This window comes from Streptomyces sp. CA-278952 (assembly GCF_028747205.1).
Taxonomy (GTDB): Bacteria; Actinomycetota; Actinomycetes; order Streptomycetales; family Streptomycetaceae; genus Streptomyces.
Genome location: NZ_CP112880.1, coordinates 6778459 through 6834911, shown reverse-complemented (window position 1 = coordinate 6834911; position 56453 = coordinate 6778459). Strand labels below are relative to the sequence as shown.

General features: G+C 72.2%; 55 protein-coding genes (2 of these 55 only partly in view). 14 read left to right on the top strand and 41 right to left on the bottom strand.

Features of this window, described 5'->3' with window-relative positions:
* The 12 genes from N7925_RS30310 to infC all read right to left on the bottom strand — a co-directional run.
* A protein-coding gene (locus tag N7925_RS30310; protein WP_274345753.1) for a hypothetical protein crosses the window boundary here: on the bottom strand, nt 1–215 show its 5' portion. Its footprint begins 268 nt before the window's first position; 215 of the gene's 483 nt are visible here — the first part of the coding sequence; its start codon is at nt 213–215; its stop codon lies off the left edge, out of view.
* Nucleotides 203–391: a hypothetical protein gene (locus N7925_RS30305; RefSeq protein ID WP_274345752.1), complete on the bottom strand. Its 189-nt coding sequence runs from the start codon at nt 389–391 to the stop codon at nt 203–205. The genes N7925_RS30310 and N7925_RS30305 overlap by 13 nt, the downstream gene beginning before the upstream one ends.
* 48 nt (nt 392–439) lie before the next feature.
* Entirely contained in the window at nt 440–901 is a 462-nt protein-coding gene (locus tag N7925_RS30300; protein ID WP_274345751.1) for a hypothetical protein, read from the bottom strand.
* A gap of 390 nt (nt 902–1291) precedes the next feature.
* On the bottom strand, nt 1292–1822 hold the full coding sequence (locus N7925_RS30295; protein ID WP_265602558.1) for an NUDIX hydrolase: 531 nt from the start codon (nt 1820–1822) through the stop codon (nt 1292–1294).
* A gap of 86 nt (nt 1823–1908) precedes the next feature.
* Nucleotides 1909–3261 carry a transcriptional regulator gene (locus N7925_RS30290; RefSeq protein ID WP_274345750.1) on the bottom strand — a complete coding sequence of 451 codons (1353 nt, stop codon included), beginning with the start codon at nt 3259–3261 and terminating at the stop codon, nt 1909–1911.
* A gap of 417 nt (nt 3262–3678) precedes the next feature.
* A complete protein-coding gene (pheT, locus tag N7925_RS30285; RefSeq protein ID WP_274345749.1) occupies nt 3679–6192 on the bottom strand; it encodes a phenylalanine--tRNA ligase subunit beta in 2514 nt (837 codons plus the stop codon).
* A complete protein-coding gene (pheS, locus tag N7925_RS30280) occupies nt 6192–7331 on the bottom strand; it encodes a phenylalanine--tRNA ligase subunit alpha (RefSeq protein WP_030088343.1) in 1140 nt (379 codons plus the stop codon). The genes pheT and pheS overlap by 1 nt, the downstream gene beginning before the upstream one ends.
* Before the next feature lie 167 nt (nt 7332–7498).
* Nucleotides 7499–8677, bottom strand: a complete 1179-nt coding sequence (locus N7925_RS30275) for a sensor histidine kinase (RefSeq protein ID WP_265602555.1) — start codon at nt 8675–8677, stop codon at nt 7499–7501.
* 172 nt (nt 8678–8849) lie between these two features.
* A complete protein-coding gene (locus N7925_RS30270) occupies nt 8850–9695 on the bottom strand; it encodes a TrmH family RNA methyltransferase (protein WP_265602554.1) in 846 nt (281 codons plus the stop codon).
* 138 nt (nt 9696–9833) lie between these two features.
* On the bottom strand, nt 9834–10217 hold the full coding sequence (rplT, locus tag N7925_RS30265) for a 50S ribosomal protein L20 (RefSeq protein ID WP_007457565.1): 384 nt from the start codon (nt 10215–10217) through the stop codon (nt 9834–9836).
* Nucleotides 10218–10324: 107 nt separating this feature from the next.
* Complete coding sequence (gene rpmI, locus N7925_RS30260; RefSeq protein ID WP_003970213.1) at nt 10325–10519, bottom strand: 50S ribosomal protein L35; 195 nt, start codon at nt 10517–10519, stop codon at nt 10325–10327.
* 120 nt (nt 10520–10639) lie between these two features.
* Nucleotides 10640–11356, bottom strand: a complete 717-nt coding sequence (infC, locus tag N7925_RS30255) for a translation initiation factor IF-3 (protein ID WP_078585328.1) — start codon at nt 11354–11356, stop codon at nt 10640–10642.
* Between the two features lie 369 nt (nt 11357–11725).
* Between infC and N7925_RS30250 the strand changes: the two genes are divergently transcribed.
* The gene (locus N7925_RS30250; protein ID WP_018959482.1) at nt 11726–12088 is read left to right on the top strand and encodes a DUF1844 domain-containing protein; all 363 of its coding nucleotides are present in this window, start codon (nt 11726–11728) and stop codon (nt 12086–12088) included.
* An 86-nt stretch (nt 12089–12174) separates the two neighbouring features.
* Here the strand turns inward: N7925_RS30250 and N7925_RS30245 are convergent, their stop codons facing one another.
* The 3 genes from N7925_RS30245 to N7925_RS30235 form a co-directional block, all read right to left on the bottom strand.
* Nucleotides 12175–12888 (bottom strand): aquaporin, encoded by a 714-nt coding sequence (locus tag N7925_RS30245; protein WP_265602553.1) that lies wholly within the window; start codon nt 12886–12888, stop codon nt 12175–12177.
* A 115-nt stretch (nt 12889–13003) separates the two neighbouring features.
* On the bottom strand, nt 13004–13732 hold the full coding sequence (locus tag N7925_RS30240) for an SseB family protein (RefSeq protein ID WP_274345746.1): 729 nt from the start codon (nt 13730–13732) through the stop codon (nt 13004–13006).
* Between the two features lie 59 nt (nt 13733–13791).
* A complete protein-coding gene (locus N7925_RS30235) occupies nt 13792–14397 on the bottom strand; it encodes a TetR/AcrR family transcriptional regulator (protein WP_274345745.1) in 606 nt (201 codons plus the stop codon).
* A 67-nt stretch (nt 14398–14464) separates the two neighbouring features.
* On the opposite strand from N7925_RS30235, the gene N7925_RS30230 reads away from it, so the two are divergent.
* Complete coding sequence (locus N7925_RS30230; RefSeq protein WP_274345744.1) at nt 14465–15415, top strand: DMT family transporter; 951 nt, start codon at nt 14465–14467, stop codon at nt 15413–15415.
* A 31-nt stretch (nt 15416–15446) separates the two neighbouring features.
* Here N7925_RS30230 and mycP read toward each other — a convergent pair whose 3' ends face one another.
* The gene (mycP, locus tag N7925_RS30225) at nt 15447–16628 is read right to left on the bottom strand and encodes a type VII secretion-associated serine protease mycosin (protein ID WP_274345743.1); all 1182 of its coding nucleotides are present in this window, start codon (nt 16626–16628) and stop codon (nt 15447–15449) included.
* Entirely contained in the window at nt 16625–17494 is an 870-nt protein-coding gene (locus tag N7925_RS30220; protein ID WP_274346575.1) for a hypothetical protein, read from the bottom strand. The genes mycP and N7925_RS30220 overlap by 4 nt, the downstream gene beginning before the upstream one ends.
* Before the next feature lie 1194 nt (nt 17495–18688).
* Here N7925_RS30220 and N7925_RS30215 point away from each other — a divergent pair.
* Nucleotides 18689–19891 (top strand): amino acid deaminase/aldolase, encoded by a 1203-nt coding sequence (locus tag N7925_RS30215; RefSeq protein ID WP_274345742.1) that lies wholly within the window; start codon nt 18689–18691, stop codon nt 19889–19891.
* A gap of 82 nt (nt 19892–19973) precedes the next feature.
* Here N7925_RS30215 and N7925_RS30210 read toward each other — a convergent pair whose 3' ends face one another.
* Both N7925_RS30210 and N7925_RS30205 read right to left on the bottom strand, forming a co-directional pair.
* A complete protein-coding gene (locus N7925_RS30210) occupies nt 19974–20936 on the bottom strand; it encodes a DUF2510 domain-containing protein (protein WP_274345741.1) in 963 nt (320 codons plus the stop codon).
* Between the two features lie 57 nt (nt 20937–20993).
* Nucleotides 20994–21929, bottom strand: a complete 936-nt coding sequence (locus N7925_RS30205) for a LysR family transcriptional regulator (protein ID WP_274345740.1) — start codon at nt 21927–21929, stop codon at nt 20994–20996.
* Between the two features lie 70 nt (nt 21930–21999).
* On the opposite strand from N7925_RS30205, the gene N7925_RS30200 reads away from it, so the two are divergent.
* Entirely contained in the window at nt 22000–23187 is a 1188-nt protein-coding gene (locus tag N7925_RS30200) for a TDT family transporter (RefSeq protein WP_274345739.1), read from the top strand.
* On the opposite strand, the gene N7925_RS30195 is transcribed toward N7925_RS30200, so the two are convergent.
* From N7925_RS30195 to N7925_RS30180, 4 genes are all read right to left on the bottom strand, one after another.
* On the bottom strand, nt 23126–23836 hold the full coding sequence (locus N7925_RS30195) for a helical backbone metal receptor (RefSeq protein ID WP_274345738.1): 711 nt from the start codon (nt 23834–23836) through the stop codon (nt 23126–23128). The genes N7925_RS30200 and N7925_RS30195 overlap by 62 nt on opposite strands.
* 100 nt (nt 23837–23936) lie before the next feature.
* Complete coding sequence (locus N7925_RS30190) at nt 23937–24482, bottom strand: helix-turn-helix domain-containing protein (protein WP_265602545.1); 546 nt, start codon at nt 24480–24482, stop codon at nt 23937–23939.
* A 164-nt stretch (nt 24483–24646) separates the two neighbouring features.
* The gene (locus N7925_RS30185) at nt 24647–27268 is read right to left on the bottom strand and encodes an ABC transporter permease/substrate binding protein (RefSeq protein ID WP_274345737.1); all 2622 of its coding nucleotides are present in this window, start codon (nt 27266–27268) and stop codon (nt 24647–24649) included.
* Nucleotides 27261–28397: a quaternary amine ABC transporter ATP-binding protein gene (locus N7925_RS30180; RefSeq protein WP_265602543.1), complete on the bottom strand. Its 1137-nt coding sequence runs from the start codon at nt 28395–28397 to the stop codon at nt 27261–27263. Before N7925_RS30180 ends, N7925_RS30185 begins: the two co-directional genes overlap by 8 nt.
* A gap of 260 nt (nt 28398–28657) precedes the next feature.
* Between N7925_RS30180 and N7925_RS30175 the strand changes: the two genes are divergently transcribed.
* Nucleotides 28658–29566 (top strand): 5'-3' exonuclease, encoded by a 909-nt coding sequence (locus N7925_RS30175; RefSeq protein ID WP_265604049.1) that lies wholly within the window; start codon nt 28658–28660, stop codon nt 29564–29566.
* A 52-nt stretch (nt 29567–29618) separates the two neighbouring features.
* Nucleotides 29619–30470: a siderophore-interacting protein gene (locus tag N7925_RS30170; RefSeq protein ID WP_274345736.1), complete on the top strand. Its 852-nt coding sequence runs from the start codon at nt 29619–29621 to the stop codon at nt 30468–30470.
* 401 nt (nt 30471–30871) lie between these two features.
* Here N7925_RS30170 and N7925_RS30165 read toward each other — a convergent pair whose 3' ends face one another.
* The gene (locus N7925_RS30165) at nt 30872–31573 is read right to left on the bottom strand and encodes a MerR family transcriptional regulator (RefSeq protein ID WP_443032275.1); all 702 of its coding nucleotides are present in this window, start codon (nt 31571–31573) and stop codon (nt 30872–30874) included.
* A 206-nt stretch (nt 31574–31779) separates the two neighbouring features.
* On the opposite strand from N7925_RS30165, the gene N7925_RS30160 reads away from it, so the two are divergent.
* The 5 genes from N7925_RS30160 (at nt 31780) to N7925_RS30140 (ending at nt 35996) form a co-directional block, all read left to right on the top strand.
* On the top strand, nt 31780–32697 hold the full coding sequence (locus tag N7925_RS30160) for a hypothetical protein (protein WP_265602540.1): 918 nt from the start codon (nt 31780–31782) through the stop codon (nt 32695–32697).
* Nucleotides 32694–33131: an ABA4-like family protein gene (locus N7925_RS30155; RefSeq protein ID WP_265602539.1), complete on the top strand. Its 438-nt coding sequence runs from the start codon at nt 32694–32696 to the stop codon at nt 33129–33131. Before N7925_RS30160 ends, N7925_RS30155 begins: the two co-directional genes overlap by 4 nt.
* Before the next feature lie 113 nt (nt 33132–33244).
* The gene (locus N7925_RS30150) at nt 33245–33829 is read left to right on the top strand and encodes a sigma-70 family RNA polymerase sigma factor (RefSeq protein ID WP_265602538.1); all 585 of its coding nucleotides are present in this window, start codon (nt 33245–33247) and stop codon (nt 33827–33829) included.
* Entirely contained in the window at nt 33826–34578 is a 753-nt protein-coding gene (locus N7925_RS30145; RefSeq protein ID WP_265602537.1) for an anti-sigma factor, read from the top strand. The genes N7925_RS30150 and N7925_RS30145 overlap by 4 nt, the downstream gene beginning before the upstream one ends.
* Nucleotides 34579–34628: 50 nt before the next feature.
* Nucleotides 34629–35996, top strand: coding sequence for a cryptochrome/photolyase family protein (locus N7925_RS30140; protein WP_265602536.1), 1368 nt, complete (start codon nt 34629–34631; stop codon nt 35994–35996).
* A 65-nt stretch (nt 35997–36061) separates the two neighbouring features.
* On the opposite strand, the gene N7925_RS30135 is transcribed toward N7925_RS30140, so the two are convergent.
* From N7925_RS30135 to N7925_RS30115, 5 genes are read right to left on the bottom strand one after another with little or no spacing between them, the layout of a single operon-like run.
* A complete protein-coding gene (locus N7925_RS30135) occupies nt 36062–36865 on the bottom strand; it encodes a DUF1295 domain-containing protein (protein ID WP_265602535.1) in 804 nt (267 codons plus the stop codon).
* Nucleotides 36862–38214 (bottom strand): SAM-dependent methyltransferase, encoded by a 1353-nt coding sequence (locus N7925_RS30130; protein ID WP_274345734.1) that lies wholly within the window; start codon nt 38212–38214, stop codon nt 36862–36864. Before N7925_RS30130 ends, N7925_RS30135 begins: the two co-directional genes overlap by 4 nt.
* Nucleotides 38211–39476 carry an SAM-dependent methyltransferase gene (locus N7925_RS30125; RefSeq protein ID WP_274345733.1) on the bottom strand — a complete coding sequence of 422 codons (1266 nt, stop codon included), beginning with the start codon at nt 39474–39476 and terminating at the stop codon, nt 38211–38213. Before N7925_RS30125 ends, N7925_RS30130 begins: the two co-directional genes overlap by 4 nt.
* Nucleotides 39473–40195, bottom strand: a complete 723-nt coding sequence (locus N7925_RS30120) for a DUF1365 domain-containing protein (protein ID WP_274345732.1) — start codon at nt 40193–40195, stop codon at nt 39473–39475. Before N7925_RS30120 ends, N7925_RS30125 begins: the two co-directional genes overlap by 4 nt.
* A complete protein-coding gene (locus N7925_RS30115; RefSeq protein WP_274345731.1) occupies nt 40192–41484 on the bottom strand; it encodes an NAD(P)/FAD-dependent oxidoreductase in 1293 nt (430 codons plus the stop codon). The genes N7925_RS30120 and N7925_RS30115 overlap by 4 nt, the downstream gene beginning before the upstream one ends.
* Nucleotides 41485–41788: 304 nt before the next feature.
* On the opposite strand from N7925_RS30115, the gene N7925_RS30110 reads away from it, so the two are divergent.
* The 3 genes from N7925_RS30110 to N7925_RS30100 all read left to right on the top strand — a co-directional run bounded on the left by N7925_RS30110 (nt 41789) and on the right by N7925_RS30100 (nt 44056).
* Nucleotides 41789–42436: a fasciclin domain-containing protein gene (locus tag N7925_RS30110; protein WP_265602530.1), complete on the top strand. Its 648-nt coding sequence runs from the start codon at nt 41789–41791 to the stop codon at nt 42434–42436.
* Between the two features lie 91 nt (nt 42437–42527).
* Nucleotides 42528–43487, top strand: a complete 960-nt coding sequence (locus N7925_RS30105; protein WP_274345730.1) for an ADP-ribosylglycohydrolase family protein — start codon at nt 42528–42530, stop codon at nt 43485–43487.
* Nucleotides 43488–43618: 131 nt separating this feature from the next.
* Nucleotides 43619–44056, top strand: coding sequence for an SPW repeat protein (locus tag N7925_RS30100; RefSeq protein ID WP_274345729.1), 438 nt, complete (start codon nt 43619–43621; stop codon nt 44054–44056).
* A 201-nt stretch (nt 44057–44257) separates the two neighbouring features.
* On the opposite strand, the gene N7925_RS30095 is transcribed toward N7925_RS30100, so the two are convergent.
* The 12 genes from N7925_RS30095 to N7925_RS30040 form a co-directional block, all read right to left on the bottom strand.
* The gene (locus tag N7925_RS30095) at nt 44258–47098 is read right to left on the bottom strand and encodes a DEAD/DEAH box helicase (protein WP_274345728.1); all 2841 of its coding nucleotides are present in this window, start codon (nt 47096–47098) and stop codon (nt 44258–44260) included.
* A 93-nt stretch (nt 47099–47191) separates the two neighbouring features.
* Nucleotides 47192–48085, bottom strand: a complete 894-nt coding sequence (locus N7925_RS30090) for a diacylglycerol kinase (protein ID WP_274345727.1) — start codon at nt 48083–48085, stop codon at nt 47192–47194.
* Nucleotides 48086–48104: 19 nt separating this feature from the next.
* Nucleotides 48105–49070, bottom strand: a complete 966-nt coding sequence (gene tatC, locus N7925_RS30085; RefSeq protein ID WP_274345726.1) for a twin-arginine translocase subunit TatC — start codon at nt 49068–49070, stop codon at nt 48105–48107.
* Nucleotides 49071–49119: 49 nt separating this feature from the next.
* A complete protein-coding gene (gene tatA / locus N7925_RS30080) occupies nt 49120–49416 on the bottom strand; it encodes a Sec-independent protein translocase subunit TatA (protein ID WP_215102847.1) in 297 nt (98 codons plus the stop codon).
* 219 nt (nt 49417–49635) lie between these two features.
* On the bottom strand, nt 49636–49833 hold the full coding sequence (locus tag N7925_RS30075) for a hypothetical protein (RefSeq protein WP_018959516.1): 198 nt from the start codon (nt 49831–49833) through the stop codon (nt 49636–49638).
* An 87-nt stretch (nt 49834–49920) separates the two neighbouring features.
* Nucleotides 49921–50232, bottom strand: a complete 312-nt coding sequence (locus N7925_RS30070; RefSeq protein ID WP_265602525.1) for a hypothetical protein — start codon at nt 50230–50232, stop codon at nt 49921–49923.
* Nucleotides 50233–50254: 22 nt separating this feature from the next.
* Nucleotides 50255–51211, bottom strand: coding sequence for a helix-turn-helix transcriptional regulator (locus tag N7925_RS30065; RefSeq protein ID WP_265602524.1), 957 nt, complete (start codon nt 51209–51211; stop codon nt 50255–50257).
* Between the two features lie 13 nt (nt 51212–51224).
* A complete protein-coding gene (locus tag N7925_RS30060) occupies nt 51225–52178 on the bottom strand; it encodes a helix-turn-helix transcriptional regulator (protein ID WP_018959519.1) in 954 nt (317 codons plus the stop codon).
* Between the two features lie 162 nt (nt 52179–52340).
* Nucleotides 52341–52715, bottom strand: a complete 375-nt coding sequence (locus N7925_RS30055; RefSeq protein ID WP_003970173.1) for an FKBP-type peptidyl-prolyl cis-trans isomerase — start codon at nt 52713–52715, stop codon at nt 52341–52343.
* Nucleotides 52716–52759: 44 nt separating this feature from the next.
* Nucleotides 52760–53698, bottom strand: coding sequence for an FKBP-type peptidyl-prolyl cis-trans isomerase (locus tag N7925_RS30050; protein ID WP_265602523.1), 939 nt, complete (start codon nt 53696–53698; stop codon nt 52760–52762).
* Between the two features lie 149 nt (nt 53699–53847).
* A complete protein-coding gene (gene pafA, locus N7925_RS30045; RefSeq protein ID WP_026290808.1) occupies nt 53848–55209 on the bottom strand; it encodes a Pup--protein ligase in 1362 nt (453 codons plus the stop codon).
* A gap of 9 nt (nt 55210–55218) precedes the next feature.
* A protein-coding gene (locus N7925_RS30040; RefSeq protein WP_274345725.1) for an MFS transporter crosses the window boundary here: on the bottom strand, nt 55219–56453 show its 3' portion. The gene runs 25 nt beyond the window's last position; the window shows 1235 of its 1260 coding nt (coding positions 26–1260); its start codon lies beyond the right edge, outside the window — the gene reads right to left on this strand; it ends in the stop codon at nt 55219–55221.

Genomic DNA, 56453 nt, shown 5'->3' with positions numbered 1-56453 from the left:
TCGCGGATCCAGACGAAGAACGAGACGCTGACCGCCCCACCGCCGAACGTCTGGATCCAGCCCCCGACGCCGCCCTTGTCCCACGACGTCTCCACACCGTCACGGACCTTGCCCGCGGGCGTCCACTCCTGACCCAAGAACCGCGCCGCCGCAGCCTCGGCGGTCAGCGGGGTGATGTCCCTGAGCGCTTCCAGCATTGCGATCACTTCAGCCATGAACTCATTCCACTCATGCCGTTGCCGGGCACGTGATACGCCTTCAGCTGCCCGCTGACGTAGGCCTCGGGGAAGGCCTTGGACAGCACTTCGACCACACGCGGGCCAGGGTCGGAGACCGCCGGCACAAGCGGTCGATGTGCCTCTCCGGCGCTGCGCGGCAGCCGGCTCACCACGCCGTCCTCTGCACCTTTTTCGAGCGGGGCTTTCTCACGTTCACGTGCTCAGCCCGACGGGATCGTCACGATCGTCACCTGGCCATCCATCAGGCATTCGATGAGCGCCGGACCCCCGAGCGGATGGATCCAGAAGTGCGGACCGGCGTCCAGGATGTCCCGCGCATGCCGGACTGCGACCTCCGCAGGCATGACCACGGTCGGCATCGCGTAGTTTCCCCAGATGATGGCGACCCGCTCGTCTCTCTGCACGTACGAGGAAAGCAGCTCCACCGCCATCCTCACCCCATGCTCCTCGTCGTCCCACCAGAGGCGCTCTTCGTACCGAATGGTGGTGAAGTCGATCACGTCGCCGGTGCCGGCCGGGAACCTGCTCAGGCCTGCTGCGGTCAGTTCGTCGTTCTCAGCGAGATTCAACTTCACGACCTGGCTACCGTCATCGTCGTGGGGGTCGTTCATGAAGCTCGGAAGATACTCCGGGTTACTCGCGTAGGAACTGCCGTCGGTCATACGTTGCGCCTCAGCCAGGTCGACATTCCGTCACCGGGGCAGAACGCTGACCGGTCTCGATGCGCCCGACCATCTCCATGGCCGGGCTCCTGGCCCCTACTCTTCAGGCAGCAGGTCGTTGAAGACATCGATCAAGTCCTCCACAAGGTGACCGCGTCGATTCGGTTCCCCGTCAGGACCCGTACCTGACCTCGTGAACTCGTCGGACCCATAGTCCAGCAGTTCCTGCATTGACTGGCTACTCGGCAGCTCCGCCGCACCGGCAAGGGCAGCTGTCGCCCCCGCCCGGGGCTTCCATGGGGCCGCGGAGCCGCTGTATGTGTCAGGGAGCCGGTCCCGGTCACCCGGGGCCGGCTCCTCACGTGTGCGGGGCGCTCGTACGCGGCCGGGTCAGCCCAGTCTCAGGTGGTGCAGCATCAGCAGGGCGGCCGCCATGTTCGCGGCGGGCACCTCGCCCCGGGCGATCATGTCCGGGACCACCTTGAGCGGTATCCACTCGCGGCGCGAGGACTCGAAGGCGTCCTGCGGGGGCCCGGTCCAGTGGGCCTCGTCGGACCAGAAGAGGTGGTGTCGGGCGTCGGTGAGGCCGTTCGACGGTTCCACGGTGAGCAGCGGGCGCAGCTCGCCGGGGCGCCAGCCGGTCTCCTCCTCCATCTCACGGGCCGCCGCCAGCGCGATGTCCTCGCCGTCCTCTACGACGCCCGCGGCCAGTTCCCACCCCCAGCTGTCGGTGATGAACCGGTGCCGCCAGAGGAGCAGCACCTCGTTCGCCTCGTTGACGACGGTGGCGGCCGCGACGGGTCGCAGCCGGATGACGAAGTGGTCGAGGTGGCTGCCGTCGGGGAGCTGGACGTCCGCCAGATTCACCCGGAACCACGGGTTCTGATACACATTCTGTTCGCTTAAATTCGTCCACTGCACGGTTCTGCCGCCTTTCGACATGTTGGGGTCAACATGTCAGCAGGCTCGGCTGTCAGGGGGAGCGAACGACGGGGCGTCGGCAGAGCTCACAGAGGCACGCGGAGCGCCTCGTCGATGAGGTCGGTGGTCCCCGCCGCCTCGGAGCAGCCGCTCGCGGCCAGTTCGCTCCGGACCTGCCGCAGCCGGTCGCGCAGCCGCTGGGACTCCATCCCCCGGGCCCTCATCGCCATTTCGGCAGCTGTACCGGCCGCGCGGTCGGCCTCGCCCTGAAGCAGCTCGATATGACTCAGCATCGCGAGACGGTGCACGCGCCCCCGGTCGTGCGCCGGGGCGCGCACGGCGGAGGCCGCGTGCTCCCGGGCGGCGGGCAGGTCCCCGAGACCGAGCAGCGCCTCCGCCACCTGGACGTCGACCAGGCCCGGCTGGACGTACCCGGTCTCGTCCGGCTCCCGGCCGGTGTGGATCCGGCCCGCCTGCGCCTCGGCCCGCCCGATGCAGGCCCGGGCGTTCGCCGCGTCGCCCAGCCGGGCGTACGCCTTGGCCTGCATGGCGTGCAGATCGGCGGCGAGGGCGGGGGTGATATGACCGCCGGCGGCCCGCAGCGCGGCCTCGGCGAAGGCGATGGAGCGGCGGTAGTCACCGAGGAACAGCGACTGGGTGACCAGCAGCGCGATCACATAGCCGCCCAGCCCCCGGTCCCCGCTGGACTTGGCGAGCCGCAGCGCCTGGTGGAAGTAGCGCTGGGCGAGTCCGTGGGCGTCGGAGTCGTAGGCGCAGATGCCCGCCACCGCCACGAGTCCCGCCGTCGCCCGGTGCAGGCGCCGGCCCAGGGCGTCGCTGTAGCCGCCGCGCAGCAGCGGCGCGGCCTCCGCGTTGAGGAAGCGGACGATCCGGGACCTGGTCGCGAGGCCGCCCGTCTTGCGGTACATCTGCTCGTAGTGGTCACGGGCCGACTTGAGCATCGCTATGTCGGCCGCGCTGACCCGGCCCGGTCCCGGCCGCGAGACGTCGGTGTCCTCCGGGGGGTTCTCCCACTCCCAGACCGGCATCACCGCCGGCGTGCCGGTGACGGCGGGCACGGTGGCCAGGTGCGGGCGCCGCTGTTCGTCGGAGCGCCACAGGGCGGTGGCCCGTTCGACGAACCCGCAGAGGGAGCCGCTCCCGTCGCCGGCGTCGATCCCGGCGGAAGCGGCCGAGGCGCCCATCCCGACGTCGTCGAGCCCGACGGGCCGCCCCAGCCGGCCGGCCAGCACCTCGCAGATCAGGTCGGGCACCTGCCCCCGCGGGCGCTGGCCCTTGAGCCAGCGGGAGACCGCCGTGTGTTCGTACCGCAGGCTCAGCCCACGGCTCAGGCCCGCCCGGTTGACGTGACCGGCGAGGCCCGCCCGGGACACACCGGCCTCCTCGATCAGGGCTTCGAGCAGGACATTGGGCTCCATCGTCCCCCCAGGTGCGTGTCGCAATGAGCCTAGTGGAGCACGATTCACACGGGGTGTGAAAGGAATGCCCGAACCCTCCCGCTGTGCGCTCTGCCGCGCGGGTCCCGGGCTCGGTTGAATGAGCTCCCTCGCAAGAGGCGGCCGGGTCGTCGGCTCCCCCTCGTAACGGCCTACGACCCGCACCCGCGCCGTCCGCGCTGCTGACCTGCCCGACACTCCGAGGCAGCGCGGACGGCGCCCGGACCGCACGGCCCACTGACCGACGACGAAGGAGGGTGGCTGCGGAACGGACGTCGGAACCGCGTTCCTCCCGGTTCCGGCTCCGGCTCCGGCGTGTGGTCCCTCCGTCGCTCGGCGGGATGGAGAAGGGGCGTATCCGGTGGCCGGATACGCCCCTTCTCAACGCCGCTGCACGGGCTACGCGCCGCGCAGCACCGCGCCCGTGCGCTCGGCGGCCAGGGCCACCGCGCTGTCGCGGGCGGCCGACGCCTCCTCGACGGTCAGGGTGCGGTCGGCGGCGCGGAAGCGCAGCGCGTACGCCAGGGACTTGTTGCCCCCGCCGATCTGTTCACCGGTGAAGACGTCGAACAGCCGCAGCGACTCGAGGAGTTCACCCGCGCCCTCGCGCAGGGCCCGCTCCACGTCGGCGGCCGGTACGTCCCCGGCGACGACGAGCGCGACGTCCTGGGTCGCCACCGGGAAGGTGGAGATCCGGGGCGCCTGGAGCGCTCCGTCGACGGCCTGCTCCAGGACGTCCAGCTCGACCTCGGCGGCGCAGGTCCGCTCGGGCAGGTGGAGCGCCTTGATGACGCGCGGGTGCAGTTCGCCCGCGTGTCCGAAGAGGGTCTCCTCGCCGTTCACGGTGACGTACAGCGCGGCGCAGCGGCCCGGGTGCCACGGGGCGTGCTGGTCGGCGCGGACGATGACCTCCACCCCGGCCTCCGCGGCGATGGACCGGGCGGCCTCGACCGCGTCCGCCCAGGTCGCCGGGGTGCCCTTGCCCCACCAGCCGGACTGCTCGCGGGCGCCCGCGAGGACGACGGCGGCGCGGCGCGGCTGACGCGGCAGGGCCGCGTCCAGAGAGGCGATCTCCTCGTCGGTGGGCCGGCGGTCGACGGGCAGCCGGACCGCCTGCGTCTCCTGGCCCGTCGGCCTGAAGACCAGGCCGGTCTCGAAGAGCGCCAGGTCGTGGCTGCCGCGACCGTCGTTGCGCCGCAGGGCGCCGAGGAGACCGGGCAGCAGCGTGGTGCGCAGCGCCGGCTCCTCGTCGGAGATCGGGTTGACGAGCTTGACCGTGCGGCGACGGGCGTCGTCCGCCTCCAGGCCGAGCTGGTCCAGGACCGCGTCGCCGATGAACGGGTAGCTCAGCGCCTCGACGTAACCGGCTCCGGCCAGCACCCGGCCGATGCGGCGGTGCAGCCGCTGGCGGTCGGTGAGACCACGCCCGGAGGGGGGCGTCGGCAGGGTGGAGGGCAGGTTCTCGTAACCCTCAAGACGGATGACCTCTTCGGCCAGGTCGTTCGGCTCGTTCAGGTCGGGCCGCCAGGACGGGACCGTGACGATCAGCTCGTCCTGCCCGTAGACGTCGCAGCCGACCTCCTGGAGGCGGCGGACGACGGTCTCGCGGCCGTAGCCCACACCGGCGACCCGGTCCGGGTGGTCGGCGGGCATCGCGATGGAGCGCGGCGCGGACGGGGCGGTGATCTCGGTGACCCCGGCCTCGGCGGTGCCGCCCGCCAGCAGGACCAGCAGGTCGACCGTTCGCTGCGCGGCAGCGGCGGCGGCCTGCGGGTCGACGCCGCGCTCGAAGCGCTTGGACGCCTCGGAGGACAGCTTGTGGCGGCGCGCGGTGCGGGCGATCGAGATCGCGTCGAAGTGCGCGGCCTCGATGACGACCTCGGTGGTGAGGGCGTGTTCGCCGTCCGCGTCGGCGATCTCGGTGTTGGCCCCGCCCATGACGCCCGCGAGGCCGATCGGCCCGCGGTCGTCGGTGATGACGAGGTCCTCGGCGTCCAGTACGCGCACGGTGCCGTCCAGTGTGGTGAGCTTCTCGCCCTGCGCGGCGCGGCGCACACCGATCGGCCCCTCGACCCGGGTGCGGTCGTAGGCGTGCAGCGGCTGGCCGAGCTCCAGCATCACGTAGTTGGTGATGTCGACGGCCAGCGAGATGGGCCGCATCCCGGCCTTCTGGAGGCGGCGCCGCATCCAGATCGGGGAGCGGGCCTCGGGCTGGAGACCGGTGACGGTGCGCGCGGTGAAGCGGTCGCAGCCGATCGGGTCACTGATCTTGACCGGGTAGCCGTACGCGTTCGGCGCGGGCACGTCCAGCAGCGCCGGGTCGCGCAGCGGCAGCCCGTACGCGATGGCCGTCTCCCGGGCGACACCGCGCATCGAGAGGCAGTAGCCGCGGTCCGGGGTGACGGCGATGTCGAGGACCTCGTCGACGAGCTGGAGCAGCTCGATCGCGTCGGTGCCGACCTCGTGCTCCGGCGGCAGCACGATGATGCCGTGCGTTCCGTCGTCGCCCATGCCGAGCTCGTCGGTGGAGCAGATCATGCCGTGCGAGGTCTTGCCGTACGTCTTGCGGGCGGCGATCGCGAAGTCGCCGGGCAGGACCGCGCCCGGGAGGACCACGACGACCTTGTCGCCGACCGAGAAGTTACGGGCGCCGCAGACGATCTCCTGCGGTTCGCCGGTGCCGTTGGCGGTGCCGACGTCGACCGTGCAGAAGCGGATGGGCTTCTTGAAGCCCTCCAGCTCCTCGATGGTCAGGACCTTGCCGACGACCAGGGGGCCCTTGAGGCCCGCGCCGATCTGCTCGACGGTCTCGACCTCGAGCCCGACGGAGACGAGCTTGGCCTGTACGTCACGGCCGGTCTCCGTCGCCGGCAGGTCGACGTACTCCCGCAGCCAGGAAAGCGGGACGCGCATCAGATCTCCATCCCGAACGGCCGGGTGAACCGGACGTCACCCTCGACCATGTCTCGCATGTCTTCGACGTTGTGGCGGAACATCAGCATCCGTTCGATGCCGAACCCGAAGGCGAATCCGCTGTACTTCCGGGGGTCGACGCCGCAGGCGGTGAGCACCTTGGGGTTGACCATGCCGCAGCCGCCGAGCTCGATCCAGCCCTCGCTGCCGCAGGTGCGGCAGGGGCGGTCCGGGTTGCCGACGGATTCGCCGCGGCAGACGTAGCAGACCATGTCCATCTCGGCGGACGGCTCGGTGAACGGGAAGAAGTTCGGCCGCAGCCGGGTCTTCATGTCCGGTCCGAAGAGCGCCTGGACCATGTGGTCGAGGGTGCCCTTGAGGTCGGCCATGGTGAGGCCCTCGTCGACGGCGAGCAGCTCGATCTGGTGGAAGACCGGGGTGTGCGTGGCGTCGAGCTCGTCGGTGCGGTAGACCCGGCCGGGGCAGACGACGTAGACGGGGGGCTTGCGCTCCAGGAGCGAGCGGGCCTGGACCGGGGAGGTGTGCGTACGCAGTACGACCCCGGACTCGTCGCCCTCGGTCGCCTTCCCGTCGGGCGTGGTGCCCTGGACGAAGAAGGTGTCCTGCATCTGGCGGGCCGGGTGGTCGGGCACGAAGTTCAGGGCGTCGAAGTTGAACCACTCCGCCTCGACCTCGGGGCCCTCGGCGATCTCGTAGCCCATGGCCACGAAGACGTCCGCGACGCGCTCCATGATGGTCGTCAGGGGGTGGCGGGCGCCGGCCGGTGTGCGGTCGTAGGGCAGCGTGACGTCCACGGCCTCCTCGACGAGCACCCGGGCGTCCCGCTCGGCCTCCAGCTCCGCCTGGCGGGCGGCGAGCGCCTTGGAGACGGCGCCGCGGGCCTGGCCCACGCGCTTGCCCGCCTCGGCCTTGGCCTGCGGGGGCAGGGCGCCGATCTCGCGGTTGGCGAGGGACAGCGGCGAGGTACCTCCGGTGTGCGCGGTCTTCGCCTGGGCGAGCGCGTCGAGGTCGCCGGCGGCGGCGAAGGCGGCGAACGCCTCGTCCCGCAGGCGCTCGATCTCTTCCGGTTTCAGTGCCTCGACCTCGACTGGGTCGTACGACTTGTTCGGTGCCGACATCTCTTCCCGTGCTTCCGATTGGCTGGTGGCGCGACCCGGCTGGAGACCGCTGGACACAAAGGTGCCAAAGGTCGAGTCTAAAGGCCGCAGGACGGTCGGGGAGCCCGCGGGCTGCTCAGCCCTCCCGTCGCCCACCACCACCCTGCCTGATTGCTACGCAAACCCCTCTACTTCAGATAGGCGGGCATGCTCACGGGCAGAATAAATCGGAACTCGGCTCCGCCGCCGGGTCCCCGGTCGACGGTGATGGTGCCGCCGTGGGCCTCGACGATGCCCTTGACGATGTAGAGGCCCAGGCCCGTGCCGCCGCGCTTGCTCCCCCGCCAGAAGCGGGTGAAGACACGGCCCATCGACTCCTCGGGGATGCCGGGGCCTTCGTCGCTCACGGTGACAGCCGTTCCCGTCTCGTCGTCCGCCCCCGGCGCGGGTGCCGGGGCGATCTCAATGGTGACGGTTCCCTCGCCGTGGCGCACCGCGTTTTCCAGGAGGTTGCCGAGGACCTGGTCGACCTTGTCGGGATCGGCCCACAGGGCGGGCAGGGGCCCCCGGGCCCGGACCCGGAAGCGGTCGGGTGCCTGGCCGCCCGTGATGAGCGCCTGGATGTGCCGGGCCACGGCGGCGGAGACGTCGACGGGCTGGCGGCGCAGCTCCAGCCGGCCGGAGTCGATGCGGGAGATGTCGAGCAACTCGGCGATGAGCCGGGTGACCCGGCCGGCGTCCGCGTCGACGGTCTCCAGCATCAGCCGCTTCTGGTCGTCGGTGAAACGTTCCCACTTGGCGAGCAGCGTGGCGGTGAAACCCTTGACGGAGGTCAGCGGGGAGCGCAGTTCGTGGGCGACGGTGGCGATCAGCTCGGCGTGGCTGCGTTCGGTACGCCGGCGGGCCTCGGTGCCGCGCAGCGAGACCACGACCCGTCGCACCGGGCCGAGCGGGCGCTCGCGTACGTAACGGGCGGAGACCAGCACCTCACGGCCGCCGGGCAGCAGCAGGTTGCGCTCGGGCTGGGCCCTGCGGGTGGTGAGACCGCCGTACGGGTCGGTCAGCTCCCACCAGCGCTTCCCCTTGAGGTCCTCCAGCGGGAGGGCGACGTCCAGGGGGCGTCCGATGGCGTCGGCGCGGGGGGTGGCGGTGATGCGGGCGGCGGCGGCGTTGAAGCAGACGACGCGCCCGCTGGCGTCGGCGACGACGAGACCGTCGGGAAGGTCGTCCGGGTCGATGCCGGGAGCGTCCTGGCCGAGGCCGGCGCCGAGGCCGTCCGGACCGGCCGCCGACCCGTCCGGCTCCTCTTCCGCAGCGCGTGCCGCGGTGGTGTGCGCCGGTCGTGGCGAGCTCATGCCGACAGCCATCTTCCCGTATCCCCACCTCTCGAACCGGTGCAGTGGGCCCCCGAGTTCGTCACCCTACTAGGCGGTGGTGAACCGGCGACACCCTGTGGGGGCGCGGAGAGGAGTGCGCCGGTGGGAGGGGCGCGGGAATGGCTGGGATCGTGTGCTGACGGGCCGTCGGCGCTGCGCTGCGTTACGCGTCGGGGGTGCGCCGGGGACGCTGCGCGCGGGCGGAGGCGTACAGGCAGACGGCGGCGGCGGTGGCGAGGTTGAGGCTCTCCGCCTTGCCGTGGATGGGGACGCGGACGACGGCGTCGGCGAGCGCGCGGGTCTCCTCGGGGAGCCCCCAGGCCTCGTTGCCGAAGACCCAGGCGGTGGGGGTGCCCATGGTGCCCGCGTCCAGCTCGTCGTCCAGGTCGTCGGCCCCGGCCCCGTCGGCGGCGAGGATGCGCACCCCGGCGTCCCTGAGGCCCTGCACGGCCCGTTCGACGGGGACGCCGACGGCGACGGGCAGGTGGTAGAGCGAACCGGCCGAGGCCCGTACGGACTTGGGGTTGTAGAGGTCGACCGAGGCGTCGGTCAGGATCACCGCGTCCGCGCCGGCCGCGTCGGCGCAGCGCAGTACCGTCCCGGCGTTCCCGGGGTCCCGTACGTTGGCCAGAACGGCCACCAGGGTGGGCTTCGCGGCGAGGATCTCCTGAAACGGGGTGTCCAGGAAGCGGCAGACGCCGATGAGGCCCTGCGGGGTCACGGTCTGCGAGACGTCGGCGAGGACGTCGTCGTCGGCCAGGTGAACCCGGGCGCCCGCGGTGTGGGCGGCCTCGACGATGTCGGCGTACCGGTCGGCGGCCTCGGGCGTGGCGAACAGCTCGATGAGCGTCGGCTCGCCGTCGCCGCCCCGGTGGGCGGCGGCCTCGCGTACGGCCTGGGGCCCCTCGGCGATGAACCTGCGCTCCTTGCCGCGGAAGGTGCGGCGGGCCAGCCGGCGGGCGGCGGCGACACGGGGGGAACGCGGGGAGATCAATTCGGGGGTGCCCATGATCGGCGGCGAGCCTCTCTGCGTACGGCTGTGGCGGTGTGGGGTGTCGGGCGGGGTGGGTCGGCGGGTCAACGCACCGGACCCGCAGGCGGCGTGCGCCTGCGGGTCCGGTTCGCTACCTGGAAGGGGGTGCCTGGATCAGGCGGCCTTCGGGGCGTTGACGTCGCTCGGGAGGGCCTTCTGAGCGACCTCGACAAGGGCGGCGAACGCGTTGGCGTCGTTGACCGCGAGCTCGGCCAGGATCTTGCGGTCCACCTCGATGTTGGCGGCCTTCAGACCCTGGATGAGGCGGTTGTACGTCATACCGTTCTGGCGGGCAGCGGCGTTGATGCGCTGGATCCACAGCTGACGGAAGTCGCCCTTGCGCTTCTTGCGGTCGTTGTAGTTGTAGACCAGGGAGTGGGTGACCTGCTCCTTGGCCTTGCGGTACAGGCGCGAGCGCTGCCCGCGGTAGCCCTTGGCCGCCTCGAGGATTGCCCGGCGCTTCTTGTGGGCGTTGACTGCCCGCTTGACGCGTGCCACTTGTTAACTCCTTGTAGCGGGGCCGTGGGTGTCCTCACACGGCCCGGAAACGAATTGGTCCCGGTGTGATCGAGGTCGTGCCTCCGGGGCGAGCCGGAGGCCGAGCCTCACTTGCCGAGAAGCTTCTTGATCTTCTTGGCGTCGGCCGGAGCCACGACGACCGTGCCGGTCAGCGAGCGGGTCTTCTTGGACGACTTGTGCTCGAGAAGGTGGCGCTTGCCGGCCCTCTCGCGGAGCACCTTGCCGGAGCCGGTGATCTTGAAGCGCTTGCTGGCACCGCTGTGCGTCTTGTTCTTCGGCATCGCGCCGTTCTCTCCTCGTCAGTGGCGCCCCTCACGGTGCGGGGCACCGGACTGCAGGGGCGTCAGATCTCTATGGGATTCCGGGGGACCCGGGGGCGCCTGGATGGCAGCCCCCGGAGGTCACGCCTCGGAAGGTGTCTCGGCCGGAGCCTCGGCCGCTTCGGCCGGAGCCTCGGCGGTGTCGCCCTCGGACGGTGCATCGGTCGTGCCCTGACGCTCCGCCTTGCGGGCGGCCTGGGCCTCACGGGCCTCGGCCATGGCTTCGGTCTTCTTCTTGTGCGGGCCCAGAACCATGATCATGTTCCGGCCGTCCTGCTTCGGGTTGGACTCGATGAAGCCCAGGTCCTCCACGTCCGAAGCGAGACGCTGGAGCAGTCGGAAACCCAGCTCGGGGCGGGACTGCTCACGACCACGGAACATGATCGTGATCTTGACCTTGTCGCCCTGCTTGAGGAACCGGACGACGTGACCCTTCTTGGTGTCATAGTCGTGCGGGTCGATCTTCGGCCGGAGCTTCATCTCCTTGATGACCGTGTGCGCCTGGTTCTTGCGCGCCTCACGGGCCTTCATGGCCGACTCGTACTTGAACTTCCCGTAGTCCATGAGCTTGCACACGGGCGGACGGGCTGTCGCCGCCACCTCGACCAGGTCGAGGTCGTACTCCTGTGCGAGCTCCAGGGCCTTGGCAAGCGGAACAATCCCGACCTGCTCGCCACTGGGGCCGACAAGTCGGACCTCGGGAACGCGAATCCGGTCGTTGATGCGGGGCTCGGCGCTGATGGATCCTCCTCGGTAGCACCACGCGACCGCCTGGCGGACAGCCGCGTAACGTCTTATAACGTCAAGACCAACCGCTCCGGAACAACAAAAACGCCCCGGACGGGACACAGGCGGGGCTCCTGGAAATACCGGAGCACCGCCGTGGTCAACCACGGGGCGCATCGAGCGGCTCCATCGTCCGTACGGAACGATGGGGACCGCTTGACCGGTGACCCGCCGTCCGGTGAGGACGGTCAGGTGGGAGATCGGAGCCTCCACTTGTGGGCCGGGCACATAGGTGTCCGGCCGGTCGTTACACAAGGTTAGCAGCCCGGCTCCGGGGGCGCTAATCCTGTGTCCCCCCGCCGTCGCCCCCATGTCCGCCCCGGCGGTCCCGAAGCGGCTCCCGCGCGCGGGAGGGCGGTGGCCTGGCCTTATCGTGTGGGCATGAGTGACGCGACCCCCAGCAGTGAGAACCCCGGCTTCGACGACATGGCCCGCGACATCGCGGAGGTCCCCGCGGTCGAGGTGATCGTGACGGTCGCCGTCAACCTGATGAGCGCAGCCGCCGTGAAGCTCGGCCTCACCGAGGAGGGCGAGGAGCACAAGGACCTCGACGAGGCCCGCAAGCTGGTCCAGGCGCTGGCCGGACTGCTGGACGCGAGCGCCACGGAGATCAGCACCTTCCACGCCTCCCCGCTGCGCGACGGCCTGAAGTCCCTCCAGCTCGCCTTCCGCGAGGCCTCGCTGGTGCCGGACGAGCCCGGCCACGGCCCGGGCGAGAAGTACACCGGTCCCGTCTACGGCTAGCCTCCCTTCCCCTTACGCCGGAAAGCCCGCCGTCCCCCCGTGGGGCGGCGGGCTTCCGCGTACGTGCGGCCGGCCGGGATCGTTCCTCAGATGGCGTCCTCGGTCTCCGTGGGCAGGACGTTGGGGCAGGGGTGGGTGAGCCGGTGGGCGTAGGCGGCGATCGCGCCGCCGACCAGGGGCGCGAGGATGAACAGCCAGAGCTGGGAGAGGGCCGCGCCGCCCGCGAAGAGCGCCGGGCCGAAGCTGCGCGCCGGGTTGACCGACGTGCCGGTCAGCGGGATGCCCACGAGGTGGACCGCGGCGAGCGCCAGGCCGATGGGCAGCCCGTCGAAGCCGGTGACCGCCACCTTGTGGGTCACCGCGAGGACCACGTAGACGAGCAGGAACGTCAGGACCACCTCGGCGAGGAACGCGCCGCCGATGCTGATGCCGACGGCCGACCGGTCGTCGTAGCCGTTGGTGCCGAACTCGCCGCTGGTCTCCAGGCCCGGGATCTGCTTCGCCAGCAGGAACAGCAGGGCCGCGCCGACGACCGCGCCGAGGAACTGGGCCGCCCAGCGCTCGACGGCCGTACGGATGCCGATCCGGCCCGCCATATACATGCCCAGCGTCACCGCGGGATTGACATGGCAGCCGGAGATCGGGCCGAGCGCGTAGGCCAGCGCGAGGAGGGTGAAGCCGAAGGTGAGGGCGATGCCCACCGTGCCGAGGTACTCGACGGCGACCACCGCGGACCCCACGGCGAAGAACACCAGCAGCACGGTGCCGAGGAACTCTGACGCCACGATCCGCTTCTGCATGGAACCACCTCGCGAGCTTGATCGGCCGGTCGGATTTCTCCGCATTCCCGACAATTCTCACGGCGGCGGGCACGTGGCGCGCGTCGAACGGGTCGTCCCGGTTCGGCCCGGCACGTCAGCGGGCGAAGAGGGGCTCCCCCGGTGTGGGCGTGCCGGCGGGGAGAACGGCCAGATCCAGGCCGCTCACCAGCCGGGCCCGCAGCGCCTCGCTGGCCGCCAGCGCCTGCGCGATGCGGCGGGCCGCCTCGGCGGGCACGGCGTCGGGGGCGAGGACGAGGGCGAGGGTGCCGTCCGCGCTGCCGGGGCCGAGGTGGGCGCGGACCACGGCGGGGTCGGCGGCCACGGTCTCCCGTACGGCCGCGATGACGGCGGGGTCCTGGAGCGGGTCGGTGCTGGTGCGGTTCTCGGCGAGGGCCAGGAGCGCCTGCCCGCTCAGCTCGAAGGCGACGGGCCCGGCAAGGTCCAGCACGACGGTGTCGGCCTGCTCGTGGGCGGCGGCCTGGAGCGCCTGGTGCAGCGGTACGGCCACGGGGCGCGCCTCCGGGTCCCAGAGCGCCAGTGACGCGGTCGAGGTGAAGGCGGGGAGCGCGCGCCGGTCGCCGGCCCGGAGGGTGGGCACGGCCATGTCGCTGGTCTTCTCGCGCCGGAGCCCCTTCCCGTCCTCCTCGACCTCACCGAGCACGGCGACGACGGGGACCAGGAGCCGGGCGTCACGCAGCGCGGTGAGGACCGGGCCGACGGCGCTCCGGTCGCGGGACCAGGCGTCCAGAGCCCTGGTCAGGGCGGGGGACGCCGAGCCGTCGTCGTCGGAGAAACCGGGGTCCGGGATGTTCTTGAGCTCCACGGGACGAGGGTAGTGCCTGGCGTCCGGCCGCCTGCCCGCAGGTGGGGCGGGCGCAGGGCTCAGCGGTCCGTCGCCCCGGCCAGCAGGGCGGCCGCCTCCTCGCGGGCGTGGGCGACGGGGTCCGGGAAGACCTGCAGTCCGTGGGCGACCAGGGCCCCTTCGTGCAGCAGCATGAGCGTCCGGCCCAGCCGGTCGGCGGCCTCGGGGCCGAGGCCCTCGACGTCCCGGGCGAGCCGGGTGAACAGGTCCAGCATCCACTGCTTCTGGCCGGTGATGACCGCGTGCGCCGGGTGGGACGGGTCGCTGATCTCCGCATGGGCGTTGACCATGCTGCACCCCTTGGAGCCGTTCTCCGCCATCCAGGCGCGCGAGGCGTCGAAGACGGCCAGGATCCGGGCGCGCGGCACGGGGGGCGCGGCGTCGAGGCGCTCGGCGAGGAAGGCGCGCCAGCGTTCGTCGCGGTCGGCGAGGTACTCCACGACGATCTGCTCCTTGGAGCCGAAGCGGTCGTAGAGGGTCTTCTTGGTCACCCCGGCCTCGGCGGCGATCAGGTCCACTCCGACGGCATGGATGCCCCGGTCGTAGAAGAGCCGCTCGGCGGCCACGAGGGCCCGTCGCGCGGCGGGCGTCATGGTGATGCGGCGCAGTTCCTCGGAAGTACCCATGGCAACGAGTATACCGATCTGTATAGTCGAGAGCGTAGGTATACCGATCTGTATAGCGAGGTGCGTCATGAACGTCCTGCTCCCGGTCGCCTTCGTGCTGTGCTGGAGCTCCGGGTTCATCGGGGCCAAGCTCGGCGCCGGCAGCGCCTCCGCCCTCACGATCCTGATGTGGCGGTTCCTGCCGCTGACGGTCGTGCTGGCCCTGGTCGCGGTGACCGTCGCGCGCGCCTCCTGGCGGGGCCTCGGCGCCCGGGACATGGCCCGGCAGGCGGTGATCGGCGCGTTGTCGCAGAGCGGCTATCTGCTGACCGTCTATTACGCGATCCAGCTCGGGGTCTCCACGGGCACCACGGCCCTGATCGACGGCGTCCAGCCCCTGGTGGCGGGGGCGCTGGCCGGACCGCTGCTGCGGAGTTACGTGACCGCCCGGCAGTGGCTCGGCCTGTGCCTGGGGGTGGCCGGGGTCGTCGTGGTGACGACGGCCGACGCCTCGGCCGCCGCCGGGGTGGCCGGGTGGGCCTACGCCCTGCCGTTCGCCGGCATGCTGTCGCTGGTGGCGGCCACCTTCCTGGAGAGCCGTTCCGCCACCCGGGTGGCCCCGTCGGTGTCACTGACCGTCCACTGTGCCGCCAGCACCGTGGTCTTCACCGCGCTCGCCGTCGGCACGGGGACCGCGCTGCCGCCCGCCGAGCCCGCGTTCTGGGGCGCGGTCGGCTGGCTGGTGGTGCTGTCCACCTTCGGCGGGTACGGGCTGTACTGGCTGATCCTGAGGCGCTCGGGCGTCACGGCGGTCAACACGCTCATGTTCCTGATGGCCCCGGTCACGGCGGTGTGGGGAGCCCTGATGTTCGGGGAGCCGTTCGGCCCCCGGACCGTGCTCGGTCTGGCGCTGGGGCTGGTGGCGGTGGTCGTGGTGCACCGCGGGGCCGCCCCGCGCGGCGACGGGCACACCGCTGATCAGGCTCGGGATCCGGCCGCGCGCGACCGGTCGGACGCGGTGTCCGGGGCGAGCCGGTGAATCGACGCGGGCCGGTCCGGGCGCGGTGCGCTCAGCGGCGGCCGGGGGCGTTCCGGCCGCGCCACAGGACGACGGCCGCGGCCAGCAGCGCCGCGCCGAGGCCGCCGGCGAGCGGGGCGGCCCAGTTGGCCATCGCGTCGGCGGTACGGGCCGGGGCCGGGCCATCGCCGAAGTACCGCCCCCGGTGTCCCGCCGGGGCGGCCTTGGCGTCCAGGTCGGCCGGACGCAGCCGGGAGCCCGCCTCGATGGCCTCCGCCGGGTCGACGATGCCGTAGCCCCGGGCGTCGTCACGGCCCTCGGCGGGGGCGTCGCGGGCGGTGTCGGCCAGGAGCTTCTTGATCTGGGCCGGGTCCAGGCCGGGGTGGGCGGCCCGGACCAGGGCGACCGCGCCGGAGACGAACGCGGCGGCGGCCGATGTGCCCCACTCGATGTAGTAGTGCCCGTCCGGGTTGGCCACCACGATGTCGACGCCGGGGGCGCTGACGGTGGCGTACCAGCGGCGGGTGGAGAACGAGGCGTGTGTGCCGTACTCGTCGACCGCGGCGACCGCGATCACCCCGGGGTAGGCGGCGGGGTAGGAGATCCGGTCCCCCTTCTCGCCGCCGTTGCCCGCTGACGCGACGACGGGGACGCCCTTGGACAGGGCGTACTGGATGGCCGCGTCCTCTCCGGGGTCGGGGTGGGCGGACTTGCTGTCGTCGCCCAGGGAGAGGTTGATGACGTCGGCGCCGTTGTCCGCGGCCCAGCGGATGCCGTCGGCGAGGGCGGTGCCGCGGGACTTGCGGGCCTTGGCCCGGGCGGGGTCCTTGGACTCCAGAATGACCCGGACCGGCAGGATCCGGGCCTCGGGGGCTATGCCGAGGATGCCGTCGGAGCGCCCGGGGCCGTTGCCGCGTCCGGCGATGATGCCGGCCATCGCGGTGCCGTGCAGGGCCCAGGACGAGTCGCCGCGGGCGGCGCCGAAGCCGACGAGGTCCTTGCCGGGGAGCACCTGGCCCGTCAGGTCGGGGTGGGCGTCGTCGACCCCGGTGTCCAGGACGGCGACGGTGACGCCCTGGCCCCGGGTGGTCTCCCAGGCCCGGTCGGTGTGCAGGGCCTCCAGGGCCCACTGCTGGTCCCGGATGGCGTCCGCGTGGGCGGGCGCGGCGGGGGTGAGCGCGAGGACGGCGGCGGCGCAGACCGCGGCGAGGGCGCGGTGGGGTCGTCGGGTCATCCGGGCTGCTCCGTGAGTTCGGCGACGTGCGTGCGCAGCCCGCGCTCCACCCGGTCCGCGAGGCCCTTCGCCTCGTGGCCGAGCCCGGCCTGGGCGATGTCCGTCGTGGCACCCGGGGCCATGGCGGCGGGCGCGGGCTGCGGGTCGGCGACGGTGCGGCCGTCCGCGAACCCGGAGACGGCGAGGACGACGACCGGGATCTCGGTGAGCGGGTTGACCGTCCAGCTGGCGCGCTGCCCGTCGCCGAAGGAGGCCGCCGGCGTGCCCTCGGGAGCGTACGTACGGGGCATGAGGTCCTTGCGCGCGCCGAGCTTCTGCTCGGTGAACCGGGTGTGCAGGGCCCGCATGCCCGGGGCGTCGGCCTCGGTGAAGACCAGGCCGACGGTGGTGACGGCGGAGCGGGTGGCGTCGGTGTAGGTGGCGCGCACCAGCCGTTCGCACCCGACGGAGCGGAGCGTGGTCAGGAGCAGCGGGTCGAGCCCGCTCTCGCAGGTGCTGTCGGCGGCGACGGCGACCCGGGTCCAGGTGCGGTGGGTGCCGCCGGGGCCCGCGCCCTTGCCCTGGAGGGAGCGCGGGAACAGCGTGTCGACGGGGACGCTGTGCCAGGCGCCGCGTGCGGTGGTGTACGGGCTCCCGGTGGTCTCGGCCGAGGAGTCGCCGGTCAGCCAGGCCCCGGTGACCGCCCCGCCGATCAGCCCGAGGCCGAGCACGACGCAGGCGGCGGCCGCCGCGGTACGCCATCGCTGCCGGGGGCGGACCGGCCGCAGCCGGGTGGTGGTCTCCGCGGGTGTCTCCGGGTAGCCGTAGCGGACCGGCGTCCGGTAGCCGCCGGGGGGCGGCGGAACGGCTCCCGGCGCGGGCGTCAGATCGACGGCGCCGACGGGCCTGCGCCGAGGGACGGGCTGCGGGCCGACGGGCGGGCCGGGAGGCGTCGGGCTCGCGAAACCCGCGGGGGGCGGGGCCGGGTGCAGGGGGGCGGGGCTCGTGGAGGGCGGCGCGGGCGCGGACGCCGTGGGGGACGTGGGCTTAGGGGACGTGGGCCGCTGGGCCGGTGAGGCGGAAGGGGCCTGTGCGGCCTGCGGGATGCCAGCTGCCGGTGGGGCCTGCCGGGCCGGTCGGGTCTGCGAGGCGGGGGCTGCCGGCGAGGCGGCCGGAGTCCCAGGTCGGGACTGCGGGTCCGGTGCGGCCTGAGGGGCCGGTCGGGTCTGCGAGGCGGGGGCTGCCGGCGAGGCGGCCGGAGTCCCAGGTCGGGACTGCGGGTCCGGTGCGGCCTGAGGGATCACCCGGGCGGAAGGGGCCGGAGCGGGTGCTGCCGACGGGGCCGGACGGACTGGTGGGACGGCCCGGGCCGCCAGGGTGAAGCGGGTCGGCGGGGCCTTCGGGTCCAGCGGGGGCGGTGCGGCGGGCGGGGCCGAGCGCATCGGCGGGGTGGGCGAGGCCGGTGCGGCAGGCGGGGCGGGTGCAGCAGGCGCGGCCGAGCGCATCGGCGGGGCCGGTGCGGCAGGCGGGGCCGAGCGCATCGGCGGGGTGGGCGGGGCCGGTGTGACCGGGCGAGGCGGGGAGGGCTGCTGAGCCGGGGCCCCAGACGCTTCCTGTGCGTGAGGGGCCGAAGCCGACGGGCGAGGCGAGGAAAGCTGCTGAGCCGGAGCCGCAGACGCTTCCTGCGGGGCCGAAGCCGGCGGGCGGGCCGGTGCGGTCTGAGCCGTCTGCGGAGTGACCGCCGGCCGAGCCTGCTGAGGCGGCGCGGTCCGTGAGGCGGGCGGGGCCGTGGAAGCGGGGGCCGCGGGCGTGGGGGTGGGCGCGGGAGCATGGGCCGTGGGAGGGGTGGTCGGGCGGGGCGGCACAGGGGCGCGCTGCGCTTCGGTACTCATCCGGCCCCCCGCATACACGTCCTCGTACCGACCACGGATCACCGCCGCTGACAGGCCCGTTGGTGCTCGCGTGCACGTCACTCTACGGGCTGCGGTCGGGCGGCAGGGAACGGGACGCCCCGGTCGGCGGACGATCTGTCCTGATCGTCCCCCTACCCAGCCGTAGCGGCTCTCTGGCAAGCTGCGGCCATGACTGCCCGCGCCGCTGACCGGACCCGCTACAACCGGGCCACCGCCCATCTCGACGCCCCGATCGCGATCGTCGATCTTGAGGCGTTCGACGCCAACGCGGACGATCTGGTGCGGCGGGCGGCCGGGAAGCCGGTCCGGGTGGCGAGCAAGTCGGTGCGGTGCCGGGCCCTGCTGGAGCGGGTCCTCGCGCGTCCCGGGTTCGCCGGGATCATGTCGTACACGCTGGCGGAGTCGCTGTGGCTGGCGCGGGCCGGGTTCGACGACGTCCTGCTGGCCTACCCGTCGGCCGACCGGTCCGCCTTCGCCGAGCTGGCGGCCGATCCCAAGCTCGCCGGGGCCGTGACCGTGATGGTCGACGACCACACCCAGCTGGAGCTGATCGACGCCTCCCGGGCGGGCGGCCGGGAGGAGATCCGGGTCTGTTTGGAGCTGGACACCTCGCTGCGGATGCTGGGCGGCCGGGTCCGGATCGGGGCGCTGCGCTCACCCCTGCGCTCCCCCGCGCACCTCGCCGAACTGGCCCGCTCGGTGGCCCGCAGGCCGGGCTTCCGGCTGGTGGGGCTGATGGCGTACGAGGGGCATGTCGCCGGGGTCGGCGACGCGCTGGCGGGGCGGCCGCTGCTGTCCCGGGCGATCCGGCTGATGCAGTCGGCCGCCCGCAAGGAGCTGGCGGTGCGCCGGGCCGAGGTGGTGCGGGCGGTCCGGGCGGTCGCGCCGGAGCTGGAGTTCGTCAACGGCGGCGGGACCGGCAGTGTGCAGCACACGGCGGCCGAGGCCGCGGTGACGGAGATCGCGGCCGGTTCGGGGCTGTACGTGCCCCGGCTGTTCGACAACTACACGTCGTTCACCGGCCGGCCGGCGGCCCTGTTCGCACAGCCCGTGGTGCGCCGGCCGGGCGTGGGCGTGGTGACGGTGCTCGGGGGCGGCTATCCGGCGTCCGGCCCGGCCGGCGCCGACCGCTCGCCGGTGCCGTATCTGCCGGAGGGGCTGCGCTACGACGCGCAGGAGGGCGCGGGCGAGGTGCAGACGCCGCTGCGGGGCTCCCCCGCCGACGACCTGCTGATCGGCGACAAGGTGTGGTTCCGGCACGCCAAGGCCGGGGAGCTGTGCGAGCGGTTCGACGCGCTGCATCTGATCGAGGGCGACCGGGTCACGGCGAGCGTTCCCACCTACCGGGGCGAGGGGCAGACCTTCCTCTGACCTCGGGCCCGCAGGCTGACCTCGGGCCCGCAGGCTGGCCTCCGGCCCGCGGGCGATACGGGCTTCACGCGCGATACGGGCTTCACGGGCCGATGGACGCGCCCACTCCCCCGCTCGTCGCGCTGTCGCCGAGCGGGCGGATGCCCCGGGTGATGGTGTCCATCAGGGACAGCGGCAGGCCGGGCGCCCCGGCGTCGAAGGCGAACCGGACGATCACCGGTGTCCCGGCGCCCACCGAGGAGGGGAAGACCAGGGACTGCACGTACCCGCCGGGCCCCTCGCCGGTGGTGACCTGCCAGCGCACCAGGTAGCCGGTGCGGCCGGCGACGGTCAGCTCCTGGGCCCTGAGCACCTTGTGGGACGTGATGCCGCCGTGGGTGCGCCGGCCGAGGCTGTCCTCCTCGTAGGCCTTGTCGGCCGCGGTGACGATGTCGGCCTCGGCCGGGGTTCTGACATCGGTCTCACCGCCCCGGGCGGTGCGGGTGGCGACCGTGCCGTGGTAGCAGAACGCCGCGCCTCCGGGGCAGTCGTAGGACTGCTCGGTGCGGATGGTGGGGGCGTCGTCGGAGGTGCTCTCCGGCTTCTCCCAGCCCTCGGGCACCGGCAGGGTGACCGCGTTGAGCTGGTCGACGAGGACGGCGGGATCCTCGTCCGGGGCGGGCTCGACGGAGGAGGCGGGGGGCGTGGGGGCGGTGGCGGGGGCCGGGGGCGAGGCGGTCGTCGTCGGAGCCGCGGGCGTACCGCCCTCGTCACGGCCGAGCAGCACGGCCCCGGCGACGGCCGCGCCCAGGACCAGCACCCCGGAGAGCGTGATCGCCAGGAGCTTCGTCCGGCTGTCGCCGCCGGCCTCGCCCCGGGGGCCGCGCCGGTGCGGGAGCGGAAGCGACGGCGGGCCGAACGCCGCGGGTGCGGGCGGCTGTTCCGGCGCGGCGTGGGCGGCGGCGGGCGTGCGGGTGTGCACGGTCCAGGCCGTGCCGTCCCACCAGCGCTCCAGGCCGGGTGCGCCCGTGTCCGGGTACCAGCCGGGCGGCGTCGCGTAGCTCATGCCCCCACTCTAGGATCCGGCTCCGACACGGCGGCCGGGGTTCGGAGGGGAGCGGGGTCAGGCGTCGCGGCCGGTCAGGGACAGCAGATCGCGGGCGGGGCCGGTGGGGCGGTGGCCCCCGGGCCAGACCGCGCGCAGTTGGCGGCGCAGCCGTACGCCCGCGATGGGGACCTTGACGAGGCGGCGTGACGACAACTCCTCGCCGAGGGCCAGTTCGCTCAGGACGCAGGGGCCCGCGCCGCTCTCCGCCGCGCCCTTGACCGCCGTGGTCGAGGAGAGCTCCAGCAGGGGCTGGGCCAGTCCGCCGTGCACGGCGAGCGCCGCGTCCAGGACCTGGCGGGTGCCGGAGCCGTGTTCGCGCAGGATCAGCGGGGTGGCGGCGAGTTCACCGGGCAGCAGCGGGGTGCGGCGCCGGGCCCAGGGGTGGCTGGGGGCGACCACGACGACGAGGCGGTCGTGGGCGATGACGGTGCCGTCGAGGCCCTCCGGTATCGACAGGCCCTCGACGAAGCCGAGGTCGGCCTCGCCGGTGACCAGGCGGCGGGCGACGGCCGCGGAGTTGCCGACGAGGAGCGAGACCGCGGTGTCCGGCCGCTCGCCGCGCAGCGCGATCAGCCAGCCCGGCAGCAGGTACTCGGCGATCGTCATGCTGGCGGCGACCCGCAGCCGGGAGTCGCGGCGGTCGCGCAGCGCCTGGGCGCCGGCGTCGAAGGCCTCCGCCGCCTCGACGACCCGGCGCGCCCAGTCGGTGACCAGCGCGCCCGCGTCGGTGAGCCGGGAGCCGCGCGGGGAGCGGTCCAGGAGGGCGACGCCGAGCTGGCGCTCCATGGACCGGACGCGGCTGGAGGCGGCGGGCTGGGTGATGCCGACGTCCCGGGCGGCCCGCCCGAGGCTGCCGTGCCGGGCGACGGCGAGCAGGAGTTCCAGCGCCCCGAGGTCGGGGACCCGGTGGGAGAGGGAAACGTGGGGTGCGTGTGCGTCGTCGCCGGTCATAAAGCCAGCTTATGACCTCATAGGTACGGGGTCCCTGGTGGGCGGGGGCCCGGCCGCGAAGAATCGTGGCATGACCATCTTTCCGGTGACCCGGACCGCCGCTCCGTCGCCTCCCGCCGCGCTCGTGACCCGCCCGGCCGAGGCGCCCGGCGGCGCGACGCGACTGCCGTCCCTGCGGCACATCGGCCCCAACTGGTACGCGAGCGTCATGGGCACCGCGATCGTCGCGAGCGCCGGCGCGATGCTTCCGGGGGACGTTCCCGGGCTGCGGGCCGCGTGCACCGTGGTGTGGGCGCTGTCGGCCGTGCTGCTGCTGGCCGTCCTCGCCGCCCGTACGGGGCACTGGCTCTGCCACCGCGACCAGGCGCGGGCCCATCTGCTGGACCCGGCCGTCGCCCCGTTCTACGGCTGTCTGTCCATGGCGTTGCTGGCCGTCGGCGGGGCCACGCTGACGGTGGGCCAGGACGTGGTGGGCGCGCGGGCTGCGCTCGCGGTGGACGTGGTGCTGTTCGTGGCGGGTACCGCGATCGGTCTGGTGGCCGCTGTCGCGGTGCCGTATCTGATGGTCGTACGCCACCGTCCCGCGCCCGGGACCGCGTCGCCGGTGTGGCTGCTGCCGCTGGTCGCCCCGATGGTGTCGGCCTCGCAGGGCGCGCTGCTGGTGCCCCACGTCGCCGCCGGACAGGGGCGCGAGGCGCTGCTGCTGGCCTGCTACGCGATGTTCGGCCTGTCGCTGCTGGCCACGCTGGTCGTGCTGCCGTTGGTCTTCTCCCGGCTGGTCCACCACGGTCCGCTGCCGCTCGCGCTGACCCCGACGCTCTTTCTGGTGCTGGGTCCGCTCGGGCAGTCGACGACCGCCGTCAACCAGTTGGCCGACGTCGCCCCGGGGGCGGTCGGGGTCCCCTACGCCTCCGCTTTCGGCGCGTTCGCCGTGCTGTACGGGGTGCCGGTGATGGGCTTCGCGCTGCTCTGGCTGGCCCTGGCGACCGCGATGGTGGTGCGGGCCGCCCGGAACGGTATGGGCTTCGCGATGACGTGGTGGGCGTTCACCTTCCCCGTCGGTACGTGTGTGACGGGCGCGGCCGGTCTGGCGCGGCACACCGGGCTCGACGCGCTGACCTGGCTGGCGGTGGCGCTGTACGTCCTCCTGGTGGCGGCCTGGGCGGCGGCCGGGACGCGGACGGCGCTCGGGGTGCTCAGCGGAGCGCTGACGGCAGCGCCCGTGCCGCCTCGGCCAGCGACGGCCCGTACCACGTGAGCAGCCGCCCGTCGACGAGTGCGGCGGGCAGGGCGGGGAAGGCCTCGGGTCCGTCGTCCGCGGTGAAGCGGTAGGGCTCGTCGGGCAGCACCACCAGCTCGGCCCCGGAGGCGTTCAGCTCGTCGAGCGGGATGCGCGGGTAGCGCTCGGCGTGGTCGGCGTACACGTTGCGGATGCCGAGGCGGGCGAGGAGGTCGCCGGCGAAGGTGTCGTGGCCCAGCACTATCCAGGGCCTCCGCCAGATCGGTACGACGGCGGGGCGCGGGCTCCCGGAGGGCGCGGGCAGCACGGCCCAGGCGGCCTCGGCGGCGTCCAGCCAGCGGGGCCGGGCCAGCCCGCAGCCGTCGACGAGGACGCGGTGCAGTTCGGCGAGCGCCTGCTCCAGGGTGCGGACCTCGGTGACCAGGACGTCGAGCCCGGCCGCCCGGAGCGCTTCGAGGTCGGGGGCCCGGTTCTCCTCCTCGTTGGCGATCACGAGGTCGGGGGCGAGGGCGGCGATCGCGGCCACGTCCGGATTCTTCGTGCCGCCGACGCGGGCGGCGGTGAGATCCGCGGGGTGCGTGCACCAGTCGGTGACCCCGGTGAGCAGCCCGGGTGCGGTGTGGGCGACGGCCTCGGTGAGCGAGGGGACCAGGGAGACGACGCGCACGGACGGGCCTTTCGCGGGTGGAGGGAGAGGCGGGTCCGCCACCGTACGGACTCGGCACCCCGTACGGGCTCGGCACCGTACGAAACGCAGGCGTACGGGGTCAGCGGCGCGAGTCGAACGTGGCGTCGATGTGTTCGGCCACCGCGACGACCAGGAGCCGGGTGCCGGGCACGGTGGCGCGCCAGCGGTGGCGGACCCCGCCGGAGAGGAACAGGGTGTCGCCGTGCTCCAGGCGGTGGACCTGGCCCTCCGCCTCGACGTCGACGGCGCCCTCGACGACGTACATCAGTTCGTCGTTGCGGTGCTGGAACTCGCGGCCGAGGTCCGGTTCGCCGGTGAACTCCAGGGCGCTGAGCTGATGCCGGCCGCGCACCAGGCGGCGTACGCCCTCGCCCCCCTCGGCCCGGACGACGTCGACCGCGCGCGCGGAGTCGGCGGCGGCCCGCAGACGCCCGGTGGTGGTCTCCAGCGCTTCGGCGACCCGGTCGAGGGAACGGGCGCTGGGGCGGGCGCGCTCGTTCTCGATCTGGCTGAGGAAGGGCACGGAGAGGCCGCTGCGCGAGGCGACCGCGGCCAGCGTGAGTCCCAGGGTTCTGCGCCGTCGGCGGACGGCGGCGCCCACCCGCGGTGTGTCCTTGTCGTCCATGTCCCGGCTCCCTCCCGCCTCCGCCATCCTCCCGGTTGCCAGCACCTTACGCACATGGTTGCGCACGACGTCCGGTAAACGCCCCCCGGGCAGCCGGAAGGGGTGGCCCCGCCCGAAGGCGGGGGCCACCCCTCATGACCTGCTGCTTCCGTGCCCGTGGGCCCTTACTGGGGCGCCATGGTGTCCGCGATGCCCGGGTTGTCGTCCATCCAGGCCTTCACGGCTTCCTCCTCGTGACCCACGCCGCGCTTCTGGATCTCGTTCTCCAGGCCGCCGAGCTGCTTCTCGGTGAGCTTGAAGTCCTTGAACCACTCCGTCAGCTGCGGGTACTGCTTCGGGAACTCCTTGGAGGCGATGGTGTGCAGCCGGTCGCCCTCACCGAACGCCTTCTTCGGGTCCTTCAGCTTGGTCATGCCGTACTCGTTGTACGCCCAGTGCGGGGTCCACAGCAGGACCGCGACGGGCTCCTTCTTGGCGTACGCGCGCTTCAGCTCCGACAGCATGCCGGGCGTGGAGGAGTCGAGGACCTCGTACTCCTTGTCCAGGCCGTAACTCGGCAGGACGTTCTTCTTGAGGTTCTCCATGGTGGCCGTGCCGGGCTCGATGCCGATGATCCGGCCCTTGAAGTCGGAGCCCTTGCCCTTGAGGTCGTCGAGAGTCTTGACGTCCTTGACGTAGTCGGGGACGGCGACCTCGATGGAGGTCGGCCCGTACCAGGAGCCGAGGTCGGTCAGCTTGTCGCCGTACTTGTCCCAGTAATTCTTCTGGGTGTACGGCAGCCAGCCGTCGAACTGCACGTCGATCTGGCCGCGTGACATCGCGGCGTACATCGGACCGACCTCGAACTGCTTGAGGTTGATCTTGTAGCCGCGCTCCTCCAGGACCGCCTTCCACAGGTACGTGGCGGCGATGTCCTCCTCCCAGGGGAACCAGGCGACCTCGACGGCACGGTCACGCTCGTCCTTGCCGCCGTCGGCCTTGGCGTCCTTCGGGACCGGGGACCACTTGCCGGCGACGCCCGGGTTGTCCTTCAGCCAGGTGCGGACGGCTTCCTGCTCCTTGCCGGAGCCGGACTTCTGGATCTGGGCCTCAAGGCTGGTGAGCTGCTTCTCGCTCATCTTGAAGTCCTTGAGCCACTTGCTGACCACGGGGTTCTCGGCGGAGAAACCCTTGCGCGCCAGGGTGTGGACGCCGTCGCCCTCGCCCCAGAGGCCCTTGGGGTCCTTGAGCTTGGTGAGGTCGTACTCGTTGTACGCCCAGTGCGGCGACCAGAGCGGAACCACGATCGGCTCCTTCTTGGCGTACGCGCGCTTCAGCTCGGCCAGCATGGACGGCGTCGAGCCGTCGATGAGCTTGTACTCCTTGTCCAGGCCGTAGCCCGGCAGCAGCTTGTCCTTGAGCAGGCCCATCTCGCCGGCGCTCGGCTCGATGCCGACGATGCGGCCCTTGAACTCGGACGCCCGGCCCTTGAGGTCGTCCATCGTCTGGACGTCCTTCATGTACGCGGGGACGGCGAGCTCCAACGAGGTCGGGGCGTACCACGCGCCGAGGTCCTCCAGGCGGTCCTTGTACTTCGCCCAGTAGCTGGCGTGGGTGGTCGGGAGCCAGGAGTCGGTCTGGAAGTCGATCTGCCCGTTGGCCATACCGGTGTACAGCGCGCCGGCCTCGTACTGCTTGACGTCGACCTCGAAGCCGCGCTGCTCCAGCATCTCCTTCCAGAGGAACGTGGAGGCGATGCCCTCGTCCCACGGGATGTAGCCGATGCTGACCTTCTTGCCGTCGCCGATCCGCGCGGCCTGGCCGGCGGTGTCGTCCTTGGAGCCGCCGAAGACGCTCATGCCGCCCGCGACGAGCGCGAGGACGACGATGCCGACGGCCGCGATGCGGGGCTGCGGGCGGTAGGTCCAGATCTTCCAGCCCTCGGCCATGGCCTGGGCCTTGGCGACCGCGCGGCGGCCCAGCGGGGAGACCTCGGTGCCCAGCGCACCGGTCATCCGGTCCAGGTACATGGCGAGGATGACGATGGAGATGCCCGCCTCGAAACCGAGACCGACGTCGACGTTGCCGATGGCGCGGTAGACGGAGCCGCCGAGGCCGCCGCCGCCGACCATGCCCGCGATGACGACCATGGACAGGCCGAGCATGATGACCTGGTTGATCCCGGCCATGATCGTGGGCAGGGCGAGCGGCAGCTGGACGCGCAGCAGCGTGTTGCGCGAGGTGGTGCCGAAGGCCTCGGCCGCCTCGACGAGTTCGCCGTCGACCTGGCGGATGCCGAGTTCGGTCATCCGGACGCCCGGGGGCAGGGCGAAGATGATGGTGGCGATGATGCCGGGGACCACGCCGACGCCGAAGAAGATGACGCCGGGGATCAGGTAGACCATGGCGGGCATGGTCTGCATGAAGTCCAGGACCGGCCGGGTGATCGCGCTGACCGTCCTGGACCGGGAGGCCCAGATGCCCAGCGGCACGGCGATGACCAGGGTGACGAGTGTCGCGACGAGCACCAGGGTGAGGGTGTCCATCGCTTCGTCCCACAGTTCGACGGCGTCGATGAGGGCGAACCCGACGAAGGTGAGCAGTGCCGCAGGCAGGCCGCGCAGCCACCAGGCGATGACGGCGACGATGCCCGCGAACAGCAGCGGTGCGGGGGCGGACAGGACGGCGGCTATGCCGTCGAACATGCCGCTGACGATGGAGCTGATGGCGTCGAAGAGCCAGGCGAGGTGGGTCTGCAGCCAGTCGACCGCGGAGTCGACCCATTCGCCGAGGGGGAGCCTAAACACTGGCCACCTTCTTCGCGCCGTCCGCTGCCGCGGTTTCGGTGTCGCGGGGGGCCTCTGCCGGGGTCATCGGCTCACCGAGGACGGCGAGCAGCCGGGAGCTGGGGACGACGCCGACGAGCTTGCCCTTGGCGTCGGTCACGGCGACCGGGTTCGAGCTCTGCGAGCAGGGCGTGAACAGGTCGATGATCGGCGTGGACTCCGGGACCGTGGCGGGGGCCGCGGCCAGCACGTCCTGCGGGGTGCGCAGTTCCTTGCCGTCCGCCGCCCTGGTGCCCATCACGGTGTGCGCCTCGGCCATGATCGCGCCCGCGGTGAGCACCCGGGAGCGGTCGACGTCCTGGGTGAAGGAGGCGACGTAGTCGTTGGCCGGGGTGACGAGGATGTCCTCGGCGGTGCCGAGCTGGACGATCTCCCCGTCGCGCATGACGGCGATCCGGTCGCCCAGGCGCATGGCCTCGTTGAGGTCGTGAGTGATGAAGACGATGGTCTTCTTCAGGCGCTTCTGGAGCTCCAGCAGCTGGTCCTGCATGTCACGGCGGATCAGCGGGTCGAGCGCGCTGAAGGACTCGTCCATGAGCAGCAGGTCGGCGTCGGTGGCCAACGCGCGGGCGAGGCCCACGCGCTGCTGCATACCGCCGGACAGCTCGTCGGGCCAGGACTTCTCCCAGCCTTCGAGGCCGGTCATCCGCAGCGCCTCGGTGGCCCGCACCTCGCGCTCCTCGCGCGGCACGCCCTGGACCTCCAGGCCGTACGCGGCGTTCTCCAGGACGCTCCGGTGGGGGAAGAGCGCGAAGTGCTGGAACACCATGCTGATCTTGGTGGAGCGGACGTGCCGCAGGTCGCGGGGGCTCAGGGCGGTCAGGTCCTGGCCGTCGAAGAGCACCCGGCCCGCGGTGGGGTCGAGCAGACCGTTGAGCATCCGCAGCAGGGTGGACTTGCCCGAGCCGGACAACCCCATGACGACGAAGATCTGCCCCGGCTCCACGGTGAACGAGGCGTCGATCACCGCTGCGGTCGTTCCCTCGGCGCGCAACTCGTCGCGGCCGGAGCCGCTCTGGAGCTTCCGCACGGCCTCATCGGGTCGTCTTCCGAAGACTTTGTACAAGTGTTCGGCTTGCAGCCTGGACACATACACCTCACGCGTTGAACCGAAAAACGGTCTGCCACCCCCTCCGGCAGACCGTGGAGCGGTGCGGGCTCTGTCCGCGTGGCACATGCACTAGTTGAAAATGCGACGTGGTTCGCTCCGGTGGCGCGCCTGCCCTCACTTACACAGCCCAAACACAACAGTGACCCAGGTCACTGACCTGCGACGGAGCGGAAGTAAGCGGTTACCCGGAGCGACTGTCGGTGCGGTGGGGCATCATCGGGTCTGTGACGCGACGCCTGATGCTCCTCGACACCGCCTCCCTCTACTTCCGCGCCTACTTCGGGGTGCCCGATTCGGTGCGCGCGCCGGACGGCACGCCCGTGAACGCCGTGCGTGGACTCCTCGACTTCATCGGCCGCCTGGTGCAGGACCACCGGCCGGACGATCTGGTCGCCTGCTGGGACAACGACTGGCGACCGCAGTGGCGGGTCGACCTGATCCCGACGTACAAGGCGCACCGGGTCGCCGAGGAGACGCCCGCCGGACAGACGGACGAGGAGGAGATCCCCGACACGCTGTCCCCGCAGGTCCCGATCATCGAGGACGTGCTGGCGGCGCTCGGGATCGCCCGGGTCGGCGTCACGCCGTACGAGGCGGACGACGTCATCGGCACCCTCACGGGGCGGGCGACCGGGCCGGTGGACATCGTCACCGGCGACCGCGATCTGTATCAGTTGGTCGACGACGCCCGTCAGGTGCGCGTGCTCTACCCGCTCAAGGGCGTCGGCACCCTCCAGGTGACCGACGAGGCCTGGCTCCGCGAGAAGTACGGCGTGGACGGCGCGGGCTACGTCGATCTGGCACTGCTCCGCGGCGACCCGAGCGACGGGCTCCCGGGCGTCCCCGGCATCGGCGAGAAGACGGCGGCGAAGCTGCTGGACGCGTACGGCGACCTCGACGGGATCATGGCGGCGGTGGACGACCCGAAGGCGAAGCTGACGCCCTCGCAGCGCAAGCGGCTGGACGAGTCGCGCGCCTATGTCGCCGTCGCGCCGAAGGTGGTCCGGGTGGCCGGGGACGTCCCCCTTCCCGACTTCGACCCGGCGCTGCCCCGGGAGCCTCGCGACCCGGCCGCCCTGGAGGCGCTGGCGGAGCAGTGGGGGCTGGGCGGAGCGCTTCAGCGGCTCCTGACCACCCTTCAGCACTGAGGTGTTAACTTAGGCATACCTAAGCTCAAGTTTTCGAACCAGGGAGTACCTCGTGGCAGAGCGGCCGGCCCGGCAGGCACCCACGGCTCAGGGGGCGCAGGTCGTGCGCACCGAGCAGATCACCCCGCACATGGTCCGGGTGGTCCTCGGCGGCGAAGGGCTCGCGGACTTCACCCTCTCCGGCTTCACCGACCACTACATCAAGCTGTGCTTCGCACCCGAGGGCGCGGACTACGCGCACCCGTTCGACATGGCCGCGATCCGGGAGCGGTACCCGCGCGAGCTGTGGCCCACCACCCGTACGTACACGGTGCGCTCGTGGGACCCGGTCGCCCGGGAGATGGCCGTCGACTTCGTCGTGCACGGCGACGCGGGCCTCGCGGGACCGTGGGCGCAGCGGGCCCGGGTGGGCGAGCAGGTGACCTTCCTCGGCCCCGGCGGCGGTTACGGTCCCGAGGCGTCGGCGGACTGGCACCTGCTGGTCGGCGACGAGAGCGCGCTGCCGGCGATCGCGGCGGCGCTGGAGCAGATGCCGTCGGGTGCCCTGGTGCACGCCTTCGTGGAGGTGTCGGACGCCTCCGAGGAGCAGAAGATCGTTACGCCCGACGGCGTGTCCGTGACCTGGCTGCACCGTGGCGACCGGCCCGTCGGCGAGCTGCTGACCGCCGCCGTGAAGGGGCTGGACTTCCCGGAGGGCGAGATCCAGGCCTTCGTGCATGGGGAGGCGGGCTTCGTGAAGGAGATCCGCCGGTATCTGCGCGTGGAGCGGCAGATCCCGCTGGCGCGGCTCTCGATCTCGGGTTACTGGCGTCTCGGCCAGAACGACGACGCCTGGCGCGCCGTCAAGCGCGAGTGGAACGAGCAGGTGGAGCGCGAGCAGGAGAGCGGCACGACCGCCGCCTAGGGTGCCGCTGGACGGCGCCTCGATGCCGACGCCGGCATCCAGGCGGGGCGTGTAGATGCCGGCGTCGGCATCCGGGCGGGGCGCGTAGACGCCGGCATCGGCCCCGCCCGGAGCCCTCCGCCGGGCCGCAGCCGTCCGCCGGCCGCACCCCGGGTTCCGACCCGGGTCGCCCGGGTCGCCCGGCACGCTGACCACCGGACCCCGTTCGCCGCACTCGTGGCGGGCGGGGTCCGGTGTGTTCGGGGGTGCGGGGTCCGCCGTGTCGGGGTGCGGCGGGTGGGCCCGCCGGGCCGGGGCCGCCGGACCCGCCCACCGGCCCGCCCCCCGGGCCGTCCACCGGGGCAGTCCGCGGGTCAGTCCGCCGGGGCCGCCCGCGGCTTCAGGCGCCCGGAGGGCTCGCCTCAGCCACCCGCTTCCACCCCGCCACCAGCCCCGGCATCCCCCGCCCCTCCGCCGCCCGCGCCCTCCTCCATGGCGTGCGGGCCTTCCGGATCGACCGGCCCCGAGAGGTTCTGCGGGGACTCGAAGCGCCGGTAGGACACATCGATGTGCGCCAGCCTCCGCAGCGCGCCGAACATCGCCTCGCCGAGGACGGTGCCCACGACGACGCTCTCGACCAGGTCCTCGCGGGCCACCCGCCGCTGTACGTAGTCGAGGTCGGCGCGGGCGAGCGGCTCGGCGGCATCCGCGTAGACGTCCAGCAGGGCGATGTATCCGCTGTGCCCGGCCCTGCGCAGCGCGGCCAGCACCCCTGCCAGGGATTCGGCGGCGGAACCCCGCTCGTCGGCGTGCCAGCCCCGCCGCAGCAGCAGCTCGGCCACCTCCTCCCGCGCCTCCTCCAGCTCCGGCCCCGCCTCCTCCCCGCCCGCCGGGGTGACGCCGTCCGCCGCGATGCCGAGCACCTTGTGCACCGGCTGTTCGGGGTCGTCCATGACCTCCAGGACCTCACCGATGCTGGCGAGCGAGAGGCCGCCGACATCCAGCAGCGCCCGGATCAGCCGCAGTCGGCGCTCGTGCCCGGCACCGTAGTGGGCCTGATTCGGGCTGGTCAGCTCCCCTGCGGGCAGCAGCCCTTCCCGTAGGTAGTACTTGATCGTCGGCACCGGGACCCCGGACCTGCGACTCAACTCACCGATGCGCACCGCGTGTTCGCCCTTTCGCCCTTGCCAGAAACCGCCCTCATCATAGATAGTCCCTCTATCGGATAGCAGACAGTACAGCTATCCACTATTAGTCACATCAACACAGGGGGTCTCTCATGTCGTCATGGCGTTCCTGGCATCGCCCCTTAGTCGTCTTCTCCGCCGCGATGGCCGTTATGGCCCTCGTTTCCGCCGTCGGCCTCGTGGTCGACGACCGGGTCCTGGTGGGGGCGCCGATCTGGGCGAAGCCGTTCAAGTTCGCCGTGTCCTTCGCCGCGTACGGCCTGACCCTGGCCTGGATGCTGGCCCATCTCACCCGGGGGCGGCGGACCGGTCGGTGGGCGGGGCACGTCGTCGTGCTGACGAGCCTGACCGAGATGGTGCTGATCACGGTGCAGGTCGTCCGAGGGCGACGCAGCCACTTCAACTTCGCGACCACGTTCGACGCGGTGCTGTGGGACGCGATGGGGGTGACCATCGTCGTCCTGTGGGCGGCCACCCTGGTGATAGCCGTCCTGCTGCTGCGCGCCCGCCTCGCCGACCGGGCGACGGCCCTGGCCGTCCGGGGCGGGCTGCTGATCGCCCTGGCCGGTGCGGCCCTCGGTTTCCTGATGCCGCTGCCGAGCGAGAGCCAGCGGGCGGCGGGGAACCTCGACACCGCCGACATCGTCGGCGCGCACTCCGTGGGCGTACCGGACGGCGGCCCGGCCATGCCGCTGACCGGCTGGTCGACGACCGGCGGCGATCTGCGGGCCCCGCACTTCGTGGGCATGCACGCCCTCCAACTGCTGCCGCTCCTCGTGATCGTCCTGGTGCTCCTCGCACCCCGCTTCGCCCCGCTGCGCGACGCCGGAGTGCGGCTGCGTCTCCTGCGGGTCGCCGTGGCCGGCTACGCGGCGCTCGTCGCGCTCATCACCTGGCAGGCGCTCCGGGGCCAGCCGCTGATCCACCCGGACGGGGCCACGCTGGCCGCCGCCGGACTCCTCCTCGCGGCGGTGGCGTGCGGTACGTGGAGCGCGCTGCGCACGGCCGCCCCTGCCCGCCCGTCCTCCCGCACCGCCGACGACAAGGAACCCGTGGCATGACCGGCGCACTGTTCGAGATCACGTTCTATCTGGCCGCCCCGTTCTGGCTGCTGATGATCTTCGCCCCCACCTGGTCCGGTACCGCCCGCGTCATCGCCTCGCCGCTGACCGTGCTGCCCGTGCTCGCCGTCTACGTCGTCATGGCCGTGCCGGTGTTCCCGGAGCTCTGGGCGGCGGTGAGCAGCCCGGACCTCGACGCGTTCCGTGATCTGACGGCGCTGGCCGGCGGCGCGGGGGCCATCTGGGCGCAGGTGATCGCCTGGGACCTGCTGCTCGGGCAGTGGATGTACCTCCAGAGCCGGAAGCTGGGGCTGTCGCCGCTGCTGATGGGGCCGCTGCTGGTCCTGACGATCCTGCTGTCGCCGTTCGGGCTGGTGATATTCCTCGCCGTCCGCGCCGTCCGCCTGCGACGGCGCGAAACGCTCACCGGCTGAGTCGCGTCCTCCCGGGGCCCGGTCTGCGAAGATCGCGGGCGTCCGACCAATCCGTACGGTCGTCGGCTCCGAATCACTGCCGGAAGCGACGATCGTCCCGGGAGGAAACCCGCGTGAAGGAAGCCGTACACATCAGTGGGGTGCCCTCGCCCGGCCCCGACCTCCAGGAACTCCTGGTGCGGGTCGCGCGGGGCGACCAGGACGCGTTCGCCGCGGTGTACGACGCGGTGAGCGGGCCCGTGCTCGGTCTGGTGCGCAGCGTGCTCCGCGATCCGGCCCAGTCGGAGGAGGTGGCGCAGGAGGTGCTGGTGGAGGTGTGGCGCACCGCGCCCCGTTTCCGGGCCTCCCGGGGCAGCGCGATGAACTGGGTGCTGACGGTGGCCCACCACCGGGCCGTCGACCGGGTCCGCTCGGCCGAGGCCGCTGCCGCCCGGGAGCACAAGGCGGCGCTGCTGGACCGGACGCCCGCCTTCGACGAGGTGTCCGAACAGGTCGAGACCCGGCTGGAGAGAGAACAGGTACGGCGTTGTATGCGCACCCTGTCCGAGCTGCAACGGGAGTCGGTGACCCTGGCCTACTACCGGGGCCTGACCTACCGTGAGGTCTCCGAGCTGCTCGCCGTGCCGCTGGGCACCATCAAGACACGACTCCGCGACGGCCTCATCCGCCTGCGCGACTGCCTGGGGGTGAGCGCATGAGCACGGCCGAACTGCACACGCTGACCGGTGCCTATGCCCTGCACGCGCTGCCGGACTCCGAACGGCAGGCGTTCGAGCGGCACCTGGAGGACTGCGAGGCCTGCACCCAGGAGGTGCGGGAACTGTCGGCCACCGCCGCCCGGCTCGGCCTCGCCGTCGCCGAGACCCCGCCGCGCGAGCTGCGCCAGAGGGTGCTGCGGGAGATCACGACCGTACGCCAGGAGGCTCCGGCGCACGGCAGACGGGCACGGACCGGCGGGGGCGGAGGCACCGGCCGGTGGTACGCCTACGCGCTCGCCGCCTGCGTCGCCGCGGCAGCCGCGTTCGGCGGGGTCGCGGTCTGGCAGAACCAGGTGGCGCAGGACGCGCGGCAGGAGGCGAACCAGGCGCAGCAGCAGAACGAGCAGCTGGCCCAGGTGCTCTCGGCCCCGGACGCGAAGAGCACGTCGAGTGAGCTGACCGGCAGCGCGCGCGGAACCGTCGTCGTCTCGCAGAGCCAGAACCGTGCGGTGTTCCTGGCCTCGGGGATGGACCGACCGCCGAGCGGCAAGGTCTACCAGCTCTGGTTCAACGACGAGGGCACGATGCGTTCGGCCGGTCTGATGGACCCGAAGGCGAGCGACGACGCGGTCCTGCTGGACGGGCCGGTGGACCGGGCGTCCGGGATGGGCATCACGGTCGAACCCGCCGGAGGCTCCGACGAACCGACCTCGTCCCCGGTGGCGCTGATGGACTTCCCGACCGCCTGACCGCTCACCTGCCCACTCACCCACGAACCATGCAAGGGAGCGTCCGTTCCATGAGTGTCGCGGTGGTGCTGTTCACCTCCGATCTGCGGCTGCACGACAACCCGGTGCTGCGTGCCGCCCTGCGGGACGCGGACGAGGTCGTCCCGTTGTTCGTCCGGGACGACGCCGTCCACCGCGCCGGATTCGACGCGCCCAACCGGCTGGCCTTCCTCGCCGACTGCCTGACCGCCCTGGACGCCGGACTCCGGCACCGGGGCGGCCGACTGGTCGTCCGCCGGGGCGAGGTGGCCGAGGCGGTAAGGCGGGTGACCGAGGAGACCGGGGCGGCCTCCGTGCACGTCGCCGCCGGCGTCAGCCGGTACGCGACGCGGCGCGAGCAACGGATCCGGGAGGCCCTCGCGGGCACCGGCGGCGAGCTGCGCGTCCATGACGCGGTGGTCACCGCGCTCGCTCCGGGCCGGGTGGTCCCGACGGGCGGCAAGGGCCACTTCGCGGTGTTCACCCCGTACTTCCGCCGTTGGGAGGCGGAGGGAGTACGGGGCACACTGACCGCTCCCCGCACGGTGCGGGTGCCGGACGGCGTGGCGAGCGACCCGCTCCCGGACCGGGACAGCGTGGAGAACATCTCCCCCCGCCTCGCCCGGGGCGGCGAGGAGGCGGGCCGCAAGCTGGTGACGACCTGGCTGAACGGGCCGATGGCCGACTACGAGGACGGCCACGACGACCTGGCCGGCGACGCGACGTCCCGGCTCTCCCCGCATCTGCACTTCGGTACGGTCTCCGCCGCCGAGCTGGTCCACCGTGCCCGGGAGAAGGGCGGGCCCGGCGGCGAGGCGTTCGTGCGGCAACTGGCCTGGCGCGACTTCCACCACCAGGTCCTCGCGGACCGGCCGGACGCCTCTTGGTCCGACTACCGGCCGCGCCAGGACCGCTGGCGCTCCGACGAGGACGAGATCGACGCCTGGAAGTCCGGGCGTACGGGCTATCCGCTGGTGGACGCGGCGATGCGGCAGCTCGCGCACGAGGGCTGGATGCACAACCGGGGCCGGATGCTGGCCGCGAGCTTCCTCACCAAGACGCTGTACGTGGACTGGCGGGTGGGCGCCCGGCACTTCCTGGACCTGCTGGTCGACGGCGACCTGGCGAACAACCAGCTCAACTGGCAGTGGGTGGCGGGCACCGGCACGGACACCCGGCCCAACCGGGTGCTCAACCCGGTGATCCAGGGCAAGCGCTTCGATCCGCGCGGTGCCTACGTACGGCGCTGGGTGCCGGAGCTGGCGCAGCTGGAGGGGGCCGCGATCCACGAACCCTGGAAGCTCCAGGGCCTGGACCGGGCTGGTCTGGACTACCCGGACCCGGTGGTGGACCTGGCCGAGGCCCGCGCCCGCTTCGAACGCGCCCGCGGCCTGGACTGACCGGACGACGGCCCCGACGCGAAGAGGCCCGTCCCGCGGAGACGCGGTACGGGCCTCTTCGCCTGTCAGACCCGGCGCGGCGGCCGGGGGAAGAAGCCGCTCGTCCGCGCCACGTACGCGTCGAATCCGGGGCGGTCGGCCATATGGCGCTCCAGCAGGGCCGCGCCGCTGCCCTTGGTCAGCAGGAAGCTCATCACCAGCGGGGCGACGACGGTGGCGGCAGCGGCGGCGGGGGCCTGGCAGACGAAGAGGAAGAGGCCCCACCAGACGCAGAAGTCGCCGAAGTAGTTCGGATGGCGGGTCCAGGACCAGAGCCCCCGGTCCATGATCTTCCCCTTGTTGGCGGGGTCGGCCTTGAACCGGGCGAGCTGCGCGTCGCCGATCGCCTCGAAGGCGAGGCCGACCGCCCACAGGAGCGCCCCCGCCCAGGCCCACCAGGCGAGCGGCGCGGTGAGGTACTGCGCGGCCTGCACCGGGAGCGAGACCAGCCAGACCAGCGCCCCCTGGAGGAGATACACCTTGCGCAGGGCGTACAGGTTCGGGTTGCCGGGGGCCTTGGCCAGCATCTTCGCGTAACGCGGGTCCTCCCCGTGGCCCCTTCCGCGCCGGCCGATGTGGAGGGCGAGGCGCAGCCCCCAGATCACGGTCAGCGCGGTGACCAGGAGCCGGCGGCCGTCGTCGCCGTCGCCCGCCGACAGGCCGTAGGAGACCAGGGCGACGGCGGCGAACCCGATGCCCCAGGCGACGTCGACGATCCGGTGCACGCCCTTCTTCACGGCGACGGCGAAGGTGACGAGCATGACGCCGAGCGCGGCGACGGCCGCGCCCGCGAGCCCGCTCGCGAACGCGGACCAGACGAAGCCGCTCACGGGCTCACCTCCGGGGCGCCCGGCGCGTACCAGTCGCGCCGGGTGGCGGGCATCGCCGCGGAGCCGACCGGGTCGGGCCGTACGGAGAGGATCTGGTCGACGCCCATCCGGCGTTCCTCGAACGCGAGCGCGCCGCCGACGAGGTAGAGCCGCCACACCCGCGCGGTCTCCTCCCCCACCAGCGCGACGAACTGGGCCCAGCGCTCCTCCAGGGTGCGCCGCCAGGCCTCCACCGTCCACACGTAGTGCTCGCGCAGCGATTCGACGTCACGCACCTCGAGCCCGGCGCCCTCCAGCAGGGCGACGGTCTCGCCGAGCGGCCGCATGTGCATGTCGGGGGCGATGTACGACTCGATGAACGCGCCGCCGCCCGGCGCGGTCGTCCCCCGGGACATCTGCTGGACCAGGGCCCGGCCCTTCGGCCGCAGCGCGTCGTGCAGGATCGCGGTGAACGCGGGGTACTCGGCGTCCCCGACGTGCTCGCCCATCTCGATGGTGGACACGGCGTCGTACGCGCCCCGGGTCTCCGGCCGCCCCGCGATGTCCCGGTAGTCGATGTTCAGCACCTCGACGCGATCGTCGAGGCCGCGTGCGGTGACCTGCTCCCGTACGTACGCGGCCTGCTCGGCGGCGAGGGTGACGGCGGTGACGCGGACACCGTGGCGCTCGGCCGCGTACAGGGTCAGCGAACCCCAGCCGCAGCCGATGTCCAGCAGCCGTGCGCCGGGCCGCAGTCCGAGCTTGCGGCAGATCAGCTCCAGCTTGTCGCGCTGTGCGTCGGCCGGGCCGTAGTCGGGTGCGTCGCTGGTCCAGTAGCCGCAGGAGTACGCCATCGTCTCGTCGAGGAGCAGCGTGTAGAAGGCGTTGGACAGGTCGTAGTGGTGGCTGATCGCCGCCCGGTCCCGGGCCTTGCTGTGCAGGGTCCCGCTCAGTCCGGCGCGGGCGGCGGGGACCGGCGGCCGGGGGCCGACCGCGCCGAGGCGCAGGGCGAGGCCCGCCGCCCTGAGCCGGTCGGCGAGGGCGGGCGCGGGCGGGGTGAGGCCGCGGTCGCGCGCGGCGCGGCGCATGGCGCGCAGCCCGTCGCCGAGATCGGTGTCGAGGTCGATGTCGCCGGTGATGTAAGCCTCGGCGAGGCCGAGTTCGCCCGGCTGCCACAGCAGGCGGCGCAGCGCTCTGCGGGTCCGCACATGGACGGTGGGGGCGTCCGTGGGCCCGGTCTCGCTGCCGTCCCACATCCGCACCCGGACCGGCGGCGGGCCGCCGAGGAACCGCTCGATCAGCGGTTCGACGCGCTGGGCGGCCCCGGTCGGGGTGCGCCGGGCGGAGGGCTTGGGTGCGGTCGTGGTCACGCGGTCTCCTCGCGGGTCAGAAGCAGCTGCTGCACATCGAGGTAGCCGGAGCGGAAGCCCGCTTCGGAGTAGGCGAGGTAGAAGGTCCACATCCGGCGGAAGACGGCGTCGAAGCCGAGGGCGTCGACCTCGGCCGCCCGCTCGGTGAACCTCTCCCGCCAGAGCCGGAGCGTCTCGGCGTAGTGCGCGCCGAAGCGGATGCGCTGCGTGGTGCGCAGGCGGGTGTGGCCGGTGGTGATCCGCTCCACGGCCTCGGTGGAGGGCAGGAGCCCGCCGGGGAAGATGTACTTGTGGATCCAGGTGTACGTGGAGCGGCTGGCGCGCAGCCGGTCGTCGGGCATGGTGATGGCCTGGAGGGCGATCCGGCCGCCGGGGGCGAGCAGCCGGTCCAGGGTCTCGAAGTAGACCGGCCAGAACTCCTCGCCGACCGCCTCGACCATCTCGACGCTGACGATGGCGTCGTAGTCGCCGGTGACGTGGCGGTAGTCGCTCAGCCGCACCTCGACGCGGTCCGCGTACCCGGCCTCGCGGATCCGGGCGCGGGCCAGTTCGCGCTGCTCGGCGGAGAGGGTGACGGTGACGACCCGGGCGCCGCGGGCGGCCGCGCGGACGGCCAGCTCGCCCCAGCCGGTGCCGATCTCCAGGAGGCGGGTGCCCTCGGTGACCCCGGCGGCGTCCAGCAGCCGGTCGATCTTGCGGTGCTGGGCGGCGGGCAGCAGGTCGTGTTCGGCGGGGAAGCCGCGGAAGACGGCGGAGGAGTAGGAGAGCGTCTCGTCGAGGAAGAGGGCGAACAGCTCGTTGGACAGGTCGTAGTGGTGGCTGATGTTGTCCCGGGAGCCTTCGGGGGTGTTCAGCTGAGCGGCGGGCCTGCGCAGCGCCCAGACACCGCGCAGGCGTTGCAGCGGCCGGGGGACGAGGCCGGCCACGTTGTCGGCCAGCACGGTCAGCACGCCGACCAGGTCGGGCGCGTCCCACTCCCCCGCCATGTAGGACTCGCCGAAGCCGATGAGTCCGCTCGCGCCGATCCGCCGGAAGAAGGCGTCGGGGTCGCGGATGTCCATGAGCGGCCCGCCGAGGCCTATGTCGTCCCCGCCCGCGAGCCGGGCGCGCAGGGGGAGCCGGCCGAGGGCGCGGCGGACGATGCGCTCGGCGACGGCGGTCCGGGCGCGGGAGGCTCGGGGCTGCTCGATGATGTCGGGCCAGCGTTGCGGGTCGGTCCCGGGGGTGTGCTCTGCCGGCGGCGCGGAGGTGGGCGCGGTCACTGCATGCCTTCCTGTGGGCGGTGCGGGGGACGGGGTTGCACGGGGAGGCCGCGCAGGTAGAGCCGGATGCCGTGCAGGCGGATCGCGGCGGAGACGAGGACGGTGGAGAGGGGGTGGCGCAGGGCGAGCCGCACCAGCTCCCGGGGGCCGGCGGGCCGCCGGTCGCCCCGGACGGTGGCGGTGAACGGGCGGGCCCCGTCGCGCTCCAGGTGGATGCTCAGGTCGAGCCGTGGCCCGGGCTCGGGCAGCCGCATCCGGTAGCCGCCGTCCACGGGGAAGAACGGCGAGACGTAGAACTCCTTGTCGGCCACGGCCCGGTCGTTCCTGTCGGGGCGCAGGAGGTAGCCGTGCCGTCCGCCGTAGGTGTTGTGCACCTCGGCGACGACGCAGAGGGGGCCCCCGTCGGCGCGGTGGCACCAGTAGACGGTGATCGGGTTGAAGACGTGTCCGAACACCCGGGCCTGGGTGAGCATGGTGACGGTGCCGTCGCCGAGTTCGACGCCCCGGGCCCGCAGGAAGCCCTCCAGGCCGGCCCGGATGGTGGGGGCGGTGCCGCCGAAGTGGTCGCGGGGGTCGAACCGGGCCAGCGGCCGCAGGAGGCGTGGCAGCCGGGGCGGCCGGTCGGGGTCGATGAGCCACAGGTACGTACGGTGCCGGAACGCGTATCTCGTCGGCCGGTTCCGTACGTGCGTGATGGTGCACGGATAGAGGGCGTTCACCACCTCACCCCCAGGGCCGCCGCGGCCTCGACCCCCGAACGGCAGCCGTCCTCGTGGAACCCCCAGCCGTGGTACGCCCCCGCGTAGGCGGTGACGGGACCGGAGAGGGCGGGCAGCCCGGCCTGGGCATCGACGGACTCGGGTGTGTAGACGGGGTGCTCGTAGACCATGCGGGCGCGTACGGAGGCGGGGTCGACGCGGTCGGAGCCGTTCAGCGTGACCACGAAGGTCTCGGGCGCGTCGAGCCGCTGGAGCCGGCTCATGTCGTAGCTGACGGTGACGTGGTCGGCGTCGGCGGCGCACGAGGGCATCAGGTAGTTCCAGGAGGCCCTGGCCCGCCGGGCGCGCGGCAGCAGCGTGGTGTCCGTGTGCAGCAGGGTCGGGTTGCGGGAGTACCGGAACGCGCCGAGCGTGCCGCGCTCGGCGTCGGTCGGGTCGATGAGCAGCCGCAGCGCCTGGTCGGGGTGGGTGGCGATGACGACGGAGTCGTACGGGGTTCTCGTGCCGTCCTCGGTGGTGACGTCGACGCCGTCCGCGTGCCGGGTGATCGCGCGTACCGGGGTCGAGGTGTGCACGGCGGTGAGCTGCTTGACGAGGAGGTCGACGTAACCGCGCGACCCGCCGGTGACGGTGCGCCAGACCGGGGAGTCACCGAGGGTGAGCATGCCGTGGTGGGCGAGGAAGCGGAAGAGATAGCGGGCCGGGTAGCGCAGGGCGGTGACCGGGTCGCAGGACCAGACGGCGGAGACCATGGGCGTGAGGAAGTGGGCGTGGAAGTAGGGCGAGAAGCGCCCGCGCCGGGCGAACTCCCCCAGCGTCATCCCGCTCGCCCCACCCGTCGCGCCCGTCCCACTGTCCGGCAGTTCCAGGAGGGCCCGGGCCGCGCGGTGGAAGCGCGGCACCTCGGCGAGCATCCGCAGATAAGGGCCGCGCACGGCGGAGCGCGGCTGTGCGAGCAGCCCGGCCGGTCCGCGCGCCCCGGCGTATTCGAGGCCGCACCCCTCGCACCGTACGGACATCGACATCTCGGACTCCTGGGTGGCGACGCCCAGTTCGTCGAAGAGCCGCAGCAGGTGGGGGTAGGTCCGGCGGTTGTGCACGATGAACCCGGAGTCGACGCGGTGCACCCGGCCGTCGGACGCGGTCAGGTCATGCGTGTGGGCGTGGCCTCCGACGCGGTCGTCCGCCTCGTACAGCGTCACCTCGTGGGCGTCCCGGAGAACGTGGGCGGCGGTCAGTCCCGCCACTCCGGACCCGACCACGGCCGTCCGCCGTCGTTCCCCTGCCATTCCGGCTCCCTCCGGTCCCTCAACACACAGGTCGGAGCACTGCTCAAGTGCTCCTCACCGTGCATTCGTGGCCGGTGGCGGGATGGATTGGTCGATCAGTGGATCTACTCCGAACGGGTGAATGAGGGCTCCGGACCAATCCGCCGGCCGACCGGCGTCGAACCCCTGGTGTGAGAGCAGACCGGAACGACGCGCGGCCGGCCGGGGCACTTCCGCCCCGCCGGTCCCGCCGGCCGCACGCCCCACTCCCCTTTTCTCTTCTCTTTTTCTCTCCGCACCAGACCTTCGATCCAGGAGAAACGCCATGAACACGCTCCTCTTCCGCCGCGCAGCCGTCGCCGTCTCCGCAGCGGCCGTGCTGCCGCTCGCCCTGACCGCCTGCTCGTCGGACGACTCCTCCAAGGACTCGGCGGCAGGCTCGACGCCCAGCTCGTCCGCCCCGGCGAGCCCCTCGGCCGATGACTCGGCGTCCATGGACGAGCCGTTCGGCCCGGCCTGTTCGTCGGTGCCGACGGAAGGCGCGGGCTCGTTCGACGGCATGGCGAAGGACCCGGTCGCCACGGCCGCCTCGAACAACGAGGAGCTGTCGACGCTGGTGGCCGCCGTGAAGCAGGCAGGCCTGGTCGACACGCTCAACAACGCGGAGAACATCACGGTGTTCGCCCCGACCAACGACGCCTTCGCCAAGATTCCGAAGGCCGACCTGGACGCACTGCTGGCGAACAAGGCCGAGCTCACCAAGGTCCTCACCTACCACGTGGTGGGCGAGAAGCTGACGCCGCAGCAGCTGGAGAAGGGCTCCTTCGACACGCTGGAGAAGAGCAAGCTGACCACGGCCGGCTCGGGCGTCGAGTACACCGTGAACGACGCGTCGAAGGTCGTCTGCGGCAACGTCCCGACGGCCAACGCGACGGTCTACATCGTCGACTCGGTCCTGATGCCCCCGAAGTAGCCCCGACCGATCCCCCACGACGAGGGGCGGGGAGCCACGGTGTACTGCGGCTCCCCGCCCCTCGTCGTGGGACAGCCCTTAGCCTGACCGGATGACACACCGTGAACCCCTGGGCCGTGGCGACCGCGTGGCCGGAGCCGTGGTCGGGTCCGCCGCCGGGGACGCGCTCGGCGCCCCGTTCGAGTTCGGCCCCGCCGGTGTGTTCACCGCCCGCTTCCCGGACGGCGTCGGGACGCTGTGCGGGGGCGGCGGCTGGGACCCGGGCGAGGCGACGGACGACACGCAGATGGCCGTGCTGGTCGGGGAGTCGCTGCTGGAGCGGGGCGGCCTGGACCTGCCGGACGTGTTCGACCGGTTCCGGAGGTGGGCCGCGGGCGGGCCGAAGGACATCGGCCTCCAGACCGAGGACGTGCTGACCAACGGCGAACCGTGGGACCTGGCGGCGGCCCTGCACTTCCAGCTCAACGGGCGGGCCGCGGGCAACGGTTCACTGATGCGGGCGACCACGTCGGCGGTGTACTTCGCGCATTCCGGCCGCCCGGCGACGATGGAGGCGGCCCGCCGGATCGCGGCGCTGACCCACGGCGACCGGGCGGCCTGGGAGGGCACCGCCATCTTCCACGAACTGATCCGGGTCGCGCTGGCGGGCGAGGACCCGTTCGCCGCCCTCCCCGCGACGCTGGCCGAGGTCCACGCCGGCCACCGGGCCCGCTGGGCGACGGTCCTGGCCCCCGACTGGCACCCGGGCCTGGCGACCGAGTTCAACGGCGCGGTGTGGCCCTGCCTGGGCACGGCGCTCTGGGCGCTGCGCACGACGGACACCTTCGAGCGGTCCCTGGCGGCCGCCGTCGACGTGGGCGGGGACACCGACACGGTGGCAGCCGTGACGGGTGGCCTGGCGGGAGCGGTGTACGGCATCGGAACGGTCCCCGCCCGCTGGACCGAACCCCTGCACGTACCGCTGCCCGGCTACGGGGACCGCCGGCTGACCAGGGGGGACCTGCGCACCCTGGCCGGCCGGCTGGACTCCGAGGGGCCTCGGATCATCTGAGAACCCCACCAAAAACAACATCGCCCGAAAAGTACACATAAGTGCCGGATAAGAGCACTATGGGGGTGAGGGTGCCTGCCGCATCCATCCGCACGGCGGCGGGACCCGCGCGACGAAGGAGACGACATCTCATGAGCAACGTCTCACACGCGAGGAGTGACATATCGGGCCACCCCGATGCCTCCGAAATGCGTGCGCGGTACGACCGGGTGATGGGCGGTCGCGATGTGGCGCTGGTGGACGCGCCGGTGTTCCTCGTCGGCCTCTACTGCGCCGTTTCCCCGTGGGTGCTCCACTTCACGGCCGGCCAGCCGGCCCTGGTCACGCACAACCTGGTGATGGGCATCGCCATCGCGGTACTGGCTCTCGGCTTCACGGCGATGCCGGAGCGCATGTACGGCCTGAGCTGGGCGATCTGCGCCATGGGGGCGTGGATCATCGTGTCGAGCTGGGTGGTGGGCAGCAGCCCGGACGCCGGGATCGTGATCAACAACATCATCGTCGGCGGACTGACCGTACTGCTGGGCATGGTCTGCGCGGGAGCAGCCGCCAAAACCCGCAGAACCTGACCCGGACGCGCCCCGACAGCCCCCGCCCCTCTTCGATCCCGCTCAAGCCCCTCCGGCGGCCGTATCCCAGCCCCTCCGGCGCTTGAGGAGCGGGGCCCGGGGCGGAGCCCCGGTTTCGGGAAGGGGCGGGTAGGGGAACAAGCCCGCCGCAGGCGCACCCGCACGACCTGCCCTACCCCGCCCGCGCGCCCAGCACCGGCGTCAGCCGACAGAGCTGTACGCCACGACCCCCCGCAACACCGCATCCACCGCCTTGCGCGCGTTCTTCGCCACGGAACTCGCCTCCTCCCCCGCATCCCGGGGAGCCGCCGCGGCCACCTGACCCAGCACGTCGATCACCTGCTTGCACCACCGTACGAAGTCCCCCGCCGGCATCTCCGCCTCGCGCAGCACCTCGTCCAGCGTCCGGCCGGAGGCCCACATGTAGACCGCCCAGGCGAAGCCGAGATCGGGCTCGCGCTGCCCGACCCCTTCCGTCTGGTTGATCTTGAAGTCCTCCTCCACGGCGTCCAGCCGCCCCCAGATCCGCACCATCTCGCCCATGGCGACCTTGGCAGGACCGGACGGCAGCTTCGGCGCGACCGCGTCATCGGCCTGCCGCGCCTCGTACACCAGCGCCGAGACGCACGCGGCGAGTTCGGCGGGGTTGAGCCCCTCCCACACACCCTCCCGCAGGCACTCGCTGGCGAGCAGGTCCAGCTCCCCGTACAGCCGGGCCAGCCTCCGCCCGTTCGCGGTGACCTCGTTGCCCCGGAGGTAGTCCAGCTCGGTGAGGAGCGCGACGATCCGGTCGAAGGTGCGGGCGATCGTGTTCGTCCGCCCCTCGATCCGCTTCTCCAGCTGCCGGGTGTCCCGCTGCAGCCGGTGGTAGCGCTCGGCCCACCGCGCATGGTCCTCCCGCTCGTCGCACCCGTGGCACGGGTGGGCGCGCAGCTCGGTCCGCAGCCGGGCGATCTCGCGGTCGTCGGCGGCCGGCGCCCGCCCCTTGCGGTGCCGGTCGGGCACGATGTGCCCGGCCTTCGTCCGCAGCGCGGAGGCCAGATCACGCCGGGACTGCGGCGAGCGCGGGTTGAACGACTTCGGGACGCGCATCCGGTCCAGCGCCTCCACCGGCACCGGGAAGTCCATCGAGGCCAGCCGCTTGACCTGCCGCTCGGCGGTCAGCACGAGCGGACGCGGCCCGTCGTGGTGGTCGAGGCCCCGGTGTCCGTTGGCCCGCCCGGCGGGCAGCCCGGGATCCAGCACCAACGCCAGCCCCGCGAACTTCCCCGTCGGCACATGGATGACGTCCCCGGGCTTCAGCTTCTCCAGCGAGGAGGCCGCCGCCGCCCGCCGTTGCGCCGCGCCCTGCTTGGCCAGCTCCGTCTCGCGGTCCTTGAGGTCGCGCCGCAGGCGCGCGTACTCCTCGAAGTCGCCGAGGTGGCAGGTCATGCCCTCCTGATAGCCCTCCAGGCCCTCCTCGTTCCGCTGGACCTGGCGCGAGATCCCCACGACGGACTTGTCCGCCTGGAACTGGGCGAACGAGGTTTCCAGCAGCTCCCGCGAGCGGTGCCGCCCGAACTGCTGCACCAGGTTGACCGCCATGTTGTACGAGGGGCGGAAGCTGGAGCGCAGCGGATACGTACGGGTGCCCGCGAGGCCGGCCAGCGCCGTCGGGTCCATGCCGCGCTGCCACAGGACCACCGCGTGGCCCTCGACGTCGATGCCGCGGCGCCCGGCCCGGCCGGTGAGCTGGGTGTACTCGCCGGGGGTGATGTCGGCGTGCTGCTCGCCGTTCCACTTGACGAGCTTCTCCAGCACCACGGAACGCGCGGGCATGTTGATGCCGAGCGCCAGGGTCTCCGTGGCGAAGACGGCCTTGACCAGCCCCCGTACGAACAGCTCCTCGACGACCTCCTTGAAGGTCGGCAGCATGCCCGCGTGGTGTGCGGCGATGCCCCGCTCCAGGCCTTCGAGCCACTCGTAGTAGCCCAGGACGTGCAGGTCCTCGCCGGGGATGGACGCGGTCCGCTCCTCGACGATCTCCCGGACCAGCCGGCGCTTGTCCTCGTCGTTGAGCCGCAGACCGGCGTACAGGCACTGCTGGACGGCGGCCTCGCAGCCGGCCCGGCTGAAAATGAAGGTGATGGCGGGGAGCAGGCCCTCGTTGTCCAGCCGGTCGATGACCTCGGGCCGGCCGGGCGTCCAGATCCGGCCGCGCTGACGCCTCTCGCGCTCACGGTCTGCCTCGCGCACCATCTTGCCCCGGCGGCGGTCACGGGGGTTGTAGACGTTCTGGCTCTCCTGCCGGGCGAGACGGACCAGGTCGGGGTTGACCTCACGCCGTCCGGCGCCCCGGCCGCCGTGGTCGGTCGCCTCCTCGAAGAGGTCGTACATCTTGCGTCCGGCCATCACGTGCTGCCAGAGCGGCACCGGGCGGTGCTCGGAGACGATCACCTCGGTGTCGCCGCGCACGGTGTCCAGCCAGTCGCCGAACTCCTCCGCGTTGGAGACGGTCGCCGACAGGGAGACCAGCGTTACCGACTCGGGGAGGTGAATGATCACTTCCTCCCACACCGCGCCCCGGAAGCGGTCGGAGAGGTAGTGCACCTCGTCCATGACCACATAGCCGAGGCCGGACAGCGAGTGGGAGCCCGCGTACAGCATGTTCCGCAGGACCTCGGTGGTCATGACGACCACCGGCGCCTCGGAGTTGACGCTGTTGTCGCCGGTCAGCAGGCCGACCTTGTCGGCGCCGTACCGCTTGACCAGATCGGCGAACTTCTGGTTGGAGAGCGCCTTGATCGGGGTGGTGTAGAAGCACTTGCGGCCCTGCTCCAGGGCCAGATGCACGGCGAACTCGCCGACGATCGTCTTGCCCGACCCGGTGGGGGCCGCGACCAGCACCCCCTTGCCCGCCTCCAGGGCCTGGCAGGCCTCGATCTGGAACGGGTCCAGACCGAACTCGTACATCTCGCGGAAGGGCCCGAGGGCCGTCGCCATCTCGGCCGCACGGTCCCGAGAAGCCTGGTATCGCTCAGCTGGTGAGAGGTCCTCTGTCATCTTGCATACGAGCCTACCCGTCACCTCTGACACTCAGCGCGATCTTTATATGGCCCGGGCCGTTCCCTCCCCCGGGGCCCGGCCGGCGCCTGTTCAGCGCCCGGTGAGCACCCGCACGGCACCCGGTACGCAGGTGGCGGTGAGCGGCAGCGCGCCCAGCGGTTCACCGTCCGCGTACGCCGTGACCCCGGCCGCCGCCAGCTCGATGGAGGAGACCCGGTGCACGGTGACGGCGGGGTGAGTCAGGTGCGTGCCCTTGTAGACCCTCGGGAAGACCTTGAGGAGCGTGGTGCGGGTGCACGGCCCCACCACGGTCACGTCGAAGAGCCCGTCGTCCATCTCCGCTTCGGCGCAGATCCGCATGCCCCCGCCGTACGTGGTTCCGTTGCCGACCGCGATGAGGGTGGCCTCGATCTCGGTGACCTCTCCCCCGTCGAGCCGGATCCGGTACGGAATCGGCCGGAAGGCGGCCAGTTCGGCGAGGATCGCGAGGTCGTACCTGAACCGGCCGCCGACGAAGCGCATCCGGTTGCCCCGGTCGTTGACCCGGGAGTCGAAGCCGGAAGCGAGGACCGAGCCGAACCAACGGCCGCCGGCCCGCCCGAGGTCGATGTCGCGGTGACCGTTCTCCTTGAGCGCCCGCGCGGTCAGCCGTCCGGCGGCGGCCGGGTCGCGTATCGGCAGCCCCAGCGCGCGGGCGAAGTCGTTGCCCGTCCCGACGGCGACGACGCCGAGCGGGGTGGCGGTCCCGGCGACGGCCTGGAGGGCGAGGGACATCAGCCCGTCCCCGCCCACGGCTATCAGCGCCCCGGTGCCCGTCGCGACGGCCTCGCGGGCCCGGCGCAGGGCGTCGTCGGCGTCCTCGCCCAGCACCGTACGGACGGAGAATCCGGCGTCCCGCAACGCGGAAGCGGCCGGCTGCGCGGCGTGCGCGCCCCGGCCGCGTCCTGCGGTGGGATTGACGAAGAGGGTGATCTCGCTGGTCACCCTTCCGGACCCTACAAGGTCAGGTGATGTCGTCGTAACCGTTCAGCCGGTGCGATCCGGGACCGTCCGCCTCACCGGACGCCTGCCCCGGAAGTGCGGGGCGGGAGCCGGAGACACGCTCCACGCTCCCGACGGGCTCGGGCGTCAGATCGAGATCGGATGCCTCGTCGTCGCTGAGCTCGGCGTCGGGGTTGTTGCGGTTGCGCCGCTTGTCGTTCAGCAGGGAGAAGCCGACGGCGATGAAGTAGAGGACCGCGAGCGGCCCGGCGAGAAGCAGCATGGAGACCGGTTCGCCACCGGGGGTCGCGATGGCCGCGAAACCGGTGAGGCCCACGATCATCCCGCGCCACCAGCCGAACATCCGCTTGCCGGAGACGACACCGGTCATGTTCAGCGCGATGAGGAGCAGCGGCAGTTCGAAGGCGATGCCGAAGACGATCACCATGCGGACCAGCAGATCCAGATAGCTGTCGAGCTCGATCTGGTTCTGCACGTTCTCGGGGCTGAACCCGAGCATGATCTCGGCGGTCTGCGGCAGGATCGCGTACGCGAGGTAGCCGCCGGAGAGGAAGAGGGGGGCGCCCACGATGGCGAAGGCGTAGGCGTAGCGCTTCTCACCCTTGTGCAGGCCGGGGGCCACGAAGGCCCACAACTGGTACAGCCAGACCGGGGTGGCCAGCAGGACACCAGACATCAGGGCGACCTTGAGGGCGTTGGTGAACGGCGCCAGCAGGGTGTTGGTCTTCAGCAGCGCGCAGGGCTTGCCGTTGACGGCGACGACCACGCCGTCGTCGCACCCGACGGACTGAAGAAGGGGGCGCAGAAGGAAGTCGTAGATCTCCTTCTGGAAGAACGCCGCGACGGTCGTCACCACGACGATCGCCAGCACGGCCTTCAGCAGCCGGTTACGCAGCTCACGCAGGTGATCGAGGAGAGGCATCCGCCCCTCGTCGTCCTTCTCCTGCTTGCGGGCAGACTTGAGCAACCCACTTCCCTCGTCTCGTGCGGCGGCTGTCGGCGGAGCGCGTCAGCTGTCAGCTCTGGGTGGTGGGCTTGGCCTCGCTGACCGGGCGGGAGCTGGTGACGTCTCCCGGAGCGGCCTGGATGGTGCGCGCGGTGGTGGACTGCGGGGGCGTCGGGTCCTCGACGGTCTCCGTCGTGGGCGCGGCGGTCGTCGCGTCGTCCTTCTTCATGGCCTTGGCCTCGCTCTTGAGGATGCGGGCCGACTTGCCGAGCGAGCGCGCCATGTCGGGAAGCTTCTTGGCACCGAAGAGCAGCAGGATGACAGCGATGATCAGAACGATCTCGAGGGGCTTCAGATTGCCGATCATGTGCGACTTCCTTCTCACTGAGGCGGCTGGAGGGTGGGCTCGCTACCCGTTCGACCGGGCATAGGTCCGATCGTTGCGCTTGGCAGCGATCGTAACCCGCAGGGGTAAACGCGAGGCAATGCCCGTGCGTACTCCTGCTTGCGACCCGCACCTCCCTAGCCTGGGCCGACCCATGCAGCGTACCCCCCGGTGCGGTGGAACATCAGGCCTCAGGGTCCGTTATCGCAGGCCTTCGCCGGTGGTCGCGAGGCGGGTGGCCGCCCGTTCGAGGTCCTCGGACGCCCGGTTGATCCGCTCCGTGGTGACCGTGACCTGCCGGCCGAGACGCTGGGCCTCGACGAAGACCTTGACGCCGAGCACACCGAGCACGGCGATGCCCAAAAATCCCAGGGCGATGGCGAGCATGGGCCAGAACATACGGCGGTGCCTCTTCCTACGGGCTTCCTACGGGCTTCCTACGGGGCTCCCGACAGGGCTTCCAACGGGGCGGCGGCGGTCGGGTCGCTACAGGGCGGTGTGCAGGCGCAGCGTCCGTACGCCGCCGCCGGTGAGCAGTTCGATGATGCGCTCCCCGGCGGGCTTACGGACCGAGGCGTCGCACTCGGGGCAGGTGAAGGTGTAGAAGGTGGTGCGGCTGGTGGCGCCGACCGCGAGGCGCAGCGCCTCGGCGGCCAGCTCGAAGCGCCCGCGGCAGTCGGGGCAGGCGGCCCGGAAGCGCACGGCGGCGGGTACGGGCACCGGGACGGGTCCGGCGCCGGGCAGGGGCGCCGGGCGGATCCCGGTGGTGGTGGCCGGGAACAGGGGCGTCCGGTTCATCGTTGTCTCCCCTCCTCGGGTCTCAGACCGCGTCCTCGTAGGCGGCGAGTGCCTCGCGGGCGGCCTCGCGGGCGCTGTCCGCGAGTTCCGGCGGGGTGACGATGCGGCCGTCGCCGCCGAGACGCAGGACCAGCCGGCGCAGGGAGGCCGGGTCCGGGGTGCGCAGGGTGATCCGCAGGCCGCCGTCGGGGAGTTCCTCGGCGGAGTCGTGCGGGTAGTACTCCGCGACCCAGCGGCCGCCGGTGCCGACCTCGACGACGACTTCCGGGTCCTCGGCGGCGGGCTGGACCAGCCCCGCCGACAGGTCGCGCAGCTCCAGCTCGGGCGGGGCTGCGGGGGCGTCGAGGAGGCGGATCTCGGCGACCCGGTCCAGCCGGAAGGTCCGGCGGGCCTCGGAGAGCCGGCACCAGCCCTCCATATAGGTGTGGCCGACGGCGAAGAGCCGGATCGGGTCCACCTCCCGCTCGGTGAGTTCGTCGCGGGCGGGCGAGTAGTAGCGCAGCCAGAGCCGGCGGCGTTCGGAGATGGCCCGGTCGACGTCGGCGAAGACGCCGCCCTCCGCCTCGAAGGTCACCGAGAGGCGGGAGCTGGCCGCCCCCGACTCGCCTGCGGCCGTCTCCAGCTTGGCGGTGGCGCGGACGAGGGCGAGCCGGTCGCTCTCGCGCAGGCCGGGCAGGGTGGCGACGGCGCGGGCGGCGACGAGCAGCGCGGTGGCCTCGTCGGCGGCGAGGCGGAGCGGCTCGGCGACGTCGTCCGGGTTGTGCCACCAGATCCGGTCGCCGTCGGTGTCGATGTCGAGGAGGTCCCCGCCGCGGAAGCTGGTGCCGCACATGGGCAGGACGTCGAGGTCGGAGATCAGCTCGTCCTCGGTGATCCCGAAGGCCCGTGCCACGTCCTGGACGTGGGCGCCGGGGCGCTCGCGCAGATACGTCACCAGGGACAGCATCCGGCGGGTCTGGTCGATCGCGTTCGTGGCCATCGTTTCCCTGTCCCTAGTCCTTGGCCACGGCGCGGAGCCGGTCCACCACATCGGCCCGCAGATCGGCGGGTTCCTCCACGACGACGTCCGGGCCGAACTCGACGAGCCAGGCGTCGAGGCCGTGCCCGTACGGGATCTCCAGCTCGTCCCAGCCGTCGCCGCGTTCCCTCACGGCTATCGCGCGCGACCGCAGCGGGTAGCCGGCTCCGGCGCGCAGCCTGATCCGGGCGGTACGGGTCGCGGTCTCGCCGGCCCAGCTCTCGACGGTCTCGCGGACGGTGACGACGTCGGGCACCTCGGCGCTGAAGGCCCCGGCGCGGGAGCGGACCTTGCCGGTGATGCGGGAGAGCCGGAAGACGCGTTCGGCGCCGCGTTCGCGGTCCCAGCCGGCCAGATACCAGTGGCCGCGCCAGCATTCGAGGGTCCAGGGTTCGACCTGGCGCTGCTCGGGGCGGGCGGAGTTGGCCTTGCGGTAGTCGAAGGTGACGGGGCGCCGGTCGCGGCAGGCCAGCATCAGGGGTTCGAAGGCGGCCTCGTGGACGGGGATGCGGGGTTCCAGGGCGCTGTGGACCTCGTAGGCGTCCTCGGCCTCCGGCATTCCCGCGGCCCGCAGTTTCTGGAGGGCGCCGCTGGCGGCTCCGGCGAGGCGGGCCTGCTGCCAGACCTTGGCGGCGAGGCCGAGGGCCGCGGCCTCCTCGGCGTCCAGGGTGATGGGGGGCAGCCGGTTGCTGTCACGGCGGGCCAGGTACCCGGTGTCGCCGTCGAGGTTCTCCACGGTCTCGATGACGAGGCCGAGCTCGCGCAGATCGTCCTTGTCCCGCTCGAACATCCGGTTGAAGGAGTCGTCGGAACCCGCTTCGAGGTAGGCCTCGATGGATCCGCGGAGTTCGCGCTTGCTGAGTGGGCGCCGGGTCCCCAGCAGGCACAGCGCGAGGTTCATCAACCGCTCGGCCTTGGCAATCGCCATCGACGCCCTTTCTCTTGTTGCTCTACGACCGTCGACCGTACCGCCCCGGGGTGTGGGGACCAAAAGGCGGGCCGTCGGCCGGAGAGCGGTGGCGGGCCCGCCGGACAGCGGTGAGGGCCCCCGCCGTGCGGCGGAGGCCCTCATGCGCACAACCGGAACGGATCAGACCGCTACGAGGTCGCAGACGAAGATCAGCGTCTCGCCCGGGGCGATCTTGCCGCCGCCGGCGCCGCGCTCGCCGTAGGCGAGGTGCGCGGGGATGATCAGCTCGCGGCGACCGCCGACCTTCATGCCCTGCACGCCCTGGTCCCAGCCGGAGATGACCTGGCCGGCGCCGAGCTGGAACTGCAGCGGGGTGCCGCGGTTCCAGGAGGCGTCGAACTCCTCGCCGGTGGAGAAGGCCACGCCCACGTAGTGGACGGAGACGGTCTGGCCGGCCTGGGCCACCGCGCCGTCGCCCTCCCAGATGTCCTTGATCTGCAGGTCGGCCGGCGGCTCGCCACCCGGGAAGTCGACCTCGGGCTTCTCGATGCTCACGGAAACTGCTCCTCTAAATGATGAACTGGACAACCGGGACAGTCTTACACCTTGGCGAGGATGTCCACGGCGAAGACCAGGGTGGAGTTCTTCGGGATGGCCTGCTGCTGCTGGTCTCCGAAGGCCTGGTCCGGCGGGATGACGAGCAGCACCCGGCTGCCGACCTTCTTGTCGACCAGGCCGTTCTTCAGGCCCTTGAGGGTGACCTGGGACAGCGGGAAGGTCTGGGTCTTGCCCGTGGTGTACGTGTTGTCGAACTCCTTGGCGCCCTTCCAGATCATGCCGACGTAGTTCACGACGACACTGTCGGACTCCTTGACGACCTCGCCGTCGGACTCCAGGACGTAGTTGGAGACGAGCTTCTTCGGCGGGTCGCCCTTGGGGATGGTGACCGTCGGGGCCTTGCCGTCGGTTTTGACCCCGACCTTGGGCAGGTCGACGTTGTCCTGGGCGACCTCGGTGCCCTTGGCCGAGGCCGGGACCTGGGTGGCCTTCAGGATGTCGACGACGAACACGAGCGTGGCGTTGGCCTTGATGTCGCCCTGGCCCTGCTCGCCGTAGCCGAGCTCCGGCGGAATGACCAGCTGGACACGGCTGCCGACCTTCTGGCCGACCAGGCCCTTGTCCCAGCCCTGGATGACCATTCCGGCGCCCAGCGTGAGGTCGAAGGGCTGCTTGCGGTCGAAGCTGTTGTCGAACGGCTTGGTGGAGTCCCACGCCTGGCCGAGGTAGTTGACCTGGATCGCGTCGCCGTTCTTGAGCTTCGCGCCGTCCCCCTCGCTGAGGACCTCGGTCTTCAGCTCCTTGGGCGGGTCACCCTCACCCTTGGAGAGGGTGGGCTTCTCGCCGAACTTGGCGCCCGCGGTGATCGCGGGGACGCCGTTCTTGGACGAGGCGGAGTCGGAGGCCTTGTCGTCGCTACCGCACGCCACTGCTGTCAGCAGCAGGAGGGGGGCGAGAAGAAGGCCGGCAATTCGGCGCACTGGTTCCTCAGATCTCAGGGGGCACGGTGAATCGGTCCCGCAACACTCTAGGCCCTTTGATCCGATGGAGGCCGGACCCCGCACGGACGGCCCCGGCCCCCAGGACCGGTGGGTCCTGGGGGCCGGGGCCGTGCCGCGGTGACGCCGGCTCACATGCCGGCGATCAGCTTCTCCACCCGCTCGTCCACGGAACGGAACGGGTCCTTGCACAACACCGTGCGCTGCGCCTGGTCGTTGAGCTTGAGGTGGACCCAGTCGACGGTGAAGTCCCGCCGCTGCTCCTGGGCCCTGCGGATGAAGTCGCCGCGCAGCCGTGCCCGGGTGGTCTGCGGGGGCACCGACTTGCCCTCGAAGATCTTCAGGTCGTTGCAGATGCGGGCGGTCTGCCCCTTGCGCTCCAGGAGGTAGAAGAGGCCTCGGCGGCGGTGGATGTCGTGGTAGGCGAGGTCTATCTGGGCGACCCGCGGATTCGACATGGTCATGTTGTGCTTGGCCCGGTACCGCTCGATGAGCTTGTACTTCATGACCCAGTCGATCTCGGTGTCGATCCGGTCGAGGTCCTCGGCCTCGATCGCGTCCAGGGTGCGGCCCCACAGCTCCAGGACCTGGTCGACGGTGCCGGTGCGGATGCCCCGGCGCTCGACGAAGTCCACGGCCTTCTCGTAGTACTCCCGCTGGACCTCGATGGCCGAGGCCTCCCGGCCGCTGGCCAGGCGCACCTTGCGCTGCCCGGTGAGGTCGTGGCTGACCTCGCGGATCGCCCGGATCGGGTTCTCCAGGGTCAGGTCGCGCATCACCGTGCCCGCCTCGATCATGCGGAGCACCAGGTCGGTGGCGCCGACCTTGAGCAGCATGGTCGTCTCGGACATGTTCGAGTCGCCGACGATGACGTGGAGGCGGCGGTACCGCTCGGCGTCGGCGTGGGGTTCGTCGCGGGTGTTGATGATCGGCCGGGAGCGGGTGGTCGCGGAGCTGACGCCCTCCCAGATGTGCTCGGCACGCTGGCTGACGCAGTAGACCGCGCCGCGCGGGGTCTGGAGCACCTTGCCCGCACCGCAGATCAGCTGCCTGGTGACGAGGAACGGAATGAGGATGTCCGCGAGCCGGGAGAATTCTCCGTGGCGGGCGACGAGGTAGTTCTCGTGGCAGCCGTAGGAGTTTCCCGCCGAGTCGGTGTTGTTCTTGAAGAGATAGACGTCGCCCGCGATTCCCTCCTCGTGCAGGCGGCGTTCGGCGTCGACGAGCAGGCCTTCGAGAATGCGCTCGCCCGCCTTGTCGTGCGTGACCAGTTCGGTCACGTTGTCGCATTCGGGGGTTGCATATTCCGGATGCGATCCCACGTCGAGGTAGAGGCGGGCGCCGTTCCGCAGAAAGACATTGCTGCTGCGGCCCCATGACACAACACGGCGGAAGAGGTAGCGCGCCACTTCGTCAGGTGACAGTCGGCGCTGTCCCCTGAACGTGCACGTGACGCCGTACTCGTTCTCCAGCCCGAAAATGCGGCGGTCCATGACTGAACATTACGCCTTATGGCCTGAGCTGAAACCGGGTTCGACGGCTCCGTTTCGATCATTTTCCGATCCCGTCACGACGGCGGGCGTACGGGAAGGGGGCGCGAGGACGTTCCCGGTGGCCAGGAGGACCACCAGGGCGGCCACTCCCCCGGCCCCGGCGACGGCGAAGCTCCAGGCGGTCGAGCCGAGTTCGACGGCCGGTCCCGCGACGGCCGTCCCGGCCGCCGCGCCCACGCCGAACGTGGTGACGAGCCAGGAGAACGCCTCGGTCACCGTGCCGCGCGGGGCGTGCCGGTCGACCACGATGAAGGAGCAGGCGATGGCCGGTGCGAGGAACACTCCGGCGAGGGCGGCGAGGGCGGTCATGACGGGCACCGAGGGGGTGAGCGTCAGCGGCAGATAGCCCAGTGCCAGCAGCCCGACGATGAACCGCAGCCGCTTCTCGGGGGCGCCGGCCCACTGCCGCGCCCCGTAGCCGAGTCCGCCGATCAGCGCGCCGAGCCCGAGTGCGGCCATCAGCCACCCGTACACCGATTCCCGGCCGTGGTCGTCCGCGTACGCCACCCCGGCCACCGTGATGGAGCCGAGGGCGAGCCCGACGAAGAAGAACGCGCCGAGCAGGGCGAGGAGTCCGGGCGAGCGCAGGGCGCCGAGCCAGTGCGCCTCGCGGGGCGCGGAGCGCCAGGTGCGCGAGGGCTCGGACAGGACGACCGAGAGGGCGCCGAGGACGCCGATGGCGTTGATGACGAGCAACGCGGCGGCAGGCGACCAGAGCGAGACGAGCAGCGTCACCAGGAGCGGGCCGACGGTGAACATGATCTCCTGCGCCACGGCGTCCATGGCGTAGGCCCGGTGCACCTGGCCCTCGCCCTTGAGGACGCTGGGCCACAGGGCCCGCAGGCCACCCTCCAGCGGGGGCGTGGCGACTCCCGCGACGATGACGGCGAGGTAGGCCAGCGGGAGCGAGGAGAGGCCGGTGACGGCCAGCAGCGACATGCCGAGCGCGGAGACCACGGCGGCCGGGAGCTGGACGCGGGGCTGCCCGTAGAGGTCGACCGCCCGGCCGAGCAGCGGCTGCCCGACGGCGGTGGCCAGTCCGTAGGCGGCGGCGAGCACACCGGCCAGGGTGTAGCTGCCGCCCTCCGCCCGGGTGAACAGCACGATCGCGATGTGCGCGGTGCCGTTGGGCAGCCGCCCCACCAGGGTGCCCGTCAGCAGCCGGGCGGCATGCCGCGCCCGGA

Bases quoted from the DNA above. Each gene is read 5' to 3' on its own strand.
- N7925_RS30300 (WP_274345751.1), bottom strand. From the start codon at position 901: ATGACCGACGGCAGTTCCTACGCGAGTAACCCGGAGTATCTTCCGAGC.
- N7925_RS30290 (WP_274345750.1), bottom strand. From the start codon at position 3,261: ATGGAGCCCAATGTCCTGCTCGAAGCCCTGATCGAGGAGGCCGGTGTG.
- pheT (WP_274345749.1), bottom strand. From the start codon at position 6,192: ATGCGCGTCCCGCTTTCCTGGCTGCGGGAGTACGTCGACCTGCCGGCG.
- pheS (WP_030088343.1), bottom strand. From the start codon at position 7,331: ATGTCGGCACCGAACAAGTCGTACGACCCAGTCGAGGTCGAGGCACTG.
- N7925_RS30275 (WP_265602555.1), bottom strand. From the start codon at position 8,677: ATGGCTGTCGGCATGAGCTCGCCACGACCGGCGCACACCACCGCGGCA.
- N7925_RS30270 (WP_265602554.1), bottom strand. From the start codon at position 9,695: ATGGGCACCCCCGAATTGATCTCCCCGCGTTCCCCCCGTGTCGCCGCC.
- rpmI (WP_003970213.1), bottom strand. From the start codon at position 10,519: ATGCCGAAGAACAAGACGCACAGCGGTGCCAGCAAGCGCTTCAAGATC.
- N7925_RS30250 (WP_018959482.1), top strand. From the start codon at position 11,726: ATGAGTGACGCGACCCCCAGCAGTGAGAACCCCGGCTTCGACGACATG.
- N7925_RS30245 (WP_265602553.1), bottom strand. From the start codon at position 12,888: ATGCAGAAGCGGATCGTGGCGTCAGAGTTCCTCGGCACCGTGCTGCTG.
- N7925_RS30235 (WP_274345745.1), bottom strand. From the start codon at position 14,397: ATGGGTACTTCCGAGGAACTGCGCCGCATCACCATGACGCCCGCCGCG.
- N7925_RS30230 (WP_274345744.1), top strand. From the start codon at position 14,465: ATGAACGTCCTGCTCCCGGTCGCCTTCGTGCTGTGCTGGAGCTCCGGG.
- mycP (WP_274345743.1), bottom strand. From the start codon at position 16,628: ATGACCCGACGACCCCACCGCGCCCTCGCCGCGGTCTGCGCCGCCGCC.
- N7925_RS30215 (WP_274345742.1), top strand. From the start codon at position 18,689: ATGACTGCCCGCGCCGCTGACCGGACCCGCTACAACCGGGCCACCGCC.
- N7925_RS30210 (WP_274345741.1), bottom strand. From the start codon at position 20,936: ATGAGCTACGCGACGCCGCCCGGCTGGTACCCGGACACGGGCGCACCC.
- N7925_RS30205 (WP_274345740.1), bottom strand. From the start codon at position 21,929: ATGACCGGCGACGACGCACACGCACCCCACGTTTCCCTCTCCCACCGG.
- N7925_RS30200 (WP_274345739.1), top strand. From the start codon at position 22,000: ATGACCATCTTTCCGGTGACCCGGACCGCCGCTCCGTCGCCTCCCGCC.
- N7925_RS30190 (WP_265602545.1), bottom strand. From the start codon at position 24,482: ATGGACGACAAGGACACACCGCGGGTGGGCGCCGCCGTCCGCCGACGG.
- N7925_RS30175 (WP_265604049.1), top strand. From the start codon at position 28,658: ATGCTCCTCGACACCGCCTCCCTCTACTTCCGCGCCTACTTCGGGGTG.
- N7925_RS30160 (WP_265602540.1), top strand. From the start codon at position 31,780: ATGGCCGTTATGGCCCTCGTTTCCGCCGTCGGCCTCGTGGTCGACGAC.
- N7925_RS30155 (WP_265602539.1), top strand. From the start codon at position 32,694: ATGACCGGCGCACTGTTCGAGATCACGTTCTATCTGGCCGCCCCGTTC.
- N7925_RS30145 (WP_265602537.1), top strand. From the start codon at position 33,826: ATGAGCACGGCCGAACTGCACACGCTGACCGGTGCCTATGCCCTGCAC.
- N7925_RS30140 (WP_265602536.1), top strand. From the start codon at position 34,629: ATGAGTGTCGCGGTGGTGCTGTTCACCTCCGATCTGCGGCTGCACGAC.
- N7925_RS30115 (WP_274345731.1), bottom strand. From the start codon at position 41,484: ATGGCAGGGGAACGACGGCGGACGGCCGTGGTCGGGTCCGGAGTGGCG.
- N7925_RS30110 (WP_265602530.1), top strand. From the start codon at position 41,789: ATGAACACGCTCCTCTTCCGCCGCGCAGCCGTCGCCGTCTCCGCAGCG.
- N7925_RS30105 (WP_274345730.1), top strand. From the start codon at position 42,528: ATGACACACCGTGAACCCCTGGGCCGTGGCGACCGCGTGGCCGGAGCC.
- N7925_RS30100 (WP_274345729.1), top strand. From the start codon at position 43,619: ATGAGCAACGTCTCACACGCGAGGAGTGACATATCGGGCCACCCCGAT.
- N7925_RS30095 (WP_274345728.1), bottom strand. From the start codon at position 47,098: ATGACAGAGGACCTCTCACCAGCTGAGCGATACCAGGCTTCTCGGGAC.
- tatA (WP_215102847.1), bottom strand. From the start codon at position 49,416: ATGATCGGCAATCTGAAGCCCCTCGAGATCGTTCTGATCATCGCTGTC.
- N7925_RS30075 (WP_018959516.1), bottom strand. From the start codon at position 49,833: ATGTTCTGGCCCATGCTCGCCATCGCCCTGGGATTTTTGGGCATCGCC.
- N7925_RS30070 (WP_265602525.1), bottom strand. From the start codon at position 50,232: ATGAACCGGACGCCCCTGTTCCCGGCCACCACCACCGGGATCCGCCCG.
- N7925_RS30065 (WP_265602524.1), bottom strand. From the start codon at position 51,211: ATGGCCACGAACGCGATCGACCAGACCCGCCGGATGCTGTCCCTGGTG.
- N7925_RS30060 (WP_018959519.1), bottom strand. From the start codon at position 52,178: ATGGCGATTGCCAAGGCCGAGCGGTTGATGAACCTCGCGCTGTGCCTG.
- pafA (WP_026290808.1), bottom strand. From the start codon at position 55,209: ATGGACCGCCGCATTTTCGGGCTGGAGAACGAGTACGGCGTCACGTGC.